We start from the raw sequence: 57,671 nt of genomic DNA on the forward strand, positions 1-57,671 counted from the left end.
CAAACTTGAGTACCTGTTTGTTAAGCGCAAACTCAATAAACTGGCGCTGATACGGTTTCATGGATTCGCTCCTTAGCGTTGTTACACGGACATAAAAAAAGCGACTTCTCAGTCGCTTTTTAAAAATTAATTTTCTAACGCCGCCTTCTGCGACGCGATAATGGAATCAATTCCCCCTCGGGCCAGCGCTAGCAGCGCCAGTAGCTCTTCATGGGAGAACGGCTCGCCTTCGGCGGTGCCCTGCACTTCAATCATGCGCCCATCTTCCATCATCACTACGTTCATATCGGTTTCAGCCGAGGAGTCTTCGACATACTCCAGATCGCAAAGCGCTTCACCCTTGACGATGCCGACGGAAACCGCCGCCACCATTCCCTTCATTGGGTTGGTTTTCAGCTTACCGGCAGCCACAAGTCCGTTCAGCGCATCGGCCAGCGCCACGCAGGCACCGGTGATAGAAGCAGTGCGGGTGCCACCATCGGCCTGCAGGACGTCGCAGTCCAGAGTGATGGTGAATTCACCCAGCGCCTTTAAATCTACCGCCGCGCGCAGAGAACGGGCGATCAGACGCTGAATTTCAAGAGTACGGCCGCCCTGCTTGCCTTTTGCAGCTTCACGCGCATTACGGCTATGAGTTGCACGCGGCAGCATGCCGTATTCGGCGGTGATCCAGCCCTGGCCCTGACCTTTCAGGAAGCGAGGAACGCCTTCTTCAAGGGTGGCGGTGCAAAGCACTTTGGTATCACCAAACTCGACAAGCACGGAACCTTCTGCGTGTTTAGTGTAATGGCGGGTCAGGGTAACTGGGCGCACTTGTTCGGCGCTACGACCTGATGGACGCATGGGCTTATCTCCGGCTAAAACGAATGTGGCTGCGCATTATACGGACTTCAGGCGCTTATTCCTATCCTGCAAGACCCCTGATGGCTATAATCCCCTCATACATTAGCTGAAAACGGGTACCTGCTATGATCCGCAGTATGACCGCCTACGCCCGGCGTGAAGTAAAAGGTGAATGGGGCTCAGCCTCCTGGGAATTACGCTCGGTTAACCAGCGCTATCTCGAAACTTACATCCGCATGCCGGAACAGTTCCGCAGCCTTGAGCCTGTAGCGCGCGAACGCATCCGCAATCGACTGACTCGCGGCAAAATCGAGTGCAACCTGCGCTTCGAACCAGACTCCCGCTCGCAAGGCGCTTTGCTCCTTAATGAAAAACTGGCTAAGCAGCTGGTTGACGCCGCTAACTGGGTCAAAATGCAGAGTGACGAAGGGGAAATAAATCCGGTTGATATTCTGCGCTGGCCCGGCGTAATGTCCGCTCAGGAGCAGGACCTGGACGCTATCGCCGCGGAGATCCTTGCCGCACTGGATGGCGCGCTGGATGATTTTATTGTTGCCCGCGAAACTGAAGGCCACGCATTAAAAGCGCTGATCGAGCAACGCCTCGAAGGCGTCAGCGCCGAAGTGGTGAAAGTACGAGCGCAAATGCCAGAAGTGGTTAAATGGCAGCGTGAGCGCCTGGTCAGCAAGCTGGAAGAAGCCGAAGTACAGCTTGAAAATAGCCGCCTTGAGCAAGAGTTGGTGTTGATGGCGCAGCGAATCGACGTCGCTGAAGAACTTGACCGCCTGGAAGCTCACGTTAAAGAGACCTATAACATCCTGAAGAAAAAAGAAGCCGTTGGCCGTCGCCTCGACTTTATGATGCAGGAGTTCAACCGTGAGTCGAACACGCTGGCCTCCAAATCGATAAACTCAGATGTCACCACCTCAGCCATCGAGCTGAAAGTCTTGATCGAGCAAATGCGCGAGCAGATCCAGAACATCGAGTGATACCGCGAGGCCCTGATTTATGGGCCTCTCAACTTTCTCAGCGCGTCGCCAGAAGCTGTTCCGCCGTAATTAAACCCATCTTTTCCAGCTGAATAGCGACCGCTCGCGACGAGCGACCGAACTGCTGACTTAATGCATTTATGTCTTCATTTTGCCGATACTTCACGTCCAGCAATACTTTCTCATCGGCAGCCCAGGGAAAATAAGCTTTAGCCGGCCTGCCTTCAGCAATATTCTTTCGCTGCCGTTCTTCGGGAGTGAGTTTGATCTTTTTCTGCTTCTCCGGCCTCTCCGCCAGCTCCTCAGAAAGTGCAAACAGCATTCTTATCGCATCGGGTTGATTCGCCAGCGAACCGGATGCCAGCAGCTCTCCTGTTTCAGGATTGATACCTTTCGCTAACGCCCTGAGCGCCGCAGAGACAGTTTTCATCGTCAGCCCCTCCGGTTACCGATAGTTCTACTAATCCATTTTTTAAATATTAATTTCATAGATAACCCTCTATTTGAGGATAAAATAATACTTTCGCATAAATAAAACTAATCAATACAGATTCAATTTAGAAAATCTCAATCGTGACACAACGCACAAAACGCTACCCTCGGAGCAACTTCTGAGGGGACATTCATGCTGCTACACATCCTTTATCTTATCGGTATCACGGCGGAAGCTATGACCGGTGCACTGGCCGCCGGCCGTCGCCGCATGGATACCTTTGGCGTCATCATTATCGCCACCGCAACCGCTCTCGGCGGCGGCTCTGTACGCGATATTCTGCTGGGCCATTACCCTCTCGGCTGGGTCAAACACCCTGAGTATGTTGTTATCGTGGCTATTGCCGCGGTGCTCACTACCATCATGGCGCCGGTTATGCCGCACCTGCGTAAGCTGTTTTTAGTTCTTGATGCGCTGGGGCTGGTTGTTTTTTCCATCATTGGCGCACAGGTCGCCCTTGATATGGGTGAAGGCCCAATCATTGCGACTATTGCGGCAGTGGTCACGGGCGTATTTGGCGGCGTACTGCGCGATATGTTCTGCAAACGTATTCCTCTGGTCTTCCAGAAAGAGCTGTACGCTGGCATCGCCTTTGCCTCAGCGGTGCTTTACATCGCACTCCAGCACTATGTCAGCAGCCACGATATTGTGGTGATAGCAACCCTACTCTTTGGTTTCACTACGCGCCTGCTGGCGCTTCGCCTGCGGCTTGGCCTGCCCGTTTTTCATTACAAACATGCCGATCACTGAGGGCTAAAGCCGCCGATCTTTTGCTGCCCCAGGAAAATCGCCAGGGCAGCAACCTGAGGATGCTTCATAAAATCTATAAGTTGCCTTGCCCGGGTAGCGCCTACGCCCGGCAGACGACGCCAGCCGATTTCGTCCCGGCGCAACAATTGTTGCCAGCTCTTCTCTTTAATTTCATTCAGGGCCTTTGCCGGTAAAGGCATTCCCATCGCCTGTATCCAGCGGATAAACGGCTGCTGTCTTGCTAAAGAAAATCGGTGCCACAGCAATTCAGATTTTTTTGCCGTTAACCCCGGTAGCCCCAACAACGCCTCCCGGCTCAGCGCCAGCCATGAAAAAATATGCTGCAAGCGCGTGCCCGTCAGCAACTGCCGCCAGCTGCTTTGGCTAACCCCGGGCAAGTCGAGTAGCGATTTTTGGCTCAGCCACGTGAGTCGCGCAAGAAACTGCTCGTGGCACTCTACTGATGCGAAAAGGCAGCTCACTGCACTAGCCTGAGCACCAGGCGACTTGGGTTTATCCCGCTGACCAACGCGCCAGACAACCTTCTCCAGCCGGGGAATACCCTGCCCCGCAAGGCTGATTTTCACTCTATCGCCAGCGACCACATCCCACTCCCGCCAGCGCTTCACTGAGCCAATATTCACCCGCCTGACGTGTTTGTCGTCCAGATGTGTCTCTTCAAGTTCAAGCACCACCGCTATTTTCCCTGTCCTGCCAACGGTGAAATGGACTTTTCTGACGCCGGTGAACTGCTCCGCCGGGGCAAACTTCCACGCCACCACCCACTCACCCTCGCCGGGGCGCCAAAACTTCGCCTGCGGTTCACGCGCCTGCCGAATAACAATGCCATCGGTAACAAAGGGCAAAGGCTGGCGAAACCAGCTATCACGCAGAAGAGCAATTTCTCCAACGTTAGAGACCGGCTTCGTCCAGGCCGCAGTAAGCGAAAATCCGGCCTGTTTCAATAGCTCAATCTTTTTAATCATATTTTCAGGGCCATCCGGCCACGCCCAGATAAAAACGCCCCATGCGTCGCTATCGGTAATTGGACCGATACGCAGCATTTCACCCGCTACCTTCGCTCTGGCATTGACTCCGCCCATGTTGCTTTGAATATGGCCGCTGCGTTTAAGGAACAATTCACCTTGCAGCACGCTATTTGCAAGCGAAGCAGGGACCTGGCGAGGAATTGCTGCTATCCCGGTAGCCTTATGAGTCCAGTCCTCCCCTTTTAGCCCATCGCCGCGACTAAGCATTTTTTCCAGCCTGCCGTTACGGTACACAAGCGTTATCGCAACACCGTCGACTTTTGGCTGTACCCATAAGTCGTTCCGCCCCCTCATCCACAGAGCGACAGCCTGCTTATCCCGCAGCTTTTTCACTCCAGTGTGGGCGACCGGGTGGGACAAGCGCCCGGCAGCCCCAAGCCGAACAGGGTGAGCCTGCTGTCCCGACCCCACACAGCCTCGCCAGGCCGCCAGCGTTTCCAGCAGGCTATCGTAGACCGCATCGCTAACCAGGCTCTTTCCTTGTTGATAGTAGGCTTCATCCCAGGCAGAGACCTGCTGAGCCAGCTTTTCAATCTCCTGCCGGGTTCTGACTTCCGGCCATGCCGGACAGGACGCTGAGGCCGAAGCCTGGCCTGCCAGTAACACTAAGATAAACGCCCCTATTATTGTTCTCATATTGCCTCCGTAACTGCCTGAACGGAGATATAGCCGGATTGATGACCGGTCACTAACGAGGAATCTCATTTATGAGGCTGTGCTTCCTGAAAACCTGAGGCGTTGCAGAAAATGAAGCAAATAAAAGGGAAACATCACGTAAAGCGCGAGAAAAACCACCGTAGCCGATCACAAAATCTTCGTCGCGCGGCGGCGGTGTGTATAATATGCCGGTAGACGCTCTTCCTTTTATGCATACCGACTAAGTTAGAACTCATGGCTCAAGGCACGCTTTATATTGTTTCCGCTCCAAGTGGCGCGGGTAAATCCAGCCTCATCCAGGCTTTGTTAAAGACACAACCGCTGTACGACACGCAGGTTTCCATCTCTCATACCACTCGCGGTATGCGCCCGGGTGAAAACCACGGCGAGCACTATTTCTTTGTGGCTAAAGATGAATTCCGGCAGATGATTGCTGAAGATGCTTTCCTCGAACATGCGGAAGTATTTGGCAACTATTACGGTACTTCACGCCGCGCAATTGAAGACGTGCTGGCGACGGGCGTGGATGTGTTTCTGGATATCGACTGGCAGGGCGCACAGCAGATTCGTCAGAAAATGCCTCAGGCCCGCAGCATCTTTATTCTGCCACCGTCAAAAGACGAGCTGGACAGACGCCTGCGCGGCCGCGGTCAGGACAGCGAAGAAGTGATTGCAAAACGCATGGAACAAGCCGTTGCGGAAATGAGTCACTATGCGGAGTATGATTACCTCATCGTTAATGATGATTTTGATACCGCGCTGTCTGATTTAAAGATAATCATTCGTGCCGAGCGTCTACGAATGGGTCGCCAAAAGATGCGACATGACGCTTTAATCAGCAAACTATTGGCAGACTGACACCAGTTTCAGTATCATGCCCAGTCATTTCTTCACCTGTGGAGCATTTTAATTATGGCACGCGTAACCGTTCAGGACGCAGTAGAGAAAATTGGTAACCGTTTTGACCTGGTACTTGTCGCCGCGCGTCGCGCTCGTCAGATGCAGGTTGGCGGTAAAGATCCGCTTGTACCGGAAGAAAACGACAAAACGACCGTTATCGCACTGCGCGAAATCGAAGAAGGGTTGATAACCAACCAGATCCTCGATGTGCGTGAGCGCCAGGAACAGCAAGAGCAGGAAGCCGCAGAACTGCAGGCCGTTACTGCTATTGCTGAAGGTCGTCGTTAATTAGCCCGCGGGTAGCCCTTGTATCTGTTTGAGAGCCTGAATCAGCTGATTCAAAACTATCTGCCCGAGGAGCAAATCAAGCGCCTTCGGCAGGCATACCTTGTCGCGCGTGATGCTCACGAGGGACAAACTCGTTCAAGCGGTGAACCCTATATCACCCATCCGGTAGCCGTCGCCTGCATTCTGGCCGAGATGAAACTCGACCATGAAACGCTAATGGCGGCGCTGCTGCATGATGTGATTGAAGACACCCCTGCCACCTACCAGGATATGGAACAACTGTTTGGCAAAAGCGTTGCCGAGCTGGTGGAAGGGGTCTCTAAGCTAGACAAACTGAAGTTCCGCGATAAGAAAGAGGCGCAGGCCGAAAACTTCCGCAAAATGATCATGGCGATGGTGCAGGACATCCGCGTCATCTTGATCAAGCTCGCAGACCGCACCCACAATATGCGAACCCTGGGTTCACTGCGCCCGGACAAGCGCCGCCGCATTGCCCGTGAAACCCTCGAAATCTACAGCCCGCTGGCCCACCGCCTTGGTATTCATCATCTGAAAACCGAACTGGAAGAGCTAGGCTTTGAAGCGCTTTACCCGAACCGTTACCGCGTAATTAAAGAAGTGGTAAAAGCGGCGCGCGGTAACCGCAAAGAGATGATTCAAAAAATCCTCTCAGAAATCGACGGACGTTTGCAGGAAGCCGGTATTCCATGCCGCGTCAGCGGTCGCGAAAAACACCTTTACTCCATTTACTGCAAGATGACGCTCAAAGAGCAGCGTTTCCATTCAATTATGGACATCTACGCTTTCCGCGTAATCGTTCACGATATGGATACCTGTTACCGCGTACTCGGGCAGATGCACAGCCTCTATAAACCGCGTCCAGGCCGGGTTAAGGACTATATTGCCATTCCAAAAGCGAACGGCTATCAGTCCCTGCACACTTCAATGATCGGGCCACACGGCGTGCCGGTTGAAGTGCAAATCCGTACCGAAGATATGGATCAGATGGCGGAAATGGGGGTTGCTGCGCACTGGGCTTATAAAGAGCAGGGCGAAAGCAGCACAACCGCACAAATCCGCGCCCAGCGCTGGATGCAAAGCCTGCTGGAGCTTCAGCAAAGCGCAGGCAGCTCGTTTGAATTTATCGAGAGCGTAAAATCCGATCTGTTCCCGGATGAGATTTACGTTTTCACCCCGGAAGGCCGCATCGTGGAGCTGCCTGCGGGCGCAACGCCGGTGGATTTTGCCTATGCGGTTCATACCGACATCGGCCATGCCTGCGTAGGCGCACGCGTAGACCGCCAGCCTTATCCGCTGTCACAGTCGCTGACCAGCGGCCAGACTATCGAAATCATCACCGCGCCGGGCGCACGCCCGAATGCCGCGTGGCTCAATTTTGTCGTCAGCTCCAAAGCACGCGCCAAAATTCGCCAGATGCTGAAAAACCTCAAGCGCGACGACTCCGTCAGCCTTGGGCGTCGCCTGCTCAACCATGCGCTGGGCGGCAGCCGCAAGCTTGCCGAGATCCCGGCCGAGAACGTTCAGCGCGAGCTGGAACGCATGAAGCTGGCGTCTCTTGACGACCTGCTGGCAGAAATCGGCCTCGGCAACGCGATGAGCGTGGTGGTGGCAAAAAACCTTCAGGGTGAAGCTCCGGTCACCTCACAACCCGGCTCGGCGACGACGTCAACCCACAGCAACTTGCCAATCAAAGGCGCTGACGGCGTACTGATTACCTTCGCCAAGTGCTGTCGCCCTATCCCGGGAGATCCTATCGTTGCTCACGTCAGCCCTGGAAAAGGGTTGGTTATCCACCATGAGTCCTGTCGAAATATTCGTGGCTACCAGAAAGAGCCTGAGAAGTTTATGGCGGTAGAGTGGGATAAAGAGACCGAGCAGGAATTCATTACCGAGATCAAGGTGGACATGTTCAACCACCAGGGCGCGCTGGCCAACCTGACTGCGGCTATCAACACCGCGGGTTCTAATATTCAGAGCCTGAATACCGAAGAGAAAGACGGCCGCGTTTACAGCGCCTTTATTCGACTGACCGCCCGGGACCGCGTCCATCTGGCAAACATCATGCGCAAGATCCGCGTGATGCCGGATGTGATTAAAGTTACCCGCAACAGAAACTAGTGTTATGAATCCTCAACGTTATGCGCGTATTTGCGAGATGCTCGCCAGACGCCAGCCTGACCTGACCGTTTGCATGGAGCAGGTGCACAAGCCCCATAACGTCTCCGCAATAATTCGTACCGCCGATGCCGTCGGCGTGCATGAAGTGCACGCGGTCTGGCCGGGAAGCCGTATGCGCACCATGGCCTCCTCGGCCGCGGGCAGCAACTCGTGGGTAGAAGTGAAAACCCACGCCACCATCGGCGAAGCCGTTAGCCAGCTAAAAAGCAGCGGTATGCAAATTCTGGCAACCAACCTTTCCGACAAAGCCGTAGATTTCCGCGAGATAGACTATACGCGCCCAACCTGCATTCTGATGGGCCAGGAAAAAACCGGTATTACCGCAGAAGCGCTGGCTCTCGCAGACCAGGACATCATTATTCCGATGACGGGCATGGTGCAGTCGCTCAACGTCTCCGTCGCTTCCGCGCTGATTCTTTATGAAGCCCAGCGCCAGCGTCAGAACGCAGGTATGTACCAGCGCGAAAATAGCGCACTGCCGGAAGCCGAGCAGCAAAGACTGTTATTTGAAGGCGGTTACCCGGTGCTGGCGAATGTGTCCCGCCGCAAAGGCCTGCCTTACCCACATGTGAATCAGCAAGGTGAGATAGAAGCTGATGCCGCATGGTGGGCAACGATGCAGTCCGCGGAGTAAGCCATGAAAGGCCGCCTGCTGGATGCCATACCGTTAAGCACGCTTGCCGGAGTGGGTGCCAGCCAGAGCGGAAAGCTGGCCAAAATTGGCCTGCACACCCTCCAGGATCTGCTGCTTCATCTGCCTCTGCGTTACGAAGACCGCACCCATCTTTATTCGATTAACGACCTGCTACCCGGCGTTTACGCCACGGTGGAAGGCGAAGTGCTGAACTGCAATATCACTTTCGGCGGCCGCCGCATGATGACCTGCCAGATAAGCGACGGCACCGGCATACTGACGATGCGTTTCTTCAACTTCAACGCGGCGATGAAAAATAGCCTTGCCACCGGCAAGCGCGTACTAGCTTACGGCGAGGCCAAACGCGGTAAATATGGCGCGGAGATGATCCACCCGGAATACCGTATTCAGGGCGACCTGAGCACTCCTGAGCTACAGGAAACGCTAACCCCTGTTTATCCGACAACCGAAGGTATTCGCCAGGCCACGCTGCGTAAGCTAACGGACCAGGCGCTTGAGTTACTGGATACCTGCGCCATTACCGAACTGCTGCCTACCGAGCTGAGTCAGGGCATGATTAGCCTGCCCGAAGCCCTGCGTACTTTGCACCGGCCTCCGCCGGACATGAAGCTTGCCGACCTCGAAACCGGTAAACACCCTGCTCAGCAGCGCCTCATTCTGGAAGAGCTGCTCGCCCACAACCTGAGTATGCTCGCTCTGCGAGCCGGGGCGCAGCGCTACCATGCCCTGCCGCTAACCAATCACGACGAGCTAAAAAATGGGCTGCTGGCGGCGCTGCCGTTTAAACCAACCGGGGCGCAGGCGCGCGTAGTCGCTGAGATAGAGCAGGATTTAGCGAAGGACGTGCCGATGATGCGCCTGGTACAGGGTGATGTTGGCTCAGGCAAAACGCTGGTTGCCGCGCTTGCCGCGCTGCGGGCTATTGCGCACGGCAAACAAGTTGGCCTGATGGCCCCCACCGAACTGCTGGCAGAGCAGCACGCCAATAACTTCCGCCAGTGGTTTGCTCCGCTGGGCATAGAAGTGGGCTGGCTGGCCGGGAAGCAGAAAGGTAAAGCGAGGATTGCGCAACAGGAAGCCATTGCCAGCGGCCAGGTTTCTATGGTGGTGGGTACTCACGCTATTTTCCAGGAACAGGTACAGTTTGCCGGCCTGGCGCTGGTTATCATTGATGAACAGCACCGCTTTGGCGTTCACCAGCGCCTTGCGTTGTGGGAAAAAGGCCAGATACAGGGCTTCCACCCTCATCAGCTGATCATGACCGCCACGCCTATCCCACGCACCCTGGCGATGACCGCATACGCCGATCTTGATACCTCGATTATTGACGAGCTGCCGCCGGGCCGCACGCCGGTTACCACGGTGGCAATAGCCGATACGCGCCGCAATGAAATTATCGAACGAGTGCGCAGCGCCTGCCGCGATGAAGGCCGCCAGGCCTACTGGGTTTGTACCCTGATAGAAGAGTCGGAGCTGCTGGAAGCCCAGGCGGCAGAAGTGACGTGGGAAGAGCTAAAAGGCGCATTGCCGGAGCTTAACGTCGGCCTGGTGCACGGCCGCATGAAGCCGCAGGAGAAGCAGGCGGTTATGCAGGCCTTTAAGCAGGGCGAACTGCATCTCCTGGTTGCGACGACGGTCATCGAAGTCGGCGTGGACGTGCCCAATGCCAGCCTGATGATCATCGAAAACCCGGAGCGTCTGGGTCTTGCGCAACTCCACCAGCTTCGCGGTCGCGTTGGCCGAGGCGCGGTTGCTTCCCACTGCGTACTGCTTTATAAATCGCCGCTGTCGAAAACCGCCCAGCTGCGCCTGCAGGTGCTAAGGGACAGTAATGACGGTTTCGTTATCGCGCAGAAAGATCTCGAAATCCGGGGGCCAGGCGAACTGCTCGGCACCCGCCAGACCGGCACCGCTGAGTTCAAAGTTGCCGACCTGCTGCGGGACCAGGGGATGATCCCGCAGGTTCAGCGCCTGGCGCGCCATATTCATGAGCGCTATCCCGAGCAGGCTCTGGCGCTCATCGAGCGATGGATGCCGGAAACCGAGCGTTATTCAAACGCTTAGCCAAACAGCGGCAGCATCAGGAACAGCTTGATAACGACCGCGTTTACAATATCGATAAAGAACGCCCCGACCATCGGCACCACCAGAAACGCCATATGCGAAGGGCCAAAACGCTCGGTAATAGCCTGCATGTTAGCAATCGCCGTTGGCGTTGCGCCCATACCAAATCCGCAATGCCCCGCAGCCAGCACCGCCGCGTCGTAGTTTTTGCCCATCAAACGCCAGGTGACAAAGATGGCATACAGCGCCATAAACAGCGTTTGTACCGCCAGAATGGCCAGCATCGGCAGCGCGAGGGAAGCCAGCTCCCAGAGCTTGAGGCTCATCAACGCCATCGCCAGGAACAGCGACAGACTGACGTTGCCGAGTACCGAAACCGCACGTTCGAATACACGATAAAAGCCCATAATTGCCAGCGCATTGCTGAGGATCACGCCGACAAACAGCACGCAGACAAACGTCGGCAGCTCAAACGCCGTACCTTGCAAAAGCCCGGCCACGACACGCCCTGCCGTCAGGCATATGGCTATCAGGGCGATGGTTTCTATCAGCACCAGGGAAGTTATCACGCGGCCAACGTCAGGCTTTTCAAAAGCCCCCGGGATCTCATTGTCTTCCGGCGCACCGTTTGGCGTTGAGGAGTGCTTAACCAAATAGCGGGCAACCGGGCCGCCGATTAAACCGCCCAGAACCAGACCAAAGGTTGCACAGGCCATGGCCACTTCCGTCGCATTCTGGAAGCCATAGCGCTCGGTGAACAGCTTGCTCCATGCCGCCCCCGTACCGTGGCCGCCGGAAAGCGTAATCGAACCGGCAAGCAGTCCCATCAACGGATCTAATCCCAACATGCTTGCCATACCGATACCGATGGCGTTTTGCATCACCAGCAGCCCGACGACGACAAACAGGAAAATTCCCACCACTCTTCCGCCCTTGCGCAAACTGGCGATATTAGCGTTAAGCCCGATAGTGGCGAAGAATGCGAGCATCAGGGGGTCTCTGAGGCTCATATCAAACTCAATTTCCCAGCCCATGCTTTTTTTCAGCACCAGCAGCGCAACGGCTATCAGCAAGCCACCGGCGACCGGCTCAGGAATGGTGTACTTCTTTAGAAAGGGGACCGAATGGACCATTTTTCGCCCCAGCAGTAAAACAAGCGTGGCGGCGACCAGAGTAGAAAGCGTATCAAGATGAAACATTGCAGTGCTCCTTTTTGCGCATGCCTGACAGCGCGCTTGATTATCCTTTGCTGTTATTTCCCCTCTTTGGGAAATCAGCTGCCATATTTTAACCAAAAACAGGGTGAAAGTTATAACTAACGGCAGAGTTATGAAATTTCACTCTTATTGACTTTTACTGGCAATCGTTTGCTTTTGCCGCCCAGTCCGTTAAAATCAGCGCTTTTCCAGCCACGAGATAACCTCTGATGTCCGTAAATGCCGTCGAGTCAGAAAATGCGCAACCGGTTGCGCAGACTCATCCGAGCGAACTGATCTATCGCCTTGAAGACCGCCCGCCGCTTCCGCAAACGCTTTTCGCCGCCTGTCAGCACCTACTGGCCATGTTTGTTGCGGTTATTACTCCGGCGCTGCTGATTTGCCAGGCATTAGGATTACCGGCATCAGACACTCAGCACATCATCAGTATGTCGCTGTTCGCCTCCGGCGTAGCCTCAATTATTCAAATCAAAGCCTGGGGGCCGGTTGGCTCTGGCCTGCTGTCGATTCAGGGAACCAGCTTTAACTTTGTTTCACCGCTGATTATGGGCGGTATGGCGCTGAAAAACGGCGGTGCCGACGTGCCGACAATGATGGCCGCGCTGTTCGGTACTTTGATGCTCGCCAGCTGCACGGAAATGGTTATTTCCCGCGTATTGCATCTCGCCCGCCGCATCATTACCCCGCTGGTTTCCGGCGTGGTGGTCATGATTATCGGCCTGTCGCTGATTCAGGTCGGGCTGACCTCCATCGGCGGCGGCTATGGTGCGATGGCCGATCACTCTTTTGGCGCGCCTAAAAACCTGCTGCTGGCCGGAGCCGTGCTGTTGGTCATCATTCTGCTTAACCGCCAGCGTAACCCTTACCTGCGCGTAGCCTCGCTGGTTATCGCGATGGCCGTCGGCTATCTGCTGGCCTGGGCACTCGACATGCTGCCTGCCAGCACCGCACCGACCAATACCAGCCTGATTACGGTTCCAACGCCGCTGTATTACGGCCTGGGCATTGACTGGAGCCTGCTTATCCCGCTGATGCTGGTATTTATGGTGACTTCGCTGGAAACCATCGGCGATATTACCGCCACCTCAGACGTTTCAGAGCAGCCGGTTTCCGGCCCGTTGTATATGAAACGCCTCAAGGGCGGCGTGCTGGCAAATGGCCTGAACTCCTGCGTTTCGGCGGTGTTCAACACCTTCCCCAACTCCTGCTTCGGCCAGAACAACGGCGTGATTCAGTTGACCGGCGTAGCCAGCCGCTACGTGGGCTTTGTGGTGGCGCTGATGCTGATTGTGCTCGGCCTGTTCCCGGCGGTAAGCGGCTTCGTGCAGCATATCCCTGAGCCGGTGCTCGGCGGCGCAACTATCGTCATGTTCGGGACTATCGCCGCCTCCGGCGTGCGCATCGTCTCCCGCGAGCCGTTAAACCGCCGCGCTATTATGATAATTGCCCTGTCTCTCGCCGTGGGTCTTGGCGTATCACAGCAGCCGCTGATTTTGCAGTTCGCGCCTGACTGGATGAAAACTCTGCTCTCTTCAGGTATCGCCGCCGGCGGTATTACGGCCATCGTTCTGAACCTGATTTTCCCGCCGGAAAAAGAGTAATATCCTCACGCGCCGGCGATCTTTTTGCCGGCGCGAAACCTCCTCTGACAATCCCTTCCTTGAGCTAAAGCGGTAAATGGGGCATAACACCCTTACCGAAACTTCATGGGACGGAAGACAATGAAATTTCTCGGAAAGCTAATTCTTGCTCTGCTGGGCCTGGTGATTCTGGCGCTGGTCGCCTTTTATATTTTGTTGCAGACCCGCTGGGGCGCGAGCCAAATCAGCAGTTGGGTGAATGAAAAGAGCCAGTATCACCTCTCGTTTAATGAGATGGAGCACAGCTGGTCTTCTCCCACTCATCTGGTGTTTCATAACGTCACATTTGGCCGGTCCGGCCAGCCCGCCACGCTGGTGGCAAAGAATGTGGATATTGGGCTGAGCACGCGCCAGTTCTCACAACCCTTCTACGTTGACACCATTTTGCTGCAACAGGGCACGCTAAACCTCAGCGCCAGCGCCGTTCCGCTGCCTCTGGATGCGGACAAGCTCCAGCTTCAGGATATGGCTATTAACAGCCCGGGCAGCGAATGGAGCCTCAGCGCCCAGCGCGTAGAGGGCGGCGTCTCTCCGTGGCAACCGGAAGCGGGCAAGGTTCTCGGAAATAAAGCCAATATCGCCTTTAGCGCTGGCTCGCTGACGCTCAACGGCATAAACGCCAGCAATGTATTGCTCCAGGGGGCGCTGGACAACGATCGGGTCACGCTGACGACTATCGGGGCGGATGTTGCTCGCGGCTCCCTGACGGGGAGCGCACACCGTAACGCCGATGGCTCCTGGCAGGTTGGCAGCCTTCGGCTCAACGATATTCGACTGCAAACCGCCTCGTCGCTCACCGATTTTCTCGCGCCGGTCACGTCGGTTCCTTCTCTCAAAATAGATCGACTGGAAATCACCGATGCCCGTCTGGAAGGAAAAGAGTGGGCGGTAAACGACCTGGCTCTCAGCTTGCGCAATCTCACGCTGGCCAACGGTGGCTGGCAGAGCGATGACGGCCAGCTATCGATGAACGCCAGCGAATTTATTAACGGCTCTCTGCATTTGCAGGATCCGATTGTGAATGTCGATTTTGCTCCAGAGGGCGCCACGCTGCGCCAGTTCAGCTCGCGCTGGGAAGGCGGCCTGGTTCGCGCTTCCGGCCAGTGGCTGCGCGACGGCAACCGGGCTCTGGTGGACGAAGCCGTGATTAGCGGTCTCGAATATACTCTTCCAGCAAACTGGAAGGCGCTGTGGATGGAGAAACTGCCTGACTGGCTGAGTTCTGTGACGGTGAAAAAATTCTCGGCTAACCGCAACCTGATTATTGATATCGATGCTAACTGGCCGTTCCAGCTAACCGGGCTTGACGGAACGGCCACCAATATTGAGCTGGTGCGGGAGCATCAGTGGGGAATTTGGGCGGGCAATGCGTCGTTCAATGCCGCCGCCGCGACGTTTAATCGCGTTGATGTCCGCCGCCCGTCCATTTCGCTGAATGCCAGCCAGAATCAAATTGCGATAAACGAGATTAGCGCCTTTACCGGTAAAGGATTACTCGAGGCAACGGCAAACGTGAGCCAGACGCCTCAGAGGGCGGTGAGCGTTAACCTGAAGGGCCAGAGCATACCGGTTAACGTGCTTCAGGCATGGGGCTGGCCTGCGCTGCCGCTCGAGGGTGACGGTAATTTACAGCTCTCGGCAAGCGGAAATCTGGCGGCAGACGCGGCCCTGAAGCCGAGCGTTAACGGGAGCCTGAAGGCCACCGACGCCGGTGGGAAACAAATCCAGCAAACGATGCATAACGGAGTAGTCCCCGGCGCATAAACTGCGCGCCGGATGTTTATTCCTCTTCGTTGCCGCCCTCTTCCAGAGGGCCGAACGGTTTGGCGGGCAGCACCATGTAAACGCCCTCAAATACCGCGCCGAGGGTGTCATTGCCGTAGAGTTCGACTTCCAGCACGACCCGAGCTCTGCGGCCACGAGCCAGCCTGTCGAGATCGCCGCTTAACGATCCCAGGCTCGCACTCGCCCCCGGTTTTCCGGAGATCGGTTTGCTATAACGGATATGTGCGTCGGCCAGAATAATGGTGCCGCCAAGATGGCGCTCACGAAGCATCAGCCAGATAAGCCCCCAGCCGGTTAAAGTGGCCAGCGAAAACAAACTGCCAGCAAACAGCGTATGGTGCGGGTTTTGGTTGCCGGTTTCCGGCATGGTGGTAATAAATTTCTGCCCGGTGTACTGCTGAATGCGCACGCCCATTTTTTCGCTAAGCGGGATATGCTCATACCAGGCCTGCTGAAGCTGGCCACACCAGTCCGCGCGATGCAAAATATCGTCAAGCGTCGCTACCGGCTTAATCATCAGAAAGTGGCGCACCGGCGTGGTTTGCGGCGTGGTAATTTCGCCCTGATTGACGAAGCCCAGCTTGGCGAAAAATGCGACCGCGTCTTCCCGGGCGCTACAGGTTACGCGCTTAACGCCCTCCTGACGTGCAACGGACTCCAGCGTCATCGCCACCAGCGTGCCCAGCCCCTTATCCTGAACCGAAGGATGCACCGCCATAAAGCGAATAGCCGCTTCGTTATCGGCGTTAATATAGAGGCGGCCTACCGCAACGGTATTGCCCTCTTCATCCACCACCATTTGATGATGCGCCATCGCATCCCATGCGTCTCGCTCGGAGCCTTTTGGCTGATGCAGCGGTTTACGCAGCATCTCCCAACGGAACTGGTAATAACGGTCGAGTTCTTCTTCTGTTTGGGGCACACGGAGGTGATACATACATTGCTCTCTCGTTGCGCGGGCCGGGTGGCGAAGGTTTACACCTGCAGCCAGAACGTCACCGGCCCATCATTAATTAGCGAAACCTGCATATCGGCGGCAAAGCGCCCGGTTGAGGTTTCAATCCCCTGCTGTTTGCAGCGCTCAACAAAGTATCCATAAAGGGCCTCAGCCTGCTGTGGTGCCGCCCCCCCGGAGAAACTCGGGCGCATACCGCGCTCGGTATCTGCCGCCAGGGTAAATTGAGAAACCACCAGCAGACTGCCTCCGGCCTGCTGAACGTTCAGGTTCATTTTGCCCTGCTCGTCGCTGAAAATTCTGTAGCCCAGCACCCGCTCGCAGAGGCGGTTGGCTTTTTGCTCGTTATCTTCTTTTTCGACACCCAACAAGACTAAAAGTCCGGGGCCGATTTCGCCCGTCACCTCACCCTCCACGGTGACGCTGGCACGGGTTACGCGCTGAATTAATGCAATCATGGTTGTTCCAGTTCTTCCTGCTCTGCCTGTTGCCGCAAGTGGCGATAGTCGCCCAGCGTGGCGGTAATTTCCGCGCCCAGCAATACAATACACCAGGTCCAGAAGACCCAGACAAATAATATGGGGATCACCGCCAGTACGCCGTAAATCAGTTGGTATGACGGAAACATTGTGATGTAGAGGGCAAAGCCTTTTTTACCCAGTTCAAACAGCAGCGCGGCGACCAGCGAACCTATCATGGCATCCTTTGCCGGTACGCTGGTGGTCGGCACAAGGCTGTAGAGTAGCCAGAATGAGAGCCAGGAGAGCAGCAGCGGAAAGACGCGTAATACCTCGTCCAGGACGCTATTCAGCTCGGAAGCCCAGCGCAGGGAGAGCAGATATGAGCTGATAGCCAGGCTGGCCCCGGCCAGCAGCGGCCCGAGCGTAAGGATCATCCAGTAAATGGCAAACGAGTAAACTTTTGGCCGAGCACGCTTGCTACGCCAGATGGTATTCAGGGCGCTGTCTACGGCATACATCAGCAGCAATGAGGTGACGATCAGCCCAATTGCGCCAACGGCGGTCATTTTGTTGGAGTTGGCAACGAACTGTTCAATGTAGCGCTGAATAACGTCGCCCGTTGCCGGCATAAAGTTGGTAAAAATAAAGTGGCGCAGCTGGACGCTGATATCGGCAAACATCGGAAATGCGGCAAACAGCGCAAAGACCACCGCCACCAGCGGGACCAAAGAAAGCAGCGAGACGTAGGCAAGGTTACCCGCAAGCGTGGTCATATTGTCCTGGTCGATGCGCTGCCAGAGCAGTTTTGCCCAGGCTAACAGAGGCCGGAGGCGATGAGTGGTTTTGCGATGAACCCTTTTTATCATGCTTTTTTGCTGAACCAGTCGGGGATGGTATTTTTATCGGTCACCAAAATAGAGGTGATACCAAGCTTCTGCGCGCCGTTGATGTTATCGACATTATCGTCAAAAAATACCGCCTTATCAGCCGCAAAGCCCTCTTCTTCCAGCACCTTGAGATAAATTTCCGCATCAGGCTTACGCATGCCCATCTCCTGGGAGAGATAGATTTTATCCGCCGACTGGGCAACTTCCGGGTACTCATCCGGCCAGAAGCCGGTATGCAGGCGGTTGGTATTGGAGAGCACCACCACGCGATGCCCCTGCTCGCGCAGCGTCTGCATCACGGTAATCGTCTCTTTACGCAGCCCGACGAAGATGGCCTGCCAGCCCGCGGCAAACTGCTCGTAGCTCAGCGCAACATCCATTTCATGGCACAGCCTTTCGGCAAAAACTTCATCGGTAATCTGCCCGCGCTCGTGCTGATGGAAGGTCTCTCCCATTGCAAAGCTCTTTTGCAGGTTGGCTAACGGCACCCGGCTGTAATCACTCCAGACGCCAAGCACTCGATTAAAGTCGATATCAACGATGACGTTACCTAAATCAAAGATATACAGCATGCGCACCTCCTTTCCGACATGGAGAAATAACTGTAGCGGGAAAGGGCGGCTTTGACTATCAGAGGAAGGCGAGGATGAGCATTCTGCGAGACATAAAACAAAAAAAGCCCCGCCTTTTCAGGCAGGGCTTCACTTGACGTCAGAAAAGAAACTTAAGCTTCTTTGCTGCCACGGCCCGCACGTTTGCGGTCGTTTTCAGTCAGATGGCGCTTACGAATACGCACGGACAGCGGAGTAACCTCTACCAGTTCGTCGTCATCGATGAACTCCAGAGCCTGCTCCAGGGTCATTTTCTGAGCTGGAACCAGGGTGGTCGCTTCGTCAGTACCGGAAGCACGCATGTTGGTCAGTTTCTTACCGGTCAGGCAGTTTACAGTCAGGTCGTTAGAACGACTGTGAATACCGATGATCTGGCCTTCATAAACTTCAGCACCGTGGCCCAGGAACAGCTTACCGCGATCTTGTAAACCGTACAGAGCAAACGCAACCGCTTTACCCTGACCGTTAGAGATCAGTACGCCGTTCTGACGCTGGCCCACTTCGCCCTGACGGATATCGTCATAGTGGCTGAAGGTGGAGTACAGCAGACCGGTACCGGAAGTCATGGTCATGAATTCGTTACGGAAGCCAATCAAACCACGGCTTGGGATAACGTAATCAAGACGCACGCGGCCTTTGCCGTCCGGATTCATGTTTTTCAGGTCGCCTTTACGCTCACCGAGTGCCTGCATCACAGAACCCTGATGCTGCTCTTCGATATCCAGCGTCACGTTCTCGAATGGCTCTTGTTTACGGCCATCGATTTCGCGGAAGATAACTTTCGGACGGGATACCGCCAGCTCGAAACCTTCACGACGCATGTTTTCGATAAGAACGGAGAGGTGCAGTTCGCCACGACCGGATACGCGGAATGCATCCGCATCTTCGGTTTCTTCAACGCGCAGTGCAACGTTGTGTACCAGCTCTTTGTTCAGACGATCCAGAATCTGACGAGAGGTCACGAACTTACCTTCTTTACCGCAGAACGGAGAGGTATTTACGTTGAAGAACATGGAAACGGTTGGCTCATCAACGGACAGCGCCGGCAGCGCTTCAACATTTTGCGGGTCGCAAATGGTGTCGGAGATGTTCAGCTCGCCCAGGCCGGTGATGGCGATGATATCGCCCGCTTCGGCTTCGGTAGACTCGATACGCTCCAGGCCCAGGTGGGTCAGAACTTTACCGACTTTACCGTTACGGGTTTTCCCTTCGCTATCAATGATAGTGATCTGCTGGTTTGGCTTCACTTTGCCGCGTTTGATGCGGCCGATGCCGATAACGCCAACATAGTTGTTGTAGTCCAGCTGGGAAATTTGCATCTGCAGCGGACCATCACGGTCAACGCTTGGCGCCGGTACGCGATCGACAATAGCCTGGTACAGCGGGGTCATGTCCGCCGCCATATCATTGTGATCCATACCCGCGATGCCGTTCAGCGCGGATGCATAAATAATTGGGAAGTCGAGCTGCTCGTCGGTCGCATCCAGGTTAACGAACAGGTCGAAGACCTGATCAACAACCCAGTCAGGACGCGCGCCAGGACGGTCAACTTTGTTGATAACCACGATCGGCTTCAAACCATGGGCAAACGCCTTCTTGGTTACGAAGCGCGTCTGCGGCATTGGGCCATCCATTGCGTCAACCACCAGCAGAACGGAGTCTACCATGGACATTACGCGTTCAACTTCACCACCGAAGTCGGCGTGCCCAGGGGTATCAACGATGTTGATACGGTAGTCATTCCATTTGATAGCGGTGTTTTTAGCGAGGATGGTAATCCCACGCTCTTTCTCCAAATCGTTGGAGTCCATCACGCGTTCAGTAGCTTCAGCACGTTCGTTACTGAAAGTACCGGATTGCTGCAGCAGCTTATCAACCAGGGTAGTTTTACCATGGTCAACGTGCGCGATGATGGCGATATTACGCAGATTTTCGATCACAACTTTGCCTCAGGCATTAGAAATAGCGCGTTATTGTACACGTATTAATCGAAGGACAGAACAGGATCACAAAGAACCTTTACAAACAATGTAGAAAGTAAGGGTTTGTGATCGCTTTCACGGAGCTAAAAAGGGAGCCATAACGTAAATTGCACCAATATGGTGCTCTGGCATGATGCTGAGGCACTATATTGGTGCAATTTATTCATCCTGGTGCAGCCCTTTTGCACTATGGTGTGCATGATAGCGCCTTTTTAGGGTGATTTAAAAGTTGGCACAGATTTCGCTTTAAAGATTTTATGGCGAAAAGCCACATTAAGAAGTGTTTGATTACCTCGTACCACGACGACAACGACCAATCCGGGAGAGTTTAAGTATGTCCGCTGAACACGTTTTGACGATGCTGAATGAGCATGAAGTGAAGTTTGTCGATCTGCGTTTTACCGATACCAAAGGTAAAGAACAGCACGTCACTATTCCTGCTCATCAGGTAAATGCTGACTTCTTCGAAGAAGGCAAAATGTTTGACGGCTCCTCGATTGGTGGCTGGAAAGGTATCAACGAATCCGACATGGTGCTGATGCCTGACCCAACTAGCGCCGTGATTGATCCGTTCTTCGCGGACTCTACCCTGATTATCCGCTGCGACATTCTCGAGCCAGGCACCATGCAGGGCTACGACCGTGACCCGCGTTCCATCGCGAAACGCGCTGAAGACTACCTGCGCGCTACCGGCATCGCAGACACCGTTCTGTTCGGGCCAGAGCCAGAGTTCTTCCTGTTCGACGACATTCGCTTCGGCAGCTCCATCTCCGGCTCCCACGTTGCTATCGATGATATCGAAGGCGCATGGAACACCGGCACCAAATACGAAGGCGGCAACAAAGGTCACCGTCCTGCTGTTAAAGGCGGTTACTTCCCGGTTCCACCGGTAGACTCCGCGCAGGACCTGCGTTCTGCTATGTGTCTGACCATGGAGCAGATGGGCCTGGTTGTTGAAGCTCACCACCACGAAGTAGCAACTGCTGGTCAGAACGAAGTGGCTACCCGCTTCAACACCATGACCAAGAAAGCAGACGAAATTCAGATCTACAAATATGTCGTACATAACGTTGCTCACGCCTACGGCAAAACCGCGACCTTCATGCCAAAACCAATGTTTGGCGATAACGGTTCCGGCATGCACTGCCACATGTCCCTGTCCAAGAACGGCGTTAACCTGTTCTCCGGCGACAAATATGCTGGCCTGTCTGAGCAAGCGCTGTACTACATCGGCGGCGTAATCAAACACGCTAAAGCGATTAACGCCCTGGCTAACCCGACCACCAACTCCTACAAGCGTCTGGTCCCGGGTTATGAAGCACCGGTTATGCTGGCTTACTCCGCCCGTAACCGTTCTGCCTCTATCCGTATTCCTGTCGTAGCGTCCCCGAAAGCACGTCGTATCGAAGTGCGCTTCCCGGACCCGGCTGCTAACCCGTACCTGTGCTTTGCAGCGCTGCTGATGGCTGGTCTTGACGGTATCAAGAACAAAATCCATCCGGGCGAAGCAATGGACAAAAACCTGTACGACCTGCCGCCGGAAGAAGCAAAAGAGATCCCACAAGTTGCTGGCTCTCTGGAAGAAGCACTGAACGCGCTGAACGAAGACCGCGAGTTCCTGACCGCGGGCGGCGTATTCACCGACGACGCTATCGATGCTTACATCGCACTGCGTACCGAAGAAAACGACCGCGTGCGTATGACTCCGCACCCGGTAGAGTTTGAGCTGTACTACAGCGTCTAATTGAAGTTGTTTTTTGTTGCCGTGGAAACTTTAGCCCATCTTCGGATGGGCTTTTTTCTCCACCAGAATCCCCTGTGACGCTGCTTTTTGTCACCCAAACACTATAATGCACTAAAACGGTGCACGGAGACTGCTGTATGGCAACTGGCGCGCTGCCCGATGCTGGGCAGATTCTGAACTCTCTTATCAACAGCATCCTGCTGGTGGATGACGAGCTGGCGGTGCATTACGCCAACCCTGCGGCTCAGCAACTGCTGGCGCAAAGCTCACGTAAGCTGTACGGCACGCCGCTGCCCGATCTGTTGAGCTATTTCTCTTTGAATATTGCCGTTATGCAGGAAAGCCTGATGGCTGGCCAGGGCTTCACCGATAACGAAGTGACGCTGGTGATAGATAGCCGCTCACATATTCTTTCCCTGACGGCGCAGAGGCTGCCCGAAGGGTACATCCTGATGGAAATGGCGCCGATGGATAACCAGCGTCGTTTAAGCCAGGAACAGCTACAGCACGCACAGCAGATTGCCGCCCGAGATTTAGTGCGTGGGCTGGCGCATGAAATTAAAAACCCGCTTGGCGGGCTGCGTGGGGCGGCACAGCTGCTAAGTAAGGCGCTGCCGGACCCGTCGCTGGCGGAATACACCAAAGTTATTATCGAGCAGGCCGACAGGCTACGAAACCTTGTCGATAGGCTGCTGGGGCCGCAGCAGCCCGGTATGCACGTCACCGAAAGCATTCACAAAGTCGCCGAGCGCGTTGTGAAACTGGTGTCGATGGAACTACCGGCTAACGTCACGCTGGTGCGGGATTACGACCCCAGCCTGCCTGAGTTTGCACATGATCCCGACCAGATAGAACAGGTTCTGCTGAACATCGTGCGTAATGCGCTGCAGGCGCTGGGCAGCGAAGGAGGCGAGATAGTCTTGCGCACCCGTACCGCCTTCCAGCTAACGCTGCACGGCACGCGCTATCGGCTGGCAGCAAGAATTGATATTGAAGATAACGGCCCGGGTATCCCGGCTCATCTGCAGGATACGTTGTTCTATCCGATGGTCAGCGGACGAGAAGGCGGCACCGGGCTGGGGCTTTCTATAGCGCGCAGCCTTATCGATCAGCATTCGGGCAAAATCGAATTCAACAGTTGGCCGGGTCATACCGAATTTTCGGTTTACCTGCCTATTCGGAAGTAGAGGTCTTTATGCAACGAGGGATAGTTTGGGTCGTTGACGACGATAGCTCCATCCGCTGGGTGCTTGAGCGCGCGTTAACCGGGGCCGGGTTAAGTTGCACCACCTTTGAAAGTGGCAATGAGGTGCTGGACGCCCTTGCCACCAAAACCCCGGATGTTTTGCTGTCGGATATTCGCATGCCCGGCATGGACGGTCTTGCGCTGCTGAAACAGATTAAACAGCGCCATCCGATGCTTCCGGTCATCATAATGACGGCACATTCCGATTTAGATGCCGCGGTTAGCGCCTATCAACAGGGCGCTTTCGACTACCTGCCAAAACCGTTTGATATCGATGAAGCCGTGGCGCTGGTAGAGCGCGCTATTAGCCATTATCAGGAGCAGCAGCAGCCGCGCAACACGCCAGCAAGCGGGCCAACTACCGATATCATCGGTGAAGCGCCTGCGATGCAGGACGTTTTTCGTATTATCGGCCGCCTGTCGCGCTCCTCCATCAGCGTGCTGATCAACGGCGAATCAGGCACCGGTAAAGAGCTGGTTGCTCATGCCCTGCATCGCCATAGCCCACGGGCTAAATCACCGTTTATCGCACTCAACATGGCGGCTATCCCCAAAGATTTGATCGAGTCTGAGCTGTTCGGTCATGAAAAAGGGGCCTTCACCGGGGCTAACCAGATCCGTCAGGGACGCTTTGAACAGGCCGACGGCGGCACGCTGTTCCTCGATGAAATCGGCGATATGCCGCTGGACGTACAAACCCGCCTGTTGCGCGTGCTGGCCGACGGCCAGTTCTACCGGGTTGGCGGCTATGCCGCGGTAAAAGTAGACGTGCGCATCATCGCGGCGACCCACCAGAACCTTGAACTGCGCGTGCAGGAAGGCAAATTCCGTGAGGACTTGTTCCACCGCCTGAACGTTATCCGCGTGCATTTACCGCCGCTACGTGAACGCCGGGAAGATATTCCCCGGCTGGCTCGCCACTTCCTGCAGGTGGCAGCCCGTGAACTGGGCGTAGAAGCCAAGCTTCTGCATCCTGAGACGGAAAATGCCTTAACCCGCCTTGCCTGGCCGGGCAACGTGCGCCAGCTGGAGAATACCTGCCGCTGGTTAACCGTGATGGCCGCGGGCCAGGAAGTGCTGATTCAGGACCTGCCGAGCGAGCTGTTTGAGACCACCGTGGCCGAGAGCGGCGGCGTGGCGCAAACCAACCCCGATAGCTGGGCTATGCTGCTGGCCCAGTGGGCGGAGAGAGCGCTTCGTTCAGGGCACCAGGACCTGCTTTCAGAAGCGCAGCCGGAGATGGAGCGAACGCTGCTGACTACCGCGCTACGCCACACTCAGGGGCATAAACAGGAAGCGGCCCGCCTGCTGGGCTGGGGACGAAATACGCTGACTCGTAAGCTAAAAGAGCTGGGAATGGAGTAGCGCTTCAGCGCTTTGCGAAGGATAAAATAACGGCGGGGCTAAACCCCGCCGTTTTTATATCACGCGTGAGAACTGCTGGAGGCGCGCTTTTTGCCGCAGGTAAGTATCAAAGCACATGCAGATGTTGCGAATCAGCAAACGCCCCTTCCCGCTAACCTTAATTCCCTGCTCGTCCAGCTCCACCAGCCCGTCTTTCGCCAGCGGCGCCAGCAGGCGCAGGTCTTCGGCAAAATAGTCGGCAAAGTTTAGCGACCAGAGCTGTTCAATCTCAGCAAAGTTGAGCTGGAAATTGCAGATAAGCGCCTTAATCACGTCGCGACGAATACAATCATCACGCGTTAAGGCAAGTCCACGCCACAGCCCGTTGCCCCGCTCGTCCACCTGCTGATAATACTGCTTAAGTTCTTTCTGGTTCTGGGCGTAACAATCGCCAATCATGCTGATGGCCGAGACACCAAGCCCCAGCAGATCGGTATCGCCCTGGGTGGTGTAGCCCTGGAAATTACGGTGCAGTTTGCCTTCACGCTGGGCAATCGCCAGTTCGTCATCCGGGCGGGCAAAGTGATCCATGCCGATAAACTGGTAACCCGATCCCGTTAGCGAAGCGATGGTTTCCTGGAGAATATCCAGCTTCTGCTGGGCGCTCGGCAGATCGGCATCTTTAATCTTGCGCTGGGCGGCAAACAACGTTGGCAGGTGAGCGTAGTTAAAGACGCTAAGCCGGTGCGGGCTAAGCTCCGCGACGCGTTTCAGCGTAAAGGCGAAGCTTTCCGGGGTTTGCTTTGGCAGGCCGTAAATCAGGTCAATGTTGGTTGAGGTAAAGCCCAGCTCTCTGGCGCGCTTGATAAGAGCGAAGATAAACTCTTCGTCCTGCTCGCGGTTTACCAGGCGCTGCACCTCTTTGTTGAAGTCCTGAACGCCCATGCTCAGGCGGGTGAACCCTTCCTGGCGCAGGTGATCCAGCACGTCGAGTTCGATTTCTCGCGGGTCAACTTCAATCGATAACTCGGCATCGCCATTAAAGCTGAAATGCATGCGCAGGAGCGCCATCAGGCGGCTGATTTGCGCTTTACTCAGATAAGTCGGCGTCCCGCCGCCCCAATGCAGCTGGCTGACATGGCGGCCTTTAAACAGCGGTGCGCGATGGATAATTTCCTGCTCCAGCGCGTCCAGATATTGGTCAGCCTTGTGCTGCTGCCGGGTAACAATCTTGTTGCAGCCGCAGAAATAGCAAAGCTTGTGGCAAAACGGGATATGCACGTAAAGCGAGAGCGGGCGCTCCGGGTAACGGGCAACCGCCTGCAAAAACTCCGGCTCGCCGAAGGCTTCAGAGAACTCCAGCGCGGTCGGATAAGAGGTGTAACGTGGCCCTGAATAATTATATTTCTGGATCAGGGCCAGATCCCAGTCGATTAACTGCTCAGACATACTCACTCCTTGCGGTGATGTCGCCGGCGCCGACGAGGCGAAGGAGGCCCGCTCATTCCACGAACCATGGCCCTTCGCCGCAGCGAATTCTGCAGCCGCGACAGCCGCCGTAGTTTAACGAATAACCACAGCAGATAACACACCAGCGGAATAACCATAATAAGAACAGGTAATCCCATGGGAGTAACCTTTAGTTACCACCCTTGAGCAGACGCATTAAATCGTCGGCTTTTTCTTCTTCCTCTTCATCGTCTTCCCAGGCGATGCCGAGCTCGGCCATCAGGGCATCGATGCGGTCCAGCTTCGCATCAACCCAGGACTGCTCTTCTTTACTCAGGGTTTCGCCCGCTTCCAGACGTTCCAGCAGCCCGTCCAGGCGCTCATCGTTTTCCAGCATATCCAGCTCAGCCTGTGGTGTTAGCATAGGTTTCTCGCTCTTCGGTTTGTGCTGTTTAGCGACCGGTGGTGCTTCGGTTACGCCCAGTTGAATCGGTTTTTTACTGCCAATACGCGGGTCTTTAGTCTTACCTGCGGATTTGCCGCCCTGCGCCTGGCTTTCACCATTTGCACGGCTGCCAGCCGCGTGACCGCGGTGTTTTTTCTGACGTTTACGCTCACGCGCTTCCTGATCTACTTCTTCACGCGATTTACGGCGTACTTTTGCCGGTTTTTTGCCCTGCGGCGCTGCATTTTGTTGCTTCATAATAAGTCGTCTTAAGCCATTTTATTCAGTATAGAATTGCGGCGGAATCTAGCAGAAAGCAAGCAAAGAAAAAAGGCGACAGGTTAACCAGCCGTCATTTTCTTCATCTTGTTCCTCTTCTGGCGAGAAACACGGCGTTTTCTGCTCGTTCAGGTATAATCCCCGGCAAATGATTACCTGACGGGGACACCGTTGTGAAAAACTGGAACTACCAACTGACTAAGTTCGTGCTCAGCGCACCGGACATTCGCCATCTTCCTTCTGATACCGGTATTGAGGTTGCTTTCGCAGGCCGCTCTAACGCGGGTAAATCCAGCTCACTGAATACGCTGACCAATCAGAAAGGCCTTGCGCGCACCAGTAAAACGCCTGGGCGTACTCAGCTTATCAACCTGTTTGAAGTGGCAGAAGGCAAGCGTCTGGTGGATTTACCGGGCTACGGTTATGCCGAAGTGCCTGAAGAGGTGAAGCACAAATGGCAGCGCGCGCTGGGAGAATACCTGCAAAAGCGCAACAGCCTGAAAGGGCTGGTCGTACTGATGGACATCCGCCATCCGCTTAAAGATCTCGATCAGCAAATGATCCAGTGGGCCGTCGCCAGTAATATTGAGGTGATGGTGCTGTTAACCAAAGCGGACAAGCTGGCGTCAGGCGCACGCAAAGCACAGCTCAATATGGTGCGTGAAGCCGCGCTGGCGTTTGGCGGTAATATTGAGATTGAAGCGTTTTCTTCCCTGAAGAAAATCGGCGTTGATAAGCTGCGCCTCAAGCTGGACAGCTGGTACAACGACCTTCCGCCGGCGGTAGAAGAAGACGCGGCTGAAGAGTAATCACGAAGCACGGCTGAGGCCGTGTTTTTTTTCGCCCAATAAAAAACGCCCCAGTCATTTCTGACTGGGGCGGCTAAATATTCAGCCAAATCCGATTACGTGAAGTAAAAGGTCTGAAAGATAGAACATCTTACCTCTGTACCCTACGCGAATAACTCTACTCCTTTTTAATCGCTCAAAAAAGCATTTTTTGTAGTTTTTTTTCACTTTTTGCATCACATTCTTGAAGCATCATCACAAAAAGCTATGACTTATGTTGCTTAGTTACAAAAACGTGATCTGAGCTTTTAGCATTAATGTGCCTGATCCCAGTTTTTACCGCTGCCTACTTCCACCAGCAGCGGCACGTCGAGCGTCATACTGCTTTCCATCAGCTCGTGGATTTTCCGGGAGACGGCTTCCACATCGTCCTGATGTACTTCAAACACCAGTTCATCGTGTACCTGCATGATCATTTTCACCCGCGGCTTGTCCGCCAGCAGCCAGGCATCCACGGCTATCATCGCTCGTTTGATAATATCCGCCGCCGTTCCCTGCATTGGGGCGTTGATAGCCGCTCGCTCTGCACCTGCACGACGGGCACCGTTGCTGGAGCTGATATCCGGCAGGTATAAGCGACGACCATCCAGGGTTTCAACGTAGCCTTTATCTTTTGCCTGCGCCCGCGTGCGCTCCATGTACTCAAGCACGCCCGGGTAGCGTTCAAAGTAGAGATCCATATATTTCTGGGACTCTTTACGCGGGATGTTGAGCTGGCGGGAGAGGCCAAACGCGCTCATGCCGTAAATCAGGCCAAAGTTGATAGCCTTGGCGCTGCGGCGCTGCTCGCCGGTTACGCTTTCCAGCGGTAGCCCGAAGACTTCAGCGGCGGTAGCGCGGTGGATGTCTTTCCCTTCTGCAAAGGCGGTTAGCAGGCCTTTATCGCGGGAGAGATGAGCCATAATACGCAGCTCAATCTGAGAGTAGTCCGCAGAGAGGATCACGTAATCCTCAGGCGCAATAAAGGCCTGGCGGATGCGGCGGCCTTCTTCGTTGCGTACCGGAATATTTTGCAGATTCGGGTCGGTTGAAGACAGACGACCGGTTGCCGTAACGGCCTGATGATAAGAGGTATGCACACGCCCGGTTTTTGGGCTAATCATCAGCGGCAGTTTATCGGTATAGGTGGACTTCAACTTGGCAAGCCCGCGGTATTCGAGGATAACTTTTGGCAGCGGGTAGTCCAGCGCCAGCTCTTCAAGCACTTCTTCTGACGTAGAAGGTGCCCCGCCCGGCGTTTTCTTCAGGGGTTTAATACCCTGCTTCTCAAACAGAATCGTTTGCAGCTGCTTGGTAGAGGAGAGATTAAACTCCTCACCGGCAATCTCATGAGCCTTCAGCTCCAGCTCGGCCAGGCGTTTGGTTAATTCCAGGGAATGCGCGTGCAGGATAGCCGGATCGATTTTAACGCCGTTGCGCTCAATGCGGGAAATCACCGGCACCAGCGGCATTTCAACGTTTTTAAAGATATTCAGAGGACCTTCGGTCTTCTCAAGCTTCGGCCACATTTTCAGGTGCAGCTGGAGAGTAACGTCGGCATCTTCCGCCGCATAGCGCCCGGCAGTTTCCAGGTCTATCTGGTTGAAGGTCAGCTGTTTTTTGCCTTTACCGGCAATCTCTTCAAACGAAATGGTTTTATGCTTCAGCCAGCGGTCGGCGAGGCTGTCCATATCGTGGCGGCCAGCAACGCTGTCCAGCGTGTAGGATTCAAGCATGGTGTCAAAAGCAATGCCGCGCAGCTCAATGCCGTAGTTCTGCATGATGCCGCGATCATACTTCAGGTTTTGCCCAACCTTCAGCGCTTTTTCGTCTTCCAGCAGCGGCTTCAGCAACTCAAGAGCACGCTCGCGGGAAATCTGATCCGGGGCATCAAGGTAGTCATGTGCCACAGGGATGTAGCAGGCAACGCCCGGTTCGGTGGCAAAGGAAAGTCCGACCAGGTTGGCGCTGATGTTGTCCAGGCTGTCGGTTTCGGTATCGAAGGCAAAAAGCGGCGCTTTTTTCAGGCGCTCGATCCATTCCACCAGCACTTTCTCATCGAGGATCGTGACGTAGTTGTCATAAGAGAGCTGGCTGGCTGGCTCTTCCGGTTCGGCCTCAATTTCGATAGTTTTTTGCGGCTGAGAGGCCGGTTTTGCGCCTTTAGCCTGCATCCATTTACCGTTTTCAACGTCGGTTATCCAACGTTTGAACTCATACTGCTTAAACAGCCCCAACAGCTCGTCTGCCGCCGGCTGCTGGACTTCAAGCTGCTCACAGCCCAGTTCCAGCTCAACGTCGGTTTTAATCGTCGCCAGCTTGTAGGAGAGGTAGGCCAGCTCTTTGCTTTGCTCAAGCTTCGCCGCCATGGTTTTAGCACCGCGGAAAGAAAGCTCGGCAATTTTTTCCGGGTTTGCATAAAGCGTGTCCAGACCACCAAGCCCCTGCAGCAGCGCCTGGGCGGTCTTTTCACCCACGCCGGGAACGCCGGGGATGTTATCCGACGAATCGCCCATCAGAGCCAGGAAATCGATGATCAGTTCCGGCGGCACGCCGTATTTGGTCTGAACTTCTTCCGGCCCCAGAATCGTGTTGGTCATGGTGTTAATCAGCGTAACGCCCGGCGTTACCAGCTGCGCCATGTCTTTATCACCGGTGCTTATCAGCACCGGGCGGCCGACTTTTTCAGCCTCCAGCGCCAGCGTGCCGATAACGTCATCGGCCTCAACGCCGGATACCGCCAGCAGAGGCAGCCCCATGGCTTTGACCATCGCGTGGAGCGGCTCAATCTGCGCTCTCAGATCGTCCGGCATCGGCGGGCGATGCGATTTATAGTCTTCAAATAGCTCATCACGGAACGTTTTGCCTTTGGCATCAAACACCACCGCCGCGTGCGTAGGCTGGTATTGCAGAATCAGGCTACGCAGCATGTTAAGCACGCCGTACATTGCCCCCGTTGGCTCTCCACGGCTGTTCGTCAGCGGTGGAAAGGCGTGATATGCCCGGTAAAGGTAGGAGGAGCCATCAACGAGGATAAGCGGGTTGTCTGCGATCTGGACCATAGTGTTCCGTTCCATGCCTGTGATTAATTTATTGTTCAAGGATGCCATAGCCTGAACAAAAACATGAACTATTGGCAGCAATATGCTGAAAAGAATTCGTAGTTTGGGCGATCCTGCGCAGGATCAATGCTGTGGATAAGTTTGTGCATATTTTTTTAGCTTATGCACTCCATAAAATGATCCTTCTCTGGAAAATATTAAATGCTTATAATTTTCATAACGTTAACTAAATGATAGTTTAGCCGCACTAAATAGGCAGTGGATCGTTTGATGTGGATATATACTCAGACGAGCCACAACTGGCGAGAGTTTGTTCTGCCGCGAAAAGCAACGGATTAAAATCCTTTTCATTTGCCGAGCCGCCATTAGGGGTTTCTGATAAAATTCGCCGCTTATTGTCGTTCATACCAGCATCTCCACTATTCTAACCTTCTGAAATATTATTTATGTCGAGATTACTCGCAGCGCTCACCCTGACTTTAAGTGTTGTGCTGACTATTTTGCTCACGGTCGCCTGCTCCGTTCCGATCATTATTGCCGGGATCGTTAAGCTGCTATTACCCGTTCCGGCCATCTGGCGTTCGATCTCGGCATTTGCTGACTTTATGATGTATTGCTGGTGCGAAGGACTGGCGCTGCTGTTACGCCTCAACCCTTATTTAAAATGGGATGTGGAAGGTCTGGAAGGGCTGAGTAAAAAGAACTGGTATCTGCTGATTTGTAACCATCGCAGCTGGGCCGATATCGTTATTCTGTGCGTGCTGTTCCGCAAGCATATTCCGATGAATAAATACTTTCTTAAACAGCAGCTTGCCTGGGTTCCTTTTATGGGGCTGGCCTGCTGGGCGCTGGATATGCCTTTTATGAAGCGCTATTCGCGAGCCTATTTGCTACGCCATCCGGAACGCCGGGGTAAAGATGTGGAAACCACCCGCCGCTCCTGCATGAAATTTCGCTCGCACCCTACAACTATCGTGAATTTTGTCGAAGGCTCGCGCTTCACGCCACAAAAGCAGACTCAGACTCGCTCAGCTTTTAACTACCTGCTGCCACCAAAAGCGGCCGGTATAGCGATGGCGATGGGCGTATTAGGAAAGCAGTTCGACAAGATGCTGAACGTTACGCTGTGCTATCCAGAAAATGTATCATCACCGTTCTACGATATGCTCTCAGGAAAGATGACGAGAATTGTGGTGAGGATTTCGCTGGTGCCGATTAGCGAAGAGCTGCACGGTGATTACGTTAACGATAAGAATTTTAAACGCCGTTTTCAGCTGTGGCTTAATACGCTGTGGAGTGAAAAAGATGGACAGCTTGAACAGCTACATGCTGGAGGTAAAAAAGCCGGTCAATGACCGGCTTTTCCTTATTATTTCTTCTCGACCAGGTATTTCACCGTGTCGGCATACTGCTGAACAAAGATATCCATGCTGCTGGTATCCATGCCCTGCATATTCAGCTGATATTTACCGTTAACGTACATAGCCGGTACGCCCTGCAGCTGAAGATCGGCAGCCGCTTTCTCCTGCTGAGCGACCAGGGATTTCACCACGAAGCTGTTCCACGCCGCGTCATACTCTTCCGGCTTCACGCCAGCGTCGATAAACACTTTACGGATATCGGCATCGTTCTGCACGGTCTGGCTTTTCTGCACGGCTTCAAACATTGGGGAGGTGATTTTATCTTCCACACCCAAGGCCATTGCAACGGCCCACGCCTGAGTCAGGTCTTTGCCCAACGGGCCAAGGAACTCGACGTGGTATTTGGTCATTTTGGTGCCTTCCGGCAGCTTTTTCTTCACGTTATCAGAAACATGAAGAACCTGTTCGAACTGATAGCAGTGTGGGCAATAGAAAGAGAAAAACTCTAATACCTGCGGCTCACCGGTAGCCGGCTTGTCCAGGGTAACGTACTGTTTACCGTCGGTAAACTGTGCTGCAGATGCGCTAAATGCCAGGATCATGCCCGCCAGCGCCAGCCAAATCTTCTTCATAATCAACTCTCTCCTGAATTTTACTGATTAATACATTGGCGTTAATTGTAATGGAGGTTCACGCAGAACCCGGACCTGCTCTAGATATGTTGCAGTTTGTCTTCTCCAGAAATCCTCATCGCTAAACCACGGGAAGTTTCGGGGGAATGCGGGGTCATCCCAGCGCCGCATTAGCCACGCGAGATAGTAAACAATACGCATAGCGCGTAACGGTTCGATAAGAGCCAGCTCGCCGGTATCAAACGGGGAGAACTCTTCGTAGGCCTCAATGATGGTTTCCAGCTGTATGCGCTGTTCGGCTTTATCGCCGTTAAGCAGCATCCAGATATCCTGTACTGCCGGGCCGTTGCGGGCATCATCCAGGTCAACGAACAGCGGCCCGTCGCGCCAAAGAATATTGCCCGGATGGCAGTCGCCGTGCAGGCGAAGTGGCTCAAAGTCAGCGTTCCAGCAGCGTTTTACTTCCTCTATTAACGAGTCAGTCGCTATCAGGAACTCTTTCTTAAGCGCTGCGGGAATAAGCTTACTTTGCTCGAACGACTCTCGAGGCTGGAAAAGGTATTCATCCAGCCCGATACCAGGCCGATGCTGAAACAGCTTCTGCCGACCCGTTTGATGAATGCGCCCCAGATAACGACCAACCCACTCCATCTGATCGAGATTATCAGTTTCATACTGGCGACCGCCCAGGCTTGGGAAGACGGCAAACATAAAACCCTGATGCTGCAACAGGGTTTTGCCGGCAAAACGCAGAGGGGCAGCTAAAGGAACTTCGTCGGCCTGCAATTCCAGCGCAAATTGATGCTCTTCTTCAATTTGCTCAGGTGACCAGCGATGAGGACGATAGAACTTCACCACGAAGCGCTGGCGATCTTCATCCTGGAACTGGTAGACGCGGTTCTCAAAGCTGTTTAAAGGCGTTAGCCCCGAATCCACCCTTATACCCTGTTCAAATAGGGCGTCAATGATGGTATCCGGGTGTAGAGTCTGGAAATTAAAAGCGCTGTCTGTCATCCCGGCAACCGGAAGTAAATACGAATACTTCAGGATAACATTTCAAAACCGCTTAAGTGCCCCGACTTACAAGCTTTTACTCTTTAATTACTCCACGAGCCCGCAGCAGGGCCGTTTTAAAGTCCACTTCATAATCTTTTTTAAGACCAGGAATGGCTTCATCTTTTGCAGAATCACGCATTTTCAGGTGATAGATCAGCACATCGTCGGTGAGATCGGTAAGTTCACCGTTATAGCCTGACTCGCTGGCGAGTTTCTGTAAGAATTGTATCAGGTTAAGATCTGGCTCCTTCTGCCATGCGGGCTGAAGCAGTTCAAGAAGTTCGTTGAGGCGCTTACATTTCATGTTGGTGTTCCCTTATCACATGCGAGAAGCAACACGTTAGCAGGCTCAAACCCACATTAAAAGAGGCGATATTGGTGCAGAGATTAACTGAGATAACGGGTGTCGTATTGGCCGGCGGCCGGGGAAGCAGAATGGGCGGGAAGGATAAGGGGTTAGCCCTGCTAAACGGCAAGCCTCTTTTTCTCTATGTCCTGCAAGCCTTAGCCCCGCAGGTCGGCAATGTCGTTATTAGCGCCAACAGGAATATCGAAACTTACCGCGAGCAGAACGTTCGCGTAATTGAGGATTCATTAGCAGACTATCAGGGGCCTCTGGCCGGTATGCTAGCCGTTATCGAGGCCGTTGAAAGCGATTGGCTATTATTCTGCCCCTGCGACACGCCAAATATTCCCTACGACCTGGCTCAGCGCCTTTGGCAGGCACGCGGTAATGCGCAGACAGTCTGGGCTAATGACGGCCAACGCGATCACCCTGGCGTCACTTTGATTCATCGCTCATTACGTTCATCTCTGAGCGAGTATTTGCGCTCCGGAGAAAGGCGAGTGATGCAGTTTTTACTTAGTGCTGGCGGGCATGCAGTTATTTTCAATAACGATAAAGCCAGCTTTGCCAACATCAACACGCCAGATGAGCTATCCCAATGGCAAAAAAACTAACTAACCCCCCTTTACTGGCAATTGCGGCCTGGAGTGGGACAGGAAAAACCACCCTGCTCAGGCAATTAATCCCTCTTTTACTCGCGAGAGGCATCCGCCCGGGGCTGATAAAACATACTCACCACGATATGGATGTCGATAAACCCGGCAAGGACAGCTATGAGCTTCGTAAAGCCGGCGCGGCCCAAACCATAGTCGCGAGCCAGAAGCGCTGGGCATTGATGACTGAAACACCAGAAGAACCGGAGTTAAACCTGGACTATCTGGTTTCAAGAATGGACGCCAGCATGCTGGATCTGGTACTGGTTGAGGGTTTTAAGCATGAACCGGTAGCGAAAATAGTGCTGTATCGGAGTGAAACGGGGCACAGCGCTGAAGATCTGGAGCTCGATCGGCATGTTATCGCCGTAGCCAGCGACGTCACGCTGCCGGCCCCGGTACCAGGTCTTGATCTCAATGACCCGGAAATGATTGCTGATTTCATTCTTGACTGGATAAAACAGCAGTAGAGAATAATAGAGGGTGCCGCAAAGTGGCATTTTTACTATCTTATAAGACAAAAAGGCCACCCGTAAGGGCGGCCTTGATGTTTTATTTGATGCCTGGCAGTTCCCTACTCTCGCATGGGGAGACCCCACACTACCATCGGCGCTACGGCGTTTCACTTCTGAGTTCGGCATGGGGTCAGGTGGGACCACCGCGCTACGGCCGCCAGGCAAATTCTGTTTACTGACCGTCACTTCGTGACCATCAGTCTAATCCTGAACTTCGCTGAAAATCGATTTGTCTCGCAAAACACCTTTGGTGTTGTAAGGTTAAGCCTCACGGGTCATTAGTACTGGTTAGCTCAACGTATCGCTACGCTTACACACCCAGCCTATCAACGTCGTAGTCTTCAACGTCCCTTCAGGGGAATCAAGTTCCCAGGGAGAATTCATCTCGGGGCAAGTTTCGCGCTTAGATGCTTTCAGCGCTTATCTCTTCCGCATTTAGCTACCGGGCAATGCCATTGGCATGACAACCCGAACACCAGTGATGCGTCCACTCCGGTCCTCTCGTACTAGGAGCAGCCCCCCTCAATTCTCCAGCGCCCACGGCAGATAGGGACCGAACTGTCTCACGACGTTCTAAACCCAGCTCGCGTACCACTTTAAATGGCGAACAGCCATACCCTTGGGACCTACTTCAGCCCCAGGATGTGATGAGCCGACATCGAGGTGCCAAACACCGCCGTCGATATGAACTCTTGGGCGGTATCAGCCTGTTATCCCCGGAGTACCTTTTATCCGTTGAGCGATGGCCCTTCCATTCAGAACCACCGGATCACTAAGACCTGCTTTCGCACCTGCTCGAGCCGTCACTCTCGCAGTCAAGCTAGCTTATGCCTTTGCACTAACCTCACGATGTCCGACCGTGATTAGCTAACCTTCGTGCTCCTCCGTTACGCTTTAGGAGGAGACCGCCCCAGTCAAACTACCCACCAGACACTGTCCGCAACCCGGATCACGGGTCTACGTTAGAACATCAAACATTAAAGGGTGGTATTTCAAGGTTGGCTCCACGCAGACTGGCGTCCACGCTTCAAAGCCTCCCACCTATCCTACACATCAAGGCTCAATGTTCAGTGTCAAGCTATAGTAAAGGTTCACGGGGTCTTTCCGTCTTGCCGCGGGTACACTGCATCTTCACAGCGATTTCAATTTCACTGAGTCTCGGGTGGAGACAGCCTGGCCATCATTACGCCATTCGTGCAGGTCGGAACTTACCCGACAAGGAATTTCGCTACCTTAGGACCGTTATAGTTACGGCCGCCGTTTACCGGGGCTTCGATCAAGAGCTTCTCCTTGCGGATAACCCCATCAATTAACCTTCCGGCACCGGGCAGGCGTCACACCGTATACGTCCACTTTCGTGTTTGCACAGTGCTGTGTTTTTAATAAACAGTTGCAGCCAGCTGGTATCTTCGACTGCCTTCAGCTCCACCCGCAAGGGGTTTCACCTACCGACAGCGTGCCTTCTCCCGAAGTTACGGCACCATTTTGCCTAGTTCCTTCACCCGAGTTCTCTCAAGCGCCTTGGTATTCTCTACCTGACCACCTGTGTCGGTTTGGGGTACGATTTAATGTTACCTGATGCTTAGAGGCTTTTCCTGGAAGCAGGGCATTTGTTACTTCAGCACCGTAGTGCCTCGTCATCACACCTCAGCGTTAACAAGAGTCCGGATTTACCTAAACTCTCCGCCTACATGCTTAAACCGGGACAACCGTCGCCCGGCTAACATAGCCTTCTCCGTCCCCCCTTCGCAGTAACACCAAGTACAGGAATATTAACCTGTTTCCCATCGACTACGCCTTTCGGCCTCGCCTTAGGGGTCGACTCACCCTGCCCCGATTAACGTTGGACAGGAACCCTTGGTCTTCCGGCGAGCGGGCTTTTCACCCGCTTTATCGTTACTTATGTCAGCATTCGCACTTCTGATACCTCCAGCAGACCTCACAGTCCACCTTCGACGGCTTACAGAACGCTCCCCTACCCAACAACACCTAAGTGTCGCTGCCGCAGCTTCGGTGCATGGTTTAGCCCCGTTACATCTTCCGCGCAGGCCGACTCGACCAGTGAGCTATTACGCTTTCTTTAAATGATGGCTGCTTCTAAGCCAACATCCTGGCTGTCTGTGCCTTCCCACATCGTTTCCCACTTAACCATGACTTTGGGACCTTAGCTGGCGGTCTGGGTTGTTTCCCTCTTCACGACGGACGTTAGCACCCGCCGTGTGTCTCCCGTGATAACATTCTTCGGTATTCGTAGTTTGCATCGGGTTGGTAAGCCGGGATGGCCCCCTAGCCGAAACAGTGCTCTACCCCCGAAGATGAGTTCACGAGGCGCTACCTAAATAGCTTTCGGGGAGAACCAGCTATCTCCCGGTTTGATTGGCCTTTCACCCCCAGCCACAAGTCATCCGCTAATTTTTCAACATTAGTCGGTTCGGTCCTCCAGTTAGTGTTACCCAACCTTCAACCTGCCCATGGCTAGATCACCGGGTTTCGGGTCTATACCCTGCAACTTAACGCCCAGTTAAGACTCGGTTTCCCTGCGGCTCCCCTATACGGTTAACCTTGCTACAGAATATAAGTCGCTGACCCATTATACAAAAGGTACGCAGTCACCCCATAAATGAGGCTCCCACTGCTTGTACGTACACGGTTTCAGGTTCTGTTTCACTCCCCTCGCCGGGGTTCTTTTCGCCTTTCCCTCACGGTACTGGTTCACTATCGGTCAGTCAGGAGTATTTAGCCTTGGAGGATGGTCCCCCCATATTCAGACAGGATACCACGTGTCCCGCCCTACTCTTCGAACTCACAGTATGTGCATTTTAGTGTACGGGAGTATCACCCTGTACCCTGCGACTTTCCAGACGCTTCCACTAACACACAAACTGATTCAGGTTCTGGGCTGCTCCCCGTTCGCTCGCCGCTACTGGGGGAATCTCGGTTGATTTCTTTTCCTCGGGGTACTTAGATGTTTCAGTTCCCCCGGTTCGCTTCGTTAAGCTATGTATTCACTTAACGATAGTGTGACGAATCACACTGGGTTTCCCCATTCGGAAATCGCCGGCTATAACGGTTCATATCACCTTACCGACGCTTATCGCAGATTAGCACGTCCTTCATCGCCTCTGACTGCCAGGGCATCCACCGTGTACGCTTAGTCGCTTAACCTCACAACCCGAAGATGTTTCGCTTCGAATTATGAAAATTTGAGAGACTCGAACATGTCTTAACCTCATTCTTTATTACGGAAGAATGAGACGACATGTCGTTTCAATTTTCAGCTTGTTCCGGATTGTTAAAGAGCAAATATCTCAAACATGACTCTTTCAAGTCAGTTTTGAGATAGTTCGGCACGCAACTTTCACTTACATACCAGCAAGTGGCGTCCCCTAGGGGATTCGAACCCCTGTTACCGCCGTGAAAGGGCGGTGTCCTGGGCCTCTAGACGAAGGGGACACTGAAGTCTCAATCGCAAGACGCCTTGCTTCTCTACATCTATCAGACAATCTGTGTGAGCACTACGCGGGTTTGTATCTTTTAGGTAAGGAGGTGATCCAACCGCAGGTTCCCCTACGGTTACCTTGTTACGACTTCACCCCAGTCATGAATCACAAAGTGGTAAGCGCCCTCCCGAAGGTTAAGCTACCTACTTCTTTTGCAACCCACTCCCATGGTGTGACGGGCGGTGTGTACAAGGCCCGGGAACGTATTCACCGTAGCATTCTGATCTACGATTACTAGCGATTCCGACTTCATGGAGTCGAGTTGCAGACTCCAATCCGGACTACGACGCACTTTATGAGGTCCGCTTGCTCTCGCGAGGTCGCTTCTCTTTGTATGCGCCATTGTAGCACGTGTGTAGCCCTACTCGTAAGGGCCATGATGACTTGACGTCATCCCCACCTTCCTCCAGTTTATCACTGGCAGTCTCCTTTGAGTTCCCGGCCGAACCGCTGGCAACAAAGGATAAGGGTTGCGCTCGTTGCGGGACTTAACCCAACATTTCACAACACGAGCTGACGACAGCCATGCAGCACCTGTCTCAGAGTTCCCGAAGGCACCAATCCATCTCTGGAAAGTTCTCTGGATGTCAAGAGTAGGTAAGGTTCTTCGCGTTGCATCGAATTAAACCACATGCTCCACCGCTTGTGCGGGCCCCCGTCAATTCATTTGAGTTTTAACCTTGCGGCCGTACTCCCCAGGCGGTCGACTTAACGCGTTAGCTCCGGAAGCCACGCCTCAAGGGCACAACCTCCAAGTCGACATCGTTTACGGCGTGGACTACCAGGGTATCTAATCCTGTTTGCTCCCCACGCTTTCGCACCTGAGCGTCAGTCTTTGTCCAGGGGGCCGCCTTCGCCACCGGTATTCCTCCAGATCTCTACGCATTTCACCGCTACACCTGGAATTCTACCCCCCTCTACAAGACTCAAGCTTGCCAGTTTCGAATGCAGTTCCCAGGTTGAGCCCGGGGATTTCACATCCGACTTAACAAACCGCCTGCGTGCGCTTTACGCCCAGTAATTCCGATTAACGCTTGCACCCTCCGTATTACCGCGGCTGCTGGCACGGAGTTAGCCGGTGCTTCTTCTGCGAGTAACGTCAATCACTAAGGTTATTAACCTTAATGCCTTCCTCCTCGCTGAAAGTGCTTTACAACCCGAAGGCCTTCTTCACACACGCGGCATGGCTGCATCAGGCTTGCGCCCATTGTGCAATATTCCCCACTGCTGCCTCCCGTAGGAGTCTGGACCGTGTCTCAGTTCCAGTGTGGCTGGTCATCCTCTCAGACCAGCTAGGGATCGTCGCCTAGGTGAGCCATTACCCCACCTACTAGCTAATCCCATCTGGGTTCATCCGATGGCAAGAGGCCCGAAGGTCCCCCTCTTTGGTCTTGCGACGTTATGCGGTATTAGCTACCGTTTCCAGTAGTTATCCCCCTCCATCAGGCAGATCCCCAGACATTACTCACCCGTCCGCCGCTCGTCAGCGGAGTAGCAAGCTACTCCCTGTTACCGCTCGACTTGCATGTGTTAGGCCTGCCGCCAGCGTTCAATCTGAGCCATGATCAAACTCTTCAATTTAAAAGTGTTTGATGCTCAAAGAATTAAAACTGTTTATAAAATCAGTAGTCACTCTTCAAGACTTGATATTTTTTTGCATCCGAAGATGCTTGAGATATCAATCCTGCGAGTGCCCACACAGATTGTCTGATAAATTGTTAAAGAGCAGTGAGTTACGCGCTTTCGCTTGCTAACTCGAGGTGGCGTATATTACGCTTTCCTCTTTCAGAGTCAAGCGTTTATTTTCGCTTTCGTCTGACTGACTACCGGGTTGTTAAGCCGCTTTCGAAGCCGCTTTGCCGTGTCAGTGGAGGCGCATTATAGGGAGTTCTCAGAGCCTGACAACCCCTAATTTGAAAAAACTTTCTGACCGCATTCTTTTTCACCAACCAAGTACAGAAAGCCAGCAAATAACGGGCATTTGCTGCATAAATCACCGCTAAATTGCTGCCAATGGCATACTAGGCTGCGAAATACTGCTTAAGGAAATGCTTTATGTCTTTATCCACCCAACAACTAGCCGCCCAAAAAAACCTTTCTTATATGCTGGCGGAGAACCTGGCCCAGCGAATACTAAAGGGAGAATATGCTGTCGGCAGCATTCTACCGGGTGAGATCGAGCTGGGAGAGTTGTTTGGCGTCAGCCGCACCGCAGTTCGTGAAGCCGTAAAGACGCTAACCGCCAAAGGCATGCTGTTACCCCGGCCGAGAATCGGCACTCGTGTTATGCCACGCAGCCACTGGAACTTCCTTGATAAGGAGCTTATCTCCTGGTGGATGACCAAAGACAACTTCAGCTATGTAGTAGAAGACTTTCTGATTATGCGTAATAGCCTGGAGCCGCAGGCCTGCGCATTAGCAGCAATAAACAGTAATGAAGAGCAGCGTACGGAACTGATGCGCCTGATGGAGCAAATGATTGAATTGCAGGACACCTTCGACCGCCAGCGCTGGGTTGAGGTGGACATGGCTTATCACGAGCTTATCTATGAAATGAGTGGTAACCCTTTCATGACATCTTTCGCGAACTTATTCAGATCGATTTATTACAATTACTTCACCGCGATTACCGATAATGAAGTGATTAAGCTCGACTCGCATCAGGCCATTGTCGATGCCATTGTCCATGGAGAAGCGCAGGCCGCGCTTAACGCCTGCCAGGCACTGTTAAAGGAACCGTTCACTCATCGATAATTTCAGGCGTATTCAACCTTCAGGATCATAATGACTAAAACAGCACGCAGCATGGCCGGGCTTCCGTGGATAGCCGCGATGGCTTTCTTTATGCAGGCGCTGGATGCCACCATTCTTAATACCGCGCTACCGGCTATCGCCCATAGCCTTAACCGCTCTCCGCTGGCAATGCAGGCTGCCATCATTAGCTACACCTTAACCGTTGCCATGCTTATCCCGGTTAGCGGCTGGCTGGCCGACCGTTTCGGCACGCGGCGCGTGTTTATGATTGCCGTTAGCCTCTTTACCCTCGGGTCTTTCGCCTGCGCCATGTCCGGCACCTTAACTGAACTGGTGGCTTTCCGCGTCGTTCAGGGGATTGGCGGGGCCATGATGATGCCGGTAGCGCGGCTTGCTTTACTGCGGGCCTACCCGCGCAGCGAATTATTACCGGTGCTCAACTTTGTCACCATGCCCGGCCTGGTCGGGCCGATTCTGGGGCCGCTGCTTGGCGGGGTGCTGGTCACCTGGGCAAGCTGGCACTGGATCTTCTTAATCAATATTCCGATTGGTATCCTGGGCCTGCTGTACGCGCGCAAATATATGCCCAACTTCACTACGCCGAAGCGCGGGTTTGATATGAGCGGCTTCCTGCTGTTTGGCGCCGGCCTGGTGATGATCTCGAGCGGCGTTGAGCTATTTGGTGAGCGAATTGTTGCCAGCTACATCGGCATGCTGGTCATCTTTGGCGGCATTCTTCTTTTATTAGCCTATATCTGGCACGCTCGCCGCGTTCCTGCACCGCTTATTCCTCTTCCTCTCTTTAAGACCCGCACTTTCTCAGTTGGCATTGTCGGCAATATTGCCTCACGCCTTGGTACCGGCTGCGTACCGTTCCTGATGCCGCTAATGTTGCAAGTTGGGTTTGGCTACTCGGCGCTGATAGCTGGCTGCATGATGGCACCCACGGCCGTGGGTTCGCTCCTGGCCAAATCAACAGTCACTCAGGTACTACGCTGGCTTGGCTATCGTAAAACGCTGGTCGGCATAACCCTGGTGATAGGTCTGCTTATCGGCCAGTTTTCGCTGCAATCGCCGGGGATGGAGGTTTGGCTGCTGATTCTTCCTCTCTTTATATTAGGTATGGCGATGTCGACTCAGTTCACAGCGATGAACACCATCACCCTTGCCGACCTGACGGACGAAAACGCCAGCAGCGGTAACAGCGTGCTGGCGGTGACTCAGCAACTTTCGATAAGCCTGGGGGTTGCGGTTAGCGCCGCAGTTCTGCGCGCCTGGGAAGGGGTGGATAACGTCAATACCATCGAGCAGTTCCACTACACCTTGCTGACGATGGGAGCGATAACGCTGGTTTCCTCGGTGGTCTTTCTGCTGCTGCGCCCAAAAGACGGGCGCAACTTAATTAAAGAGCGCTATAAACACTAAACCGAACCGCGCTCCACCAGCTCTGGCGTCAGCAGTAAACGCTGCTGCGCCAGGTCGGGCTGCGCCATTCGATGGATAAGCACGTCAACGGCCAGCTCTCCCAGCTCATCTTTTGGCTGATGAATGGTGGTGAGCGGCGGCGTCATATAGCGGGCAAGCTCAATGTCATCGTAGCCAATAACGGCCATATCCTGCGGTACGCTCAGGCCAGCCTGATATAAAGCATGATAAGCCCCAACGGCCATCGCATCGTTACCCATAAATACCGCATCGGGCCGCGCCTCCAGCGCCAGCAGCTCGCCCATCGCGCTAAAACCACCCTGGAATTCAAAGTCACCGATAATTTCATAGCCGGGGAGGATTTCCAGCCCCGCCTGCGCCATCGCTTTGCGGTAGCCTTCAAGACGCAGCCGCGCCGGGGTTTTATCCTGCGGCCCGGCAATACAGGCGATACGGGTATAGCCGTTTTCAATAAGATGCTGTGTCGCCATCTCACCGCCGAGCAGCGAGTTGTCCTGAATGACATCGCTTTGCCCTTCGAACGGTGCCCAGTCCATCATCACGGTCGGGATAGTCGGATAGCGGTTAATAATTTCCGGTGAGGGCTGGTGCGTTTCGGTACACAGCAGAAGTAATCCATCCACCCGCTTTTGCAGCAGCGTTTCCAGATTACGATTCATACGGTGTTCATCCCCCTCGGTGTTGCACAACACCAGGCTGTAGCCGCGTTCAAAGCAGCTGCGCTCAACGCCGCGCACCAGTTCTGAATAAAAGGGGTTGCTACTGGCGGTGATAAGCATCCCGATGGTGTGGGTTTGATTGAGCTTGAGGCTTCGCGCCAGGGCGGAAGGGGCATAATTCAGCGTTTTAACCGCCTCATCAACTTTCTGGCGAATAGCATCGCTAACGAAGCGATCGCTATTAATGACATGAGAAACGGTTGAGGTAGAAACGCCCGCCAGGCGGGCGACATCTTTCATGGTCGCCACGGTTTACCTCTGTTGCAGAAACTCATCGATTTCATGGCGCCACGGCACGGATGGCTGAGCACCTTTACGAGTGACCGCAATTGCCGCTGCCGCATGGGCAAAACGAACGGCCTCTTCCATCGGCTTCTCTTCCAGCAGGGCTGTCACCAGCGCGCCGTTAAAGGTGTCTCCGGCAGCAATAGTGTCTACGGCTTTAACTTTAAAGCCCGGCACTCGCTGCCCGTGACCTTTCTCGCTTAGCCACACCCCGCGGCTACCGAGCGTGATAATGACGGTATCGATGCCTTTACCGTGCAGTACATCAGCAGCTTTAGCGGCATCTTCATCGTTTTCTACCCGCACGCCGGTCAGCTTTTCAGCTTCGGTTTCGTTCGGGGTGATCATATCCAGCAGCGACAGCAGCTCATCGGAAAGCTCGCAGGCCGGTGCCGGATTGAGAATAACTTTGGTCTGGTTTTGATGGGCTATTTTTGCCGCAGCAAGCACGCTAACCAGCGGAGATTCTAGCTGCATTAATAAAGCAGAAGCCTCGGCGATTTTTTGCTGCTGCGCCGCAACAAGATCCGGCGTTAAGGCCGCGTTGGCCCCTGAATGAATGCCGATAACGTTCTCGCCCGACTCGTTGACGAAAATCAGCGCCACGCCGGTTGCTTCATCTTTAATAGTGCTGATTGGCGCGGTGTCGATGCCGTCGCTGGCGAGCTGTTTGCACACGCGCCCGCCGGTATCGTCATCGCCAACACAGGCAATAAAAGCGATATCCGCTCCGCTGCGCCCTGCCGCAACTGCCTGATTCGCACCTTTACCGCCGAACGCCACCTGGTAGCCCTGGCCGGTGACGGTTTCACCCGGAGCAGGGAAATGTTCGAGGTTAAGGATATGGTCAGCGTTGATGCTGCCAAGAACGACGAGTTTGCCTGTGCTTTTCATATCTTAATATCCAGTTTAGATACGCCACTCCCTGCGGAGTGGCGCGGTGCCCTGCTTTTCTTTTAGTCTTATTTAGTGACGAGTTTTAAATCTACCGGGATTTTTGCATCCACTTTCTCGCCCTTCAGCACTTTATCCGCGGTTTCCACGCCGATAACGCCGATTTGGTCAGCCATCTGGGCCACGGTTGCGCCCAGTTTACCGCCTTCAACCGCTTTCACTCCGTCAGCCGTACCGTCAAAGCCAACCACCAGCACGTCAGATTTTCCAGCCGTTTGCAGCGCACGCAGCGCGCCAAGCGCCATTTCGTCGTTCTGAGCAAACACGGCCTGCACGTTCGGGTGAGCAGTCAGCAGGTTCTGCATAACGTTCAGGCCTTTGGTGCGGTCGAAGTCGGCCGGCTGGCTAGCCAGTACGTCAAATTTATGCGCCGCAACAGCCTGCTTGAAGCCTTCGCCACGTTCACGGGCGGCGGATGCACCGGCAATGCCCTGCAGCTCAATCACTTTAGCGCCTTCGCCCAGTTTCTTAGCAATGAAATCACCGGCCATTTTACCGCCCGCTACGTTATCAGAAGCGATATGGCTGACAACCGTGCCCTGGCTGGCTACGCGGTCAAGAGTGATCACCGGGATTTTGGCCTGGTTAGCCATTTTGACGGCGTTACCTACCGCGTCAGAGTCGGTTGGGTTAATCAGCATCAGTTTGGTGCCGCGAACGGTTAAGTCCTGCACGTTAGCCAGCTCTTTAGCCGGGTTGTTCTGCGAGTCGAGCACGACCAGGTTGTAACCCAGTTTGTCGGCTTCTTTCTGCGCGCCGTCTTTCAGCGACACGAAGAACGGGTTATTCAGGGTGGAAACCACCAGCGCGATAGTGTCTTTAGCCATCGCATTGGCGCTTACGGTGGCGCTAAGCGCTACGGCAGAAACCAGAGTAGCCAGTTTTTTCATATTCATAGTCAGATGTCCTGTAGGGTTATGGTTTTACTGCTTTTTGTTGTCTACCAGCACCGCCAGCAAAATAACCACCGCTTTGACGATCATCTGGTAATAAGAAGAAACACCTAATAAATTCAGACCGTTGTTCAGGAATCCGAGGATCAATGCCCCGATGAGCGTCCCGACAATCCGTCCCTTACCGCCTGCGAGGCTGGTACCGCCGAGCACGACCGCCGCAATGGCATCCAGTTCGTAGCCCGCCCCCGCCGTAGGCTGAGCGGAAGAAAGACGTGCAACCTCGATTATCCCGGCCAGCGAAGCCAGCAGGCCACAAAGAGAGTAGACGATGATTTTAACTTTGTTGACGCTAATCCCGGACAGGCGAGTTGCGGCTTCGTTACCGCCAAGGGCATAGATATAGCGCCCCAGACGAGTGTGATGCAGCATGTACCAGGCGGCCAGGAAGACAACGCCCATAATCCATACCGGCGTCGGGATGCCCAGCGGGCGGCCTATACCAAACCAGCCGAACAGATCCGCGTTATCCGAGAACCCGGTATTCATCGGGCTGCCGTTGGTATAAACCAGCGTCACCCCGCGCAGCAGCAGCATCATCACCAGCGTGGCGATAAATGCCTGCACCCGGCCTTTGGCGACGATGACCCCGGTCACCGCACCGATAGCAGCACCAAGCGCCAGGGCTGCGGCAACGGCGACCAGAGCATTAACCTCAAAACCGACAATCGAGGCGGCCACCGCCCCGGTCAGCGCCAGCAAAGAACCGACGGACAGGTCGATTCCTGAAGTCAGGATAACCAGCGTCATCCCGACGGCCATAATGGCGTTGACCGAGGTTTGCTGCAGGATGTTGAACAAGTTATTTACGGTAAAGAAGTTCGGGCTAAGGGCAGAGACAATCGCAATCAGCACCAGCAGAGCGATCAGCGATTTTTGCTCCAGCAGCCACGCTTTGGTGAACCAGCGACGGGTGGATACGGTCTGGGTACTCATTTATGTAACTCCTGATTCACTCGATTAAGCTTGCCGACGGCCGCGGCCATAAGCGCTTCCTGGGTTGCCTCTTCGCGGGAGAACTCTCCGCTCAGACGCCCCTCGTGGATAACCATAATGCGGTCACTCATGCCCAGCACTTCCGGCATTTCCGAGGACACAAGGATGATGCTCAAGCCATCAGCTTTAAACTGGTTAATTAACTGATAAATCTCTTTTTTCGCCCCGACATCAACGCCACGCGTCGGCTCATCGAGGATCAGCACTTTTGGGCGCGTCATCAGGCCGCGGGCAATCGCCACTTTCTGCTGATTACCGCCGGAAAGCAGGCCGATGGGCTGCTCCATCGAAGGCGTTTTCACGTTAAACAGGCGGATAAAGTCCTGCACCGCCTGCTGCTCATCTTTATGCTTCAGGCTGCCAACATCCCGGCTGAAGTAGCGCAGCGCGGTAAGCGACATGTTCTCTTTTACCGACATGCCGAGCACCAGCCCGTCACGCTTGCGGTCTTCAGAGATATAAACGATGCCGTTTGCCAGCCCATCCTGCGGCGAACGGGTCACCACTTCGCGGCCATCCAGCGCCACATAACCGCCGGTTCTCGGCAGCGCGCCGTACAGCACCTTCATTAATTCTGTGCGCCCGGCGCCCATCAGCCCGGCAACGCCGAGGATCTCGCCCTTACGCAGCTCGAAAGAAACATTCTTCACGCCCGGGCCAGCGAGGTTATCAACCCGCAGGCGAACCTCTCCCGGCTGCTTATCGATATGCGGATACTGGTCTTCAAGCTTACGGCCAACCATCATCTCGATAAGCGTGTCTTCATTAAGTGAAACCACTTCGCGCTCGGCAATAAACTGCCCGTCGCGCAGGACGGTAACGTCATCGCAAACTTCGAAGATTTCTTTCATGCGGTGGGAGATATAGACGATGCCGCAGCCCTGAGACTTCAGCTCGCGGATAACGCGGAAAAGCGACTCGGTTTCGGTATCGGTCAGCGCATCCGTCGGTTCATCCATAATGATGACCTTCGACTCAAAGCTCAGCACTTTGGCAATCTCAACCATCTGCTGGTCGCCAATCGACAGCTCGCCAACCAGACGTTCGCTGGTGTAACGCAGGTTGAGTTTAGCCAGCAGTTTATCGGCTTCCCGGTACATCTTTTTCCAGTCGATTTTGCCAAAACGCCCGACAAACTCACGGCCAAGGAAGATGTTCTCGGCGATGCTTAACTGCGGAATAAGGTTCAGCTCCTGGTGAATAATGCCGATGCCCGCTTCCTGAGAGGCTTTAGGGCCGCTGAAGGCGGTTTCTTTGCCCAGCCACAGCAGCGAACCGGCATCTTTGGTATAGATCCCGGTCAGCACTTTCATCATGGTCGATTTGCCGGCGCCGTTCTCACCCACCAGCGCCATTGCCCGGCCTGGATAGACGTTTAGCGCCGCGCCGGACAGGGCTTTCACCCCGGGGAACGACTTGTCGATCCCTTTCAGTTGCAGTAAAGGTTCCATACCGGCCTCCTAGAAGGTTACGCCAGCACAGAGAATGATATTCGCATACGGGGAACACTCCCCGCTGCGAATAACCGCCCGGCTTTCAGCGGTGTGCTGCTTGAACTGCTCATGACTGATGTAACGAATAGTAATGGTGTTTCCCTGGTGTTTTTGCAGCTGCTCAAGCTGTTTGAGCAACGTTTCGTGAAGCGCGGGATTATGTTGTTTGATTTCAGAAGCCAGAATAGCCGCCTCAACCTGCATTTCCTGAGTTACCACGTCCACGACCTGCATAAAGCCCGGAACGCCGTGAGTCAGCGCCAAATCAATGCGCGGCGTATTGCGCGGGATTGGCAGCCCGGCATCGGCAACCACCAGCGTGTCGGTGTGCCCAAGACGGGAGATAACGGACGAAATATCAGCGTTAAGAACGGTACCTTTCTTCATTTTCCTGCTCCACTAGCGAAACGTTTCGCTGATGATGAGTGTAGGAAATGAGGTGCCGATAAAACAACCACCAGGTTAAAGAAATGTGATCGGCATCGAAACGTTTCGACAGTAAAAGTAAAACGGCAACTTTGGTTGCCGTTTTTAGTATTTGCACCCTCTCCCTGTGGGAGTGTACATACCGGAGACATGGTGAACACTTGTTCGGGGACATGGTAGACACTTACAACTACGGCATAAGAACCCTCTTCCGGAGTCGCTTATGCCCTGGGATGCGAGAGATACCATGTCATTACGTCACGAGTTTGTTCACTTTGCCTCGCAGGACGGGGCTAACATCCGGGCGCTCTGTCGCCACTTCGGCATCGCGCCCGCCACCGGATATAAGTGGCTTTGCCGCTTTCTCGAGGCCGGACTTCCCGGCCTCGCTGACCGCTCACGGGCTCCCCATCATTCTCCCAACGCCACCGCCGCTCAGGTGGCTGACCTGTTACAGCAGGCACACCTGGCCCATCCCCGCTGGGGAGCCCGCAAGATTAAGGCCTGGCTGGAAGCGCAGGGGCACCACCTTCCTGCCGTCAGTACCGTGCACAACCTGATGCACCGTCACGGCCTGCTACCCGGTGTACCGCCGGGTATCCCCTCTGCCGGTCGCTTCGAACACGGCAGGCCGAACGCCCTCTGGCAGATGGATTTTAAGGGACACTTTCCCTTCGCCGGTGGGCGCAGCCATCCCCTCACGCTGCTGGACGACCACTCCCGGTTTTCACTCTGCCTGACGCACTGCGACAACGAGCGGCGTGAGACCGTGCAGTCACATCTGACAAAGGTGTTTGAGCGCTATGGCCTGCCGGAGAGGATGACCATGGATAACGGGGCGCCCTGGGGAGACACCACCGGGACCTGGACCGCGCTGGAGCTGTGGCTGATGCGTCAGGGTATCCGGGTGGGGCACTCGCGGCCTTATCATCCCCAGACGCAGGGCAAGCTCGAGCGTTTTCACCGCAGTCTGAAGGCGGAGGTTCTGCAGGGGAAATGGTTCACGGACAGCGACCAGCTCCAGCGGGTATTTGACCACTGGCGGGAGGTCTATAACTTTGAACGCCCGCATGAGGGACTGAATATGGCGGTCCCGGGTTCGCGCTATCAGCCTTCGGCCAGACAGTACAGAAGCGATGCTCCCGGGCCGGAGTACGATGACGGCGTGGCGGTAAGAAAAGTGGATATCAGTGGAAGCCTGAGCATCAGAGGTATCAGCCTGAAAGCGGGCAAAGCGTTCAGGGGAGAGCGAGTGGGGCTGAAGGAAAGCGGTGAGGACGGTTGTTATGAGGTGTGGTGGTACAGCACGAAAGTGGGAATGATCGACCTGAAGAACCGGTCGATCATCATGGGTAAAAGATGTTAAAAGGTGTTCACTATGTCCCCGAACATCTGTCTACTATGTCCCCGGAACGTACAGGGAGAGGGCTGGGGTGAGGGCGTCAGGTATCTAACTTAAATCTCGACCTGGGTTCCCAGCTCAATAACCCGGTTTGGCGGGATCTCAAACTGGTCAGGCGCGCGCAGCGCATTTCGCTGCAGGGCGAGGAATAGCTTACCGCGCAGGCGCAGGTACCAGGGGCGTTTGCCGATAATCAGCGACTCATGCGACATAAAGAATGAGGTTTCCATCATCCGGCAGCTCAGGCCTTCCAACCCGCAGCGGTGGAAAATCTCTTCCACGTTCGGCGTTTCACGCCAGCCGTAGCTTGCGACAACCCGCCAGAAAGTCGGCGACAGCTGTTCGATAGAAACGCGACGCACGTTATGAACATACGGCGCATCTTCCGTGCGCAACGTCAGCAGCACCACTCGTTCGTGCAGCACTTTGTTGTGCTTGAGGTTATGCAGCATGGCAAACGGAATCACGTTCAGGGCGCGCGACATATACACCGCCGTGCCCGGCACGCGAACCGGCGGAGATTTCTCCAGCGAAGCAATCATCGCTTCCAGAGAATTGCCGTGCTCGTGCATGCGGCGCAGCAGGCGGAAACGCTCGCTTTTCCAGGTGGTCATAATGGTAAACATCACCAGGCCGAGCGTCAGCGGCAGCCAGCCGCCGGAGACGATCTTCTCGAGGTTGGCGGAGAACAGCGGTATGTCGATAAACAGGAAGCCCGCACACATCAGGAGCACGGCAATTTTATTCCAGTGCCAGTTTTTGCGCGCTACGGTGCAGCAAAGAATCGAGGTCAGCACCATCGTGCCGGTTACCGCAATGCCGTATGCCGCGGCAAGGTTGCTTGAGTGTTCAAAGCTGACAATGACGATAACCACCGCGATATACAGGATCCAGTTAATCGCTGGAATGTAAATCTGCCCGGACTCCATTTCCGAGGTGTGGATGATGCGCATTGGCGAGAGATAGCCCAGACGAACCGCCTGGCGCGTCAGCGAGAAGACCCCGGAAATAACGGCCTGAGAGGCGATAACCGTGGCAAGCGTCGCCAGAATCAGCAGCGGGATCAGCGCCCAGTCAGGGGCCAGCAGGAAGAATGGGTTTTTAATCGCTTCCGGGTACTTCAGCAGCAGCGCGCCCTGGCCAAAATAGTTAAGGACCAGAGAAGGCAGAACCGCAATAAACCACGCGATGCGAATCGGGAGCTTACCGAAGTGCCCCATATCGGCATACAGCGCTTCAACGCCGGTTATCGCCAGCACCACCGCACCAAGGGCAACGAATGACACCGTTTTATACTGCACGAAGAAATTCACCGCCCAGGCAGGGTTAAGCGCCTGCAGGACTTCCGGGTTGCCGATAATACTGCGCGCGCCCAGGACGGCGAGCGTCAGGAACCACAGCAGCATCACCGGAGCAAACAACTTGCCCACCATCCCGGTGCCGTGCTTCTGAATCATAAACAGCAGCGTCAGGACAATGATAGAAAGCGGGACGATGTATTGATCCAGCTGCGGCGCGGCTATCTCCAGGCCTTCTATGGCCGACATCACCGATATCGCCGGCGTGATAACCACCTCGCCGTAGAAGAAGCTGCCGCCAATCAACCCCATGATCACCAGCACCGAGGTCATACGTGCCGTCGTATTGCGCCCGGCAAGCGACATCAGGGTTAAGATCCCGCCTTCTCCGGCATTATCCGCACGCATCACAAAGGTGAGATATTTAATGGAGACGACCAGAACCAGCAGCCAAAAAATTAACGACAAAAAGCCAAATACGGCGTCGCGTTCAACGCCAAACCCAAACTGCCCGGACAGGCATTCTCTAAGGGTATAAAGCGGGCTGGTACCGATATCACCGTACACAACCCCGATAGCAGCCAGCGTAACGGCAGGCAACGATTGTTTATTATCAGCGCTCATAGACTAATCTTTTGTTGGAATCCCGAAAACGTGTGCTTAGTCCCTTGGCCCACAAAACGGCGCACAGTATGCACGATTATTGTGTAAATCGTACCCCTAAATGCATTTGCCTTAACTCAGCTCAAATGTTGTGTGCGGCATAATCAGCACATTAACTGGCTAAAAATAAACGCTATACTCGCGTTCCTCCTGGGTAACCGCGTAAGGATGCAAAGCTAATTATGGCTCAATCACATTTGCTGGCTGAAAGAATTTCACGCCTCAGCCAGGCGCTGGAAAAAGGACTTTTTGAGCGTCAGCACGCCGTTCGCCTCTGCCTGCTGGCGGCGCTGAGCGGCGAGAGCGTTTTTTTACTCGGCCCGCCGGGAATAGCCAAAAGTTTGATCGCCCGCCGCCTCAAGTTCGCGTTTCGCGAAGCTCGTGCCTTCGAATATCTAATGACTCGCTTCTCAACGCCAGAAGAAGTTTTTGGCCCGCTATCTATCCAGGCTTTAAAAGATGAAGGCCGCTATGAGCGCCTGACCGCGGGTTACCTGCCGGAAGCGGAAATTGTGTTTCTCGATGAAATCTGGAAAGCCGGACCGGCAATCCTGAATACCCTGCTAACCGCGATTAACGAACGTCGCTTCCGCAACGGCGCCAGTGAAGAAAAAATCCCGATGCGCCTGCTGGTGGCCGCTTCCAACGAACTGCCGGAAGCCGACAACAGCCTGGAAGCGCTTTATGACCGCATGCTGATTCGCCTGTGGCTGGACAAAGTCCAGGACAAGGCCAACTTCCGTTCGATGCTGATAAGCCAGCACGATGAAAACTTTAATCCGGTGCCTGAAAGCCTTCAGGTCACCGACGAGGAGTATTTCAGCTGGCAGCAGCAAATTGGCGGCGTCGCGCTGCCGGATGAAGTCTTTGAGCTGATTTTCACTCTGAGGCAGCAGCTTGAGGCTACGCCCGGCGCGCCTTATGTCTCAGACCGCCGCTGGAAGAAAGCCATTCGCCTGCTCCAGGCAAGCGCCTTCTTTAACGGCCGTGACGCGGTTGCGCCTATCGATCTTATCCTGCTCAAAGACTGCCTGTGGCACGACACCGCCACCATGAATTTAATGCAGCAGCAGATTGAAGTATTGATGACCGGACACGCGTGGCAGCAGCAGGCCATCCTCAGCAAACTGAGCGGCATCGTACAGCGCAGGCTCCAGCTCCAGCAGCAAAGCAGCGACAGGGACGCCTTCACGGTTATCAAACAAAACGGGATGTTCAGCCGTAAGCCGCAGTATCAGCTGCCGGACGAACTCGCGGGAGAAACGCTAACCCTGCTGCTACAGAAGCCGCTGAAGCTGCACGATATTGAAGTTATCCATATCACCCTCGCCCGTGAAGCGCTGGCGCTGTGGCTTAATAAAGGTGGCGAGATCCGCGGCAAGCTCAATGGGATCGGTTTTGCTCAGCAGCTCAACCTTGAAGTAGACGGTAGCCAGCATCTGACTATCCGTGATGTCAGCCTTCAGGGGACGCGCCTCGCGCTGCCGGGGCACCAGCAGCAGGGCGTTCCTGACGAAATCAAAAAGCAGTTCGACGATCTCGACGCCGCGCTGCATCAGCAGCATGAACGCTTTAATGATCAGCAAAAATGCCTGTTTATCGAAAATGAATGGCTGGGGAAAATTGAGGCCAGCCTGCAGGATGTCGCCGCCCAGCTGAAACAGGCGCGTCAATGATAAGTGTGGAAACGCTGGATATGATCCTGGCTATCGGCGAAGGCGAGCTGATAGAAGAGATTATTATTACGCTGCTGGCGGCGCCTCAGCTGGCGGTGTTCTTTGAAAAGTTTCCGCGTTTAAAGAAAGCAGTTAGTGAAGACTTACCTCGCTGGCGGGACCAGTTAAAAAGCCGCCTGAAAGATGGCCACGTTCCTGATGAGCTGGCCCAGGAGGTGCTTTGTTACCAACAGAGTCAGCTGCTCACGACCGGACAGCTTACGGCCAGGCTGCCCGATATCATCGAGCTTTTGCATAAGCTCGGCTCTCCCTTTCATGAACAGGCGAAACGGCTGGTCGCCGACAATCCGCATTTTACTCCGGCGCTCCATACCCTGTTTCTGCAACGCTGGCGGTTAAGTCTGGTGGTTCAGGCGACTTCCCTTAACCAGCAGTTACTGGACGATGAGCGCGATAAGCTGCTGGCAGAGATCCAGGAACGGCTGGCGCTCAGCGGGCAGTTAGACCCGGCCCTGGCGGAAAATGACAAGGCCGCAGGCAAGCTGTGGGATATGAGCGGAGGCACGTTAAAGCGCGGGGACTATCAGTTGATTGTCCAGTACGGCGAGTTTCTTACCGGCCAGCCGGAGCTGATGCAGCTTGCCGAACAGCTTGGCCGCTCTCGCGAAGCCAAATCGGTCCCGCGTAAAGATTCTCCCACCGAGCCCTGGCGCATGCTGGTTCGTGAACCTGCAACAGTGCCGGAGCAGGTAGACGGCCTGCAACGCAGCGACGATATCCTGCGCCTGCTGCCCCCCGAGCTTGCAACGCTGGGCATTACCGAACTGGAATTTGAGTTCTACCGGCGGCTGGTGGAGAAGCAGTTACTCACTTACCGGCTCCATGGCGACGCGTGGCGCGAGAAGATAGTGGAGCGTCCGGTTGCTCACCAGGACTTCGACGAGCAGCCACGCGGCCCGTTTATCGTCTGCGTGGACACTTCCGGTTCAATGGGCGGTTTCAACGAGCAGTGCGCAAAAGCTTTCTGCCTGGCGTTGATGCGCATCGCGCTGGCCGATAACCGGCGCTGCTTCATTATGCTGTTTTCCAGCGAAGTGGTGCGTTACGAGGTGAGCGGCCGGGACGGCATCGATCAGGCTATCCGTTTTTTAAGCCAGCATTTCAGCGGCGGCACCGATCTGGCCAGTTGCTTCCGCTCGATCCTTGAAAAAATGCAAACCGGGGACTGGCACGACTCCGATGCGGTGGTTATCTCTGATTTCATCGCCCAGCGGTTGCCCGACGACGTTGTCAGCAGCGTGAAAGCGCTACAGCGCCAGTATCAGAACCGTTTTCATGCCGTGGCAATGTCGGGGCACGGGAAACCCGGCATCATGCGTATTTTCGACCATATCTGGCGCTTTGATACCGGGATGAGAAGCCGCCTGCTGCGTCGCTGGCGGCGCTGAGAATTACAGCAGACCGCTGACCTTGCCCTGAATCTCTGGCGACCATACGCCGCACTGAACCTGGCCGATGTGCGGCAGCTGTAGCAGCAACATTGTCAGGCGTGACTGACCGATACCGCCGCCGATGGTTTGCGGCATCTCGCCTTTTACCAGCGACTGGTGCCACTCCAGCGCCATGCGATCTTCATCGCCGGTTGTAGCCAGCTGGCGCTTCAGGGTTTCAGCATCCACGCGGATCCCCATAGAAGAGAGCTCGATAGCGTCTTCAAGCACCGGGTTCCACACCAGAATATCGCCGTTTAAACCGGCCAGGCCGCCTTCAGCCTGAGTAGACCAGTCATCATAATCCGGGGCGCGAACATCGTGACGCTTGCCGTCCGACAGTTTGCCGCCGATGCCCATCAAAAATACCGCGCCAAGTTCTTTGGCAATCGCACGTTCGCGGCCTTTGGCGTCCAGCTCAGGGAAGCGTTGTAGCAAGGTTTCGCTATGAACAAAATGAATCTGCTCCGGCAGGAAAGCGTCCAGCCCAAAATGCTCGCTTACCTCAGCTTCGGTGGCTTTTATTGCCGCCCAAATGCTTTCTACCGTCTGTTTCAACGTCCCCAGGTGACGCTCGCCGTCTCCCATCACGCGTTCCCAGTCCCACTGATCCACATATACCGAGTGAATAGGTGATAAACGGTCTTCATCGGGGCGCAGGGCCTTCATGTGCGTGTAAAGCCCTTCGCCCGCGCTGAAGTCATGCTGGCCGAGCGTTTTTCTTTTCCATTTGGCCAGCGAATGCACCACTTCAAACTGCGCCTGAGGCAAGGTTTTCACCTTTACCTGCACCGCTTTTTCGCTGCCTGAGAGGTTGTCCTGTGTGCCATCACCCACGCGGCTAAGAATCGGGGCCTGGACTTCAATCAGACCAAGCTTCTCTTCCAGCTGACGGGAAAAATGAGCTTTCACAAAACTAATCTGGCGCTGTTTAGCAATGTAGGCAGTTTTCATGGCTTTTCTCTTTGTTGTGTTGTTTCTGTCAACGATTAAGCAACAAACACGGCATCAGATTCAATAATCAATAATAAAAAAGCCCTTCCTCTTTTTAATCGACGAATTTAAGGCTATAAAAAATGGAGAATCGGCATTTATCATAGGAAAAAGTGATGGATAATTATCAGATCGACAATCTCGATCGCGGGATACTGGAAGCATTAATGGCAAATGCGCGCACCGCTTATGCCGAACTGGCCAAACAATTTGGCGTCAGCCCAGGGACGATTCACGTTCGCGTAGAGAAGATGAAGCAGGCTGGCATCATTACCGGGGCACGCATCGACATCAGTCCAAAGCAGCTCGGCTATGACGTTTGCTGCTTTATCGGCATTATTCTTAAGAGCGCCAAAGATTACCCCTCGGCGCTGACCAAGCTGGAAAACCTCGACGAAGTGACCGAGGCCTATTACACCACGGGCCACTACAGCATCTTTATTAAGGTCATGTGCCGATCTATTGATGCCCTGCAGCAGGTACTTATCAACAAGATCCAAACAATCGATGAAATTCAGTCCACGGAAACGCTGATCTCCCTGCAAAACCCGATCATGCGCACCATCCGCCCCTAAGCGTTAATTTTAATACCCATATTATCCACAGGTAGATCCCCGCTCTTTCACAGCGTACAATACGCCTCGATCTGAAAAGGCGGGACATAATGGCAGATATCACTCTGATTAGCGGCAGTACGCTTGGCAGCGCCGAGTATGTAGCAGAACACCTGGCTGAAAAGCTGGAGGAAGCGGGGCATAGCACTGAAATTCAGCACGGCCCTCTGCTGGAAGATCTGTCCACCAGCGGTATCTGGCTGGTTATCTCCTCTACGCACGGCGCTGGCGATCTGCCGGATAACCTGCAGCCTTTATATGACGCTATAAATGAACAGCGTCCGAACTTGAGCGGCGTAATCTACGGCGCAGTCGGAATAGGCAGCCGCGAATACGATACGTTTTGCGGTGCAATAGAGAAGATAGACCTGTTGCTGAGTGAATGTGGGGCCACCCGTTTGGGGGAATTGCTCAAAATAAACATCCTCGAACACGATATTCCTGAAGATCCGGCAGAGGTTTGGGTCGGATCATGGAAAAATTTACTCCCTGAAGTGTAAAGATCGTCCGATCAGATGTGGATAAGTCTGGTTAAAAGCTTGGATTAAGCAGTAGTTATCCAAATAACAACTCCTGTTCACTTTTTGAGTTGTGTATAAACCTCCATTCTGATCCCAGCTTATAC

The 57,671-nt window shown here is 54.3% G+C and carries 48 protein-coding genes, 1 tRNA gene and 3 rRNA genes (1 of these 52 cut by a window edge); 23 read left to right on the plus strand and 29 right to left on the minus strand.

All coding sequences use genetic code 11. The annotated features are described in order from the left end of the window. On the minus strand, window positions 1-61 hold the 5' end (the start) of the coding sequence (gene pyrE / locus ACG1VR_RS22690; RefSeq protein ID WP_016538878.1) for an orotate phosphoribosyltransferase. The gene continues 581 nt to the left of window position 1, outside the view; 61 of the gene's 642 nt are visible here — the first part of the coding sequence; the start codon lies at window positions 59-61; the stop codon falls past the left edge of the window. 65 nt (window positions 62-126) lie between these two features. Then, window positions 127-843 carry a ribonuclease PH gene (gene rph, locus ACG1VR_RS22695; RefSeq protein ID WP_039898994.1) on the minus strand — a complete coding sequence of 239 codons (717 nt, stop codon included), beginning with the start codon at window positions 841-843 and terminating at the stop codon, window positions 127-129. 125 nt (window positions 844-968) lie between these two features. On the opposite strand from rph, the gene ACG1VR_RS22700 reads away from it, so the two are divergent. After that, window positions 969-1,832 (plus strand): YicC/YloC family endoribonuclease, encoded by an 864-nt coding sequence (locus tag ACG1VR_RS22700; protein ID WP_016538876.1) that lies wholly within the window; start codon window positions 969-971, stop codon window positions 1,830-1,832. Between the two features lie 37 nt (window positions 1,833-1,869). Here ACG1VR_RS22700 and ACG1VR_RS22705 read toward each other — a convergent pair whose 3' ends face one another. Next, the gene (locus tag ACG1VR_RS22705; protein WP_395489839.1) at window positions 1,870-2,262 is read right to left on the minus strand and encodes a hypothetical protein; all 393 of its coding nucleotides are present in this window, start codon (window positions 2,260-2,262) and stop codon (window positions 1,870-1,872) included. Window positions 2,263-2,457: 195 nt separating this feature from the next. On the opposite strand from ACG1VR_RS22705, the gene ACG1VR_RS22710 reads away from it, so the two are divergent. After that, window positions 2,458-3,075 (plus strand): trimeric intracellular cation channel family protein, encoded by a 618-nt coding sequence (locus ACG1VR_RS22710; RefSeq protein WP_016538874.1) that lies wholly within the window; start codon window positions 2,458-2,460, stop codon window positions 3,073-3,075. Here ACG1VR_RS22710 and ligB read toward each other — a convergent pair. Next, window positions 3,069-4,760: an NAD-dependent DNA ligase LigB gene (gene ligB / locus ACG1VR_RS22715; protein WP_395489840.1), complete on the minus strand. Its 1,692-nt coding sequence runs from the start codon at window positions 4,758-4,760 to the stop codon at window positions 3,069-3,071. The genes ACG1VR_RS22710 and ligB overlap by 7 nt on opposite strands. A gap of 255 nt (window positions 4,761-5,015) precedes the next feature. Between ligB and gmk the strand changes: the two genes are divergently transcribed. From gmk to recG, 5 genes are read left to right on the plus strand one after another with little or no spacing between them, the layout of a single operon-like run. Next, window positions 5,016-5,639, plus strand: a complete 624-nt coding sequence (gene gmk / locus ACG1VR_RS22720; RefSeq protein WP_016538872.1) for a guanylate kinase — start codon at window positions 5,016-5,018, stop codon at window positions 5,637-5,639. 54 nt (window positions 5,640-5,693) lie between these two features. After that, window positions 5,694-5,969, plus strand: coding sequence for a DNA-directed RNA polymerase subunit omega (gene rpoZ / locus ACG1VR_RS22725; RefSeq protein ID WP_008457417.1), 276 nt, complete (start codon window positions 5,694-5,696; stop codon window positions 5,967-5,969). A gap of 18 nt (window positions 5,970-5,987) precedes the next feature. Further along, window positions 5,988-8,108, plus strand: a complete 2,121-nt coding sequence (gene spoT / locus ACG1VR_RS22730; RefSeq protein WP_216375914.1) for a bifunctional GTP diphosphokinase/guanosine-3',5'-bis pyrophosphate 3'-pyrophosphohydrolase — start codon at window positions 5,988-5,990, stop codon at window positions 8,106-8,108. Between the two features lie 4 nt (window positions 8,109-8,112). Further along, entirely contained in the window at window positions 8,113-8,802 is a 690-nt protein-coding gene (gene trmH, locus ACG1VR_RS22735) for a tRNA (guanosine(18)-2'-O)-methyltransferase TrmH (RefSeq protein ID WP_039898992.1), read from the plus strand. A 3-nt stretch (window positions 8,803-8,805) separates the two neighbouring features. Further along, a complete protein-coding gene (gene recG / locus ACG1VR_RS22740; protein WP_395489841.1) occupies window positions 8,806-10,887 on the plus strand; it encodes an ATP-dependent DNA helicase RecG in 2,082 nt (693 codons plus the stop codon). Here recG and gltS read toward each other — a convergent pair. Next, window positions 10,884-12,086 (minus strand): sodium/glutamate symporter, encoded by a 1,203-nt coding sequence (gene gltS, locus ACG1VR_RS22745; protein WP_016538868.1) that lies wholly within the window; start codon window positions 12,084-12,086, stop codon window positions 10,884-10,886. The genes recG and gltS overlap by 4 nt on opposite strands. Window positions 12,087-12,313: 227 nt before the next feature. Between gltS and ACG1VR_RS22750 the strand changes: the two genes are divergently transcribed. Continuing rightward, window positions 12,314-13,705: an NCS2 family protein gene (locus tag ACG1VR_RS22750; protein ID WP_016538867.1), complete on the plus strand. Its 1,392-nt coding sequence runs from the start codon at window positions 12,314-12,316 to the stop codon at window positions 13,703-13,705. A gap of 120 nt (window positions 13,706-13,825) precedes the next feature. Next, window positions 13,826-15,508, plus strand: coding sequence for an AsmA family protein (locus ACG1VR_RS22755; protein ID WP_395489842.1), 1,683 nt, complete (start codon window positions 13,826-13,828; stop codon window positions 15,506-15,508). 16 nt (window positions 15,509-15,524) lie between these two features. Here ACG1VR_RS22755 and fabY read toward each other — a convergent pair whose 3' ends face one another. The 5 genes from fabY to typA all read right to left on the minus strand — a co-directional run bounded on the left by fabY (window position 15,525) and on the right by typA (window position 20,383). Further along, the gene (gene fabY, locus ACG1VR_RS22760; RefSeq protein WP_016538865.1) at window positions 15,525-16,466 is read right to left on the minus strand and encodes a fatty acid biosynthesis protein FabY; all 942 of its coding nucleotides are present in this window, start codon (window positions 16,464-16,466) and stop codon (window positions 15,525-15,527) included. 38 nt (window positions 16,467-16,504) lie between these two features. Then, window positions 16,505-16,942 (minus strand): D-aminoacyl-tRNA deacylase, encoded by a 438-nt coding sequence (gene dtd, locus ACG1VR_RS22765; RefSeq protein ID WP_395489843.1) that lies wholly within the window; start codon window positions 16,940-16,942, stop codon window positions 16,505-16,507. Further along, window positions 16,939-17,811, minus strand: a complete 873-nt coding sequence (locus ACG1VR_RS22770; protein WP_227319111.1) for a virulence factor BrkB family protein — start codon at window positions 17,809-17,811, stop codon at window positions 16,939-16,941. Before ACG1VR_RS22770 ends, dtd begins: the two co-directional genes overlap by 4 nt. Beyond that, window positions 17,808-18,404, minus strand: a complete 597-nt coding sequence (yihX, locus tag ACG1VR_RS22775) for a glucose-1-phosphatase (protein WP_016538862.1) — start codon at window positions 18,402-18,404, stop codon at window positions 17,808-17,810. Before yihX ends, ACG1VR_RS22770 begins: the two co-directional genes overlap by 4 nt. A 152-nt stretch (window positions 18,405-18,556) precedes the next feature. Then, entirely contained in the window at window positions 18,557-20,383 is a 1,827-nt protein-coding gene (gene typA, locus ACG1VR_RS22780; protein WP_016538861.1) for a ribosome-dependent GTPase TypA, read from the minus strand. A gap of 376 nt (window positions 20,384-20,759) precedes the next feature. Between typA and glnA the strand changes: the two genes are divergently transcribed. The 3 genes from glnA (at window position 20,760) to glnG (ending at window position 24,780) form a co-directional block, all read left to right on the plus strand. After that, on the plus strand, window positions 20,760-22,169 hold the full coding sequence (gene glnA / locus ACG1VR_RS22785; RefSeq protein ID WP_016538860.1) for a glutamate--ammonia ligase: 1,410 nt from the start codon (window positions 20,760-20,762) through the stop codon (window positions 22,167-22,169). A 137-nt stretch (window positions 22,170-22,306) separates the two neighbouring features. Then, window positions 22,307-23,356, plus strand: a complete 1,050-nt coding sequence (gene glnL / locus ACG1VR_RS22790; protein WP_016538859.1) for a nitrogen regulation protein NR(II) — start codon at window positions 22,307-22,309, stop codon at window positions 23,354-23,356. Between the two features lie 8 nt (window positions 23,357-23,364). Then, window positions 23,365-24,780: a nitrogen regulation protein NR(I) gene (gene glnG / locus ACG1VR_RS22795; RefSeq protein WP_016538858.1), complete on the plus strand. Its 1,416-nt coding sequence runs from the start codon at window positions 23,365-23,367 to the stop codon at window positions 24,778-24,780. A 54-nt stretch (window positions 24,781-24,834) separates the two neighbouring features. On the opposite strand, the gene hemN is transcribed toward glnG, so the two are convergent. Beyond that, window positions 24,835-26,208, minus strand: a complete 1,374-nt coding sequence (gene hemN, locus ACG1VR_RS22800) for an oxygen-independent coproporphyrinogen III oxidase (protein ID WP_395489844.1) — start codon at window positions 26,206-26,208, stop codon at window positions 24,835-24,837. Between the two features lie 190 nt (window positions 26,209-26,398). Beyond that, on the minus strand, window positions 26,399-26,911 hold the full coding sequence (yihI, locus tag ACG1VR_RS22805) for a Der GTPase-activating protein YihI (protein WP_016538855.1): 513 nt from the start codon (window positions 26,909-26,911) through the stop codon (window positions 26,399-26,401). Window positions 26,912-27,105: 194 nt separating this feature from the next. On the opposite strand from yihI, the gene yihA reads away from it, so the two are divergent. After that, complete coding sequence (gene yihA / locus ACG1VR_RS22810) at window positions 27,106-27,741, plus strand: ribosome biogenesis GTP-binding protein YihA/YsxC (RefSeq protein ID WP_016538854.1); 636 nt, start codon at window positions 27,106-27,108, stop codon at window positions 27,739-27,741. A 293-nt stretch (window positions 27,742-28,034) separates the two neighbouring features. On the opposite strand, the gene polA is transcribed toward yihA, so the two are convergent. Then, complete coding sequence (gene polA / locus ACG1VR_RS22815; protein ID WP_395489845.1) at window positions 28,035-30,821, minus strand: DNA polymerase I; 2,787 nt, start codon at window positions 30,819-30,821, stop codon at window positions 28,035-28,037. Between the two features lie 247 nt (window positions 30,822-31,068). Beyond that, the gene (locus ACG1VR_RS22820; RefSeq protein ID WP_172568687.1) at window positions 31,069-31,227 is read right to left on the minus strand and encodes a hypothetical protein; all 159 of its coding nucleotides are present in this window, start codon (window positions 31,225-31,227) and stop codon (window positions 31,069-31,071) included. Window positions 31,228-31,267: 40 nt separating this feature from the next. Between ACG1VR_RS22820 and ACG1VR_RS22825 the strand changes: the two genes are divergently transcribed. After that, window positions 31,268-32,176 carry an acyltransferase gene (locus ACG1VR_RS22825; RefSeq protein WP_016538852.1) on the plus strand — a complete coding sequence of 303 codons (909 nt, stop codon included), beginning with the start codon at window positions 31,268-31,270 and terminating at the stop codon, window positions 32,174-32,176. A gap of 14 nt (window positions 32,177-32,190) precedes the next feature. On the opposite strand, the gene dsbA is transcribed toward ACG1VR_RS22825, so the two are convergent. The 3 genes from dsbA to ACG1VR_RS22840 form a co-directional block, all read right to left on the minus strand. After that, window positions 32,191-32,814 carry a thiol:disulfide interchange protein DsbA gene (gene dsbA / locus ACG1VR_RS22830; protein ID WP_016538851.1) on the minus strand — a complete coding sequence of 208 codons (624 nt, stop codon included), beginning with the start codon at window positions 32,812-32,814 and terminating at the stop codon, window positions 32,191-32,193. 27 nt (window positions 32,815-32,841) lie between these two features. After that, window positions 32,842-33,828, minus strand: coding sequence for a serine/threonine protein kinase (locus ACG1VR_RS22835; RefSeq protein WP_395489846.1), 987 nt, complete (start codon window positions 33,826-33,828; stop codon window positions 32,842-32,844). A gap of 76 nt (window positions 33,829-33,904) precedes the next feature. Continuing rightward, a complete protein-coding gene (locus ACG1VR_RS22840) occupies window positions 33,905-34,174 on the minus strand; it encodes a YihD family protein (protein WP_172568689.1) in 270 nt (89 codons plus the stop codon). Between the two features lie 131 nt (window positions 34,175-34,305). Between ACG1VR_RS22840 and mobA the strand changes: the two genes are divergently transcribed. Next, the gene (mobA, locus tag ACG1VR_RS22845; RefSeq protein ID WP_395489847.1) at window positions 34,306-34,830 is read left to right on the plus strand and encodes a molybdenum cofactor guanylyltransferase MobA; all 525 of its coding nucleotides are present in this window, start codon (window positions 34,306-34,308) and stop codon (window positions 34,828-34,830) included. Next, entirely contained in the window at window positions 34,815-35,339 is a 525-nt protein-coding gene (mobB, locus tag ACG1VR_RS22850; RefSeq protein WP_395489848.1) for a molybdopterin-guanine dinucleotide biosynthesis protein MobB, read from the plus strand. Before mobA ends, mobB begins: the two co-directional genes overlap by 16 nt. Window positions 35,340-35,430: 91 nt before the next feature. On the opposite strand, the gene rrf is transcribed toward mobB, so the two are convergent. The 4 genes from rrf to ACG1VR_RS22870 form a co-directional block, all read right to left on the minus strand. Next, a 5S ribosomal RNA gene (rrf, locus tag ACG1VR_RS22855) occupies window positions 35,431-35,546 on the minus strand. Between the two features lie 95 nt (window positions 35,547-35,641). Next, a 23S ribosomal RNA gene (locus ACG1VR_RS22860) occupies window positions 35,642-38,549 on the minus strand. Window positions 38,550-38,761: 212 nt separating this feature from the next. After that, a tRNA-Glu gene (locus ACG1VR_RS22865) sits at window positions 38,762-38,837 on the minus strand. Window positions 38,838-38,923: 86 nt separating this feature from the next. Then, window positions 38,924-40,465: ribosomal RNA gene (locus tag ACG1VR_RS22870) — 16S ribosomal RNA — on the minus strand. The 16S, 23S and 5S rRNA genes sit together here with 1 tRNA gene alongside, the layout of an rRNA operon. A gap of 474 nt (window positions 40,466-40,939) precedes the next feature. Between ACG1VR_RS22870 and ACG1VR_RS22875 the strand changes: the two genes are divergently transcribed. Continuing rightward, entirely contained in the window at window positions 40,940-41,638 is a 699-nt protein-coding gene (locus ACG1VR_RS22875; RefSeq protein WP_016538846.1) for a FadR/GntR family transcriptional regulator, read from the plus strand. Window positions 41,639-41,668: 30 nt separating this feature from the next. Then, on the plus strand, window positions 41,669-43,063 hold the full coding sequence (gene mdtD / locus ACG1VR_RS22880; RefSeq protein WP_395489849.1) for a multidrug transporter subunit MdtD: 1,395 nt from the start codon (window positions 41,669-41,671) through the stop codon (window positions 43,061-43,063). Here the strand turns inward: mdtD and rbsR are convergent. The 6 genes from rbsR to rbsD all read right to left on the minus strand — a co-directional run bounded on the left by rbsR (window position 43,060) and on the right by rbsD (window position 48,871). Further along, window positions 43,060-44,043 carry a ribose operon transcriptional repressor RbsR gene (gene rbsR, locus ACG1VR_RS22885; RefSeq protein WP_395491138.1) on the minus strand — a complete coding sequence of 328 codons (984 nt, stop codon included), beginning with the start codon at window positions 44,041-44,043 and terminating at the stop codon, window positions 43,060-43,062. The two genes, mdtD and rbsR, sit on opposite strands and share 4 nt — an antisense overlap. 12 nt (window positions 44,044-44,055) lie before the next feature. Further along, a complete protein-coding gene (rbsK, locus tag ACG1VR_RS22890; RefSeq protein WP_395489850.1) occupies window positions 44,056-44,982 on the minus strand; it encodes a ribokinase in 927 nt (308 codons plus the stop codon). Window positions 44,983-45,050: 68 nt separating this feature from the next. Next, the gene (gene rbsB / locus ACG1VR_RS22895; protein ID WP_172568696.1) at window positions 45,051-45,938 is read right to left on the minus strand and encodes a ribose ABC transporter substrate-binding protein RbsB; all 888 of its coding nucleotides are present in this window, start codon (window positions 45,936-45,938) and stop codon (window positions 45,051-45,053) included. A gap of 27 nt (window positions 45,939-45,965) precedes the next feature. Beyond that, window positions 45,966-46,931 (minus strand): ribose ABC transporter permease, encoded by a 966-nt coding sequence (gene rbsC, locus ACG1VR_RS22900; protein WP_016538841.1) that lies wholly within the window; start codon window positions 46,929-46,931, stop codon window positions 45,966-45,968. Further along, entirely contained in the window at window positions 46,928-48,442 is a 1,515-nt protein-coding gene (gene rbsA, locus ACG1VR_RS22905) for a ribose ABC transporter ATP-binding protein RbsA (RefSeq protein WP_172568697.1), read from the minus strand. The genes rbsC and rbsA overlap by 4 nt, the downstream gene beginning before the upstream one ends. Before the next feature lie 9 nt (window positions 48,443-48,451). Then, on the minus strand, window positions 48,452-48,871 hold the full coding sequence (gene rbsD, locus ACG1VR_RS22910; RefSeq protein ID WP_016538839.1) for a D-ribose pyranase: 420 nt from the start codon (window positions 48,869-48,871) through the stop codon (window positions 48,452-48,454). Between the two features lie 262 nt (window positions 48,872-49,133). Here rbsD and ACG1VR_RS22915 point away from each other — a divergent pair, with 262 nt between their 5' ends. After that, entirely contained in the window at window positions 49,134-50,276 is a 1,143-nt protein-coding gene (locus ACG1VR_RS22915; RefSeq protein WP_395488908.1) for an IS481 family transposase, read from the plus strand. A gap of 89 nt (window positions 50,277-50,365) precedes the next feature. Here ACG1VR_RS22915 and kup read toward each other — a convergent pair whose 3' ends face one another. After that, a complete protein-coding gene (gene kup / locus ACG1VR_RS22920) occupies window positions 50,366-52,234 on the minus strand; it encodes a low affinity potassium transporter Kup (protein ID WP_395489851.1) in 1,869 nt (622 codons plus the stop codon). Between the two features lie 221 nt (window positions 52,235-52,455). Here kup and ravA point away from each other — a divergent pair, with 221 nt between their 5' ends. Then, the gene (gene ravA, locus ACG1VR_RS22925; RefSeq protein ID WP_016538836.1) at window positions 52,456-53,949 is read left to right on the plus strand and encodes an ATPase RavA; all 1,494 of its coding nucleotides are present in this window, start codon (window positions 52,456-52,458) and stop codon (window positions 53,947-53,949) included. Continuing rightward, entirely contained in the window at window positions 53,946-55,397 is a 1,452-nt protein-coding gene (viaA, locus tag ACG1VR_RS22930) for an ATPase RavA stimulator ViaA (RefSeq protein ID WP_172568701.1), read from the plus strand. Before ravA ends, viaA begins: the two co-directional genes overlap by 4 nt. Before the next feature lie 3 nt (window positions 55,398-55,400). On the opposite strand, the gene asnA is transcribed toward viaA, so the two are convergent. Then, window positions 55,401-56,393 carry an aspartate--ammonia ligase gene (gene asnA / locus ACG1VR_RS22935; RefSeq protein ID WP_016538834.1) on the minus strand — a complete coding sequence of 331 codons (993 nt, stop codon included), beginning with the start codon at window positions 56,391-56,393 and terminating at the stop codon, window positions 55,401-55,403. 155 nt (window positions 56,394-56,548) lie between these two features. On the opposite strand from asnA, the gene asnC reads away from it, so the two are divergent. Continuing rightward, entirely contained in the window at window positions 56,549-57,007 is a 459-nt protein-coding gene (gene asnC / locus ACG1VR_RS22940) for a transcriptional regulator AsnC (protein WP_008457765.1), read from the plus strand. A gap of 89 nt (window positions 57,008-57,096) precedes the next feature. Next, window positions 57,097-57,546 carry an FMN-binding protein MioC gene (mioC, locus tag ACG1VR_RS22945; RefSeq protein ID WP_016538833.1) on the plus strand — a complete coding sequence of 150 codons (450 nt, stop codon included), beginning with the start codon at window positions 57,097-57,099 and terminating at the stop codon, window positions 57,544-57,546. Window positions 57,547-57,671 lie beyond the last annotated feature (125 nt).

Origin of the sequence: Cedecea davisae, assembly GCF_044095835.1 — a bacterium.
GTDB classification, from domain to species: Bacteria; Pseudomonadota; Gammaproteobacteria; order Enterobacterales; family Enterobacteriaceae; genus Cedecea; species Cedecea davisae.

Bases quoted from the DNA above. Each gene is read 5' to 3' on its own strand.
- hemN (WP_395489844.1), bottom strand. From the start codon at position 26,208: ATGTCTGAGCAGTTAATCGACTGGGATCTGGCCCTGATCCAGAAATAT.
- ACG1VR_RS22770 (WP_227319111.1), bottom strand. From the start codon at position 17,811: ATGATAAAAAGGGTTCATCGCAAAACCACTCATCGCCTCCGGCCTCTG.
- ACG1VR_RS22820 (WP_172568687.1), bottom strand. From the start codon at position 31,227: ATGAACGACAATAAGCGGCGAATTTTATCAGAAACCCCTAATGGCGGC.
- recG (WP_395489841.1), top strand. From the start codon at position 8,806: ATGAAAGGCCGCCTGCTGGATGCCATACCGTTAAGCACGCTTGCCGGA.
- viaA (WP_172568701.1), top strand. From the start codon at position 53,946: ATGATAAGTGTGGAAACGCTGGATATGATCCTGGCTATCGGCGAAGGC.
- glnA (WP_016538860.1), top strand. From the start codon at position 20,760: ATGTCCGCTGAACACGTTTTGACGATGCTGAATGAGCATGAAGTGAAG.
- ACG1VR_RS22755 (WP_395489842.1), top strand. From the start codon at position 13,826: ATGAAATTTCTCGGAAAGCTAATTCTTGCTCTGCTGGGCCTGGTGATT.
- rbsD (WP_016538839.1), bottom strand. From the start codon at position 48,871: ATGAAGAAAGGTACCGTTCTTAACGCTGATATTTCGTCCGTTATCTCC.
- ligB (WP_395489840.1), bottom strand. From the start codon at position 4,760: ATGAGAACAATAATAGGGGCGTTTATCTTAGTGTTACTGGCAGGCCAG.
- kup (WP_395489851.1), bottom strand. From the start codon at position 52,234: ATGAGCGCTGATAATAAACAATCGTTGCCTGCCGTTACGCTGGCTGCT.
- ACG1VR_RS22840 (WP_172568689.1), bottom strand. From the start codon at position 34,174: ATGAAATGTAAGCGCCTCAACGAACTTCTTGAACTGCTTCAGCCCGCA.
- rph (WP_039898994.1), bottom strand. From the start codon at position 843: ATGCGTCCATCAGGTCGTAGCGCCGAACAAGTGCGCCCAGTTACCCTG.
- ACG1VR_RS22835 (WP_395489846.1), bottom strand. From the start codon at position 33,828: ATGACAGACAGCGCTTTTAATTTCCAGACTCTACACCCGGATACCATC.
- mobA (WP_395489847.1), top strand. From the start codon at position 34,306: ATGGGCGGGAAGGATAAGGGGTTAGCCCTGCTAAACGGCAAGCCTCTT.
- polA (WP_395489845.1), bottom strand. From the start codon at position 30,821: ATGGTCCAGATCGCAGACAACCCGCTTATCCTCGTTGATGGCTCCTCC.
- glnG (WP_016538858.1), top strand. From the start codon at position 23,365: ATGCAACGAGGGATAGTTTGGGTCGTTGACGACGATAGCTCCATCCGC.
- rpoZ (WP_008457417.1), top strand. From the start codon at position 5,694: ATGGCACGCGTAACCGTTCAGGACGCAGTAGAGAAAATTGGTAACCGT.
- asnC (WP_008457765.1), top strand. From the start codon at position 56,549: ATGGATAATTATCAGATCGACAATCTCGATCGCGGGATACTGGAAGCA.
- asnA (WP_016538834.1), bottom strand. From the start codon at position 56,393: ATGAAAACTGCCTACATTGCTAAACAGCGCCAGATTAGTTTTGTGAAA.
- dsbA (WP_016538851.1), bottom strand. From the start codon at position 32,814: ATGAAGAAGATTTGGCTGGCGCTGGCGGGCATGATCCTGGCATTTAGC.
- ACG1VR_RS22825 (WP_016538852.1), top strand. From the start codon at position 31,268: ATGTCGAGATTACTCGCAGCGCTCACCCTGACTTTAAGTGTTGTGCTG.
- gmk (WP_016538872.1), top strand. From the start codon at position 5,016: ATGGCTCAAGGCACGCTTTATATTGTTTCCGCTCCAAGTGGCGCGGGT.
- yihI (WP_016538855.1), bottom strand. From the start codon at position 26,911: ATGAAGCAACAAAATGCAGCGCCGCAGGGCAAAAAACCGGCAAAAGTA.
- ACG1VR_RS22875 (WP_016538846.1), top strand. From the start codon at position 40,940: ATGTCTTTATCCACCCAACAACTAGCCGCCCAAAAAAACCTTTCTTAT.
- glnL (WP_016538859.1), top strand. From the start codon at position 22,307: ATGGCAACTGGCGCGCTGCCCGATGCTGGGCAGATTCTGAACTCTCTT.
- ACG1VR_RS22915 (WP_395488908.1), top strand. From the start codon at position 49,134: ATGCCCTGGGATGCGAGAGATACCATGTCATTACGTCACGAGTTTGTT.
- mobB (WP_395489848.1), top strand. From the start codon at position 34,815: ATGGCAAAAAAACTAACTAACCCCCCTTTACTGGCAATTGCGGCCTGG.
- ACG1VR_RS22700 (WP_016538876.1), top strand. From the start codon at position 969: ATGATCCGCAGTATGACCGCCTACGCCCGGCGTGAAGTAAAAGGTGAA.
- fabY (WP_016538865.1), bottom strand. From the start codon at position 16,466: ATGTATCACCTCCGTGTGCCCCAAACAGAAGAAGAACTCGACCGTTAT.
- ACG1VR_RS22710 (WP_016538874.1), top strand. From the start codon at position 2,458: ATGCTGCTACACATCCTTTATCTTATCGGTATCACGGCGGAAGCTATG.
- gltS (WP_016538868.1), bottom strand. From the start codon at position 12,086: ATGTTTCATCTTGATACGCTTTCTACTCTGGTCGCCGCCACGCTTGTT.
- mdtD (WP_395489849.1), top strand. From the start codon at position 41,669: ATGACTAAAACAGCACGCAGCATGGCCGGGCTTCCGTGGATAGCCGCG.
- ACG1VR_RS22750 (WP_016538867.1), top strand. From the start codon at position 12,314: ATGTCCGTAAATGCCGTCGAGTCAGAAAATGCGCAACCGGTTGCGCAG.
- trmH (WP_039898992.1), top strand. From the start codon at position 8,113: ATGAATCCTCAACGTTATGCGCGTATTTGCGAGATGCTCGCCAGACGC.
- rbsC (WP_016538841.1), bottom strand. From the start codon at position 46,931: ATGAGTACCCAGACCGTATCCACCCGTCGCTGGTTCACCAAAGCGTGG.
- dtd (WP_395489843.1), bottom strand. From the start codon at position 16,942: ATGATTGCATTAATTCAGCGCGTAACCCGTGCCAGCGTCACCGTGGAG.
- rbsK (WP_395489850.1), bottom strand. From the start codon at position 44,982: ATGAAAAGCACAGGCAAACTCGTCGTTCTTGGCAGCATCAACGCTGAC.
- yihX (WP_016538862.1), bottom strand. From the start codon at position 18,404: ATGCTGTATATCTTTGATTTAGGTAACGTCATCGTTGATATCGACTTT.
- rbsB (WP_172568696.1), bottom strand. From the start codon at position 45,938: ATGAATATGAAAAAACTGGCTACTCTGGTTTCTGCCGTAGCGCTTAGC.
- ACG1VR_RS22705 (WP_395489839.1), bottom strand. From the start codon at position 2,262: ATGAAAACTGTCTCTGCGGCGCTCAGGGCGTTAGCGAAAGGTATCAAT.
- rbsR (WP_395491138.1), bottom strand. From the start codon at position 44,043: ATGAAAGATGTCGCCCGCCTGGCGGGCGTTTCTACCTCAACCGTTTCT.
- rbsA (WP_172568697.1), bottom strand. From the start codon at position 48,442: ATGGAACCTTTACTGCAACTGAAAGGGATCGACAAGTCGTTCCCCGGG.
- mioC (WP_016538833.1), top strand. From the start codon at position 57,097: ATGGCAGATATCACTCTGATTAGCGGCAGTACGCTTGGCAGCGCCGAG.
- ravA (WP_016538836.1), top strand. From the start codon at position 52,456: ATGGCTCAATCACATTTGCTGGCTGAAAGAATTTCACGCCTCAGCCAG.